General features: G+C 33.0%; 50 protein-coding genes (1 of these 50 running past the window's edge). 24 read left to right on the top strand and 26 right to left on the bottom strand.

All coding sequences use genetic code 11. The features are described from left to right. The 10 genes from Q0870_RS14895 to Q0870_RS14850 all read left to right on the top strand — a co-directional run. Positions 1 to 245: the final stretch of a homogentisate 1,2-dioxygenase gene (locus tag Q0870_RS14895; protein WP_298556649.1), read on the top strand. It extends 913 nt beyond the left edge of the window; 245 of the gene's 1,158 nt are visible here — the last part of the coding sequence; its start codon lies beyond the left edge, outside the window; it ends in the stop codon at positions 243 to 245. A gap of 144 nt (positions 246 to 389) precedes the next feature. After that, on the top strand, positions 390 to 1,550 hold the full coding sequence (gene hppD / locus Q0870_RS14890; RefSeq protein ID WP_298556647.1) for a 4-hydroxyphenylpyruvate dioxygenase: 1,161 nt from the start codon (positions 390 to 392) through the stop codon (positions 1,548 to 1,550). A gap of 539 nt (positions 1,551 to 2,089) precedes the next feature. Beyond that, positions 2,090 to 2,872 carry a DUF3108 domain-containing protein gene (locus tag Q0870_RS14885; protein WP_298556645.1) on the top strand — a complete coding sequence of 261 codons (783 nt, stop codon included), beginning with the start codon at positions 2,090 to 2,092 and terminating at the stop codon, positions 2,870 to 2,872. A gap of 6 nt (positions 2,873 to 2,878) precedes the next feature. Further along, positions 2,879 to 3,796, top strand: coding sequence for a tryptophan 2,3-dioxygenase family protein (locus Q0870_RS14880; RefSeq protein ID WP_298556643.1), 918 nt, complete (start codon positions 2,879 to 2,881; stop codon positions 3,794 to 3,796). Further along, complete coding sequence (locus Q0870_RS14875) at positions 3,754 to 5,088, top strand: peptidoglycan DD-metalloendopeptidase family protein (RefSeq protein WP_298556642.1); 1,335 nt, start codon at positions 3,754 to 3,756, stop codon at positions 5,086 to 5,088. Before Q0870_RS14880 ends, Q0870_RS14875 begins: the two co-directional genes overlap by 43 nt. Positions 5,089 to 5,098: 10 nt before the next feature. Next, positions 5,099 to 6,718, top strand: coding sequence for a glucose-6-phosphate isomerase (gene pgi / locus Q0870_RS14870; RefSeq protein ID WP_298556641.1), 1,620 nt, complete (start codon positions 5,099 to 5,101; stop codon positions 6,716 to 6,718). A gap of 148 nt (positions 6,719 to 6,866) precedes the next feature. Further along, positions 6,867 to 9,485, top strand: coding sequence for a TonB-dependent receptor (locus Q0870_RS14865; protein ID WP_298556640.1), 2,619 nt, complete (start codon positions 6,867 to 6,869; stop codon positions 9,483 to 9,485). A gap of 12 nt (positions 9,486 to 9,497) precedes the next feature. Continuing rightward, entirely contained in the window at positions 9,498 to 10,643 is a 1,146-nt protein-coding gene (locus tag Q0870_RS14860; protein WP_298556638.1) for a hypothetical protein, read from the top strand. Between the two features lie 82 nt (positions 10,644 to 10,725). Continuing rightward, a complete protein-coding gene (locus Q0870_RS14855) occupies positions 10,726 to 12,075 on the top strand; it encodes an endonuclease (protein WP_298556637.1) in 1,350 nt (449 codons plus the stop codon). A gap of 88 nt (positions 12,076 to 12,163) precedes the next feature. Continuing rightward, positions 12,164 to 12,601 (top strand): hypothetical protein, encoded by a 438-nt coding sequence (locus Q0870_RS14850; protein WP_298556634.1) that lies wholly within the window; start codon positions 12,164 to 12,166, stop codon positions 12,599 to 12,601. On the opposite strand, the gene Q0870_RS14845 is transcribed toward Q0870_RS14850, so the two are convergent. Then, on the bottom strand, positions 12,598 to 13,599 hold the full coding sequence (locus tag Q0870_RS14845; RefSeq protein WP_298556633.1) for an endonuclease/exonuclease/phosphatase family protein: 1,002 nt from the start codon (positions 13,597 to 13,599) through the stop codon (positions 12,598 to 12,600). The two genes, Q0870_RS14850 and Q0870_RS14845, sit on opposite strands and share 4 nt — an antisense overlap. A gap of 182 nt (positions 13,600 to 13,781) precedes the next feature. On the opposite strand from Q0870_RS14845, the gene Q0870_RS14840 reads away from it, so the two are divergent. From Q0870_RS14840 to Q0870_RS14830, 3 genes are read left to right on the top strand one after another with little or no spacing between them, the layout of a single operon-like run. After that, a complete protein-coding gene (locus tag Q0870_RS14840) occupies positions 13,782 to 16,583 on the top strand; it encodes a TonB-dependent receptor (protein WP_298556631.1) in 2,802 nt (933 codons plus the stop codon). Positions 16,584 to 16,634: 51 nt separating this feature from the next. Beyond that, positions 16,635 to 18,071 carry a DUF5689 domain-containing protein gene (locus tag Q0870_RS14835; RefSeq protein ID WP_298556629.1) on the top strand — a complete coding sequence of 479 codons (1,437 nt, stop codon included), beginning with the start codon at positions 16,635 to 16,637 and terminating at the stop codon, positions 18,069 to 18,071. Between the two features lie 39 nt (positions 18,072 to 18,110). Next, a complete protein-coding gene (locus tag Q0870_RS14830) occupies positions 18,111 to 18,488 on the top strand; it encodes a hypothetical protein (RefSeq protein ID WP_298556627.1) in 378 nt (125 codons plus the stop codon). Here Q0870_RS14830 and Q0870_RS14825 read toward each other — a convergent pair whose 3' ends face one another. Further along, on the bottom strand, positions 18,489 to 19,457 hold the full coding sequence (locus Q0870_RS14825) for an endonuclease (protein ID WP_298556625.1): 969 nt from the start codon (positions 19,455 to 19,457) through the stop codon (positions 18,489 to 18,491). It abuts the gene before it with no gap. Between the two features lie 191 nt (positions 19,458 to 19,648). Between Q0870_RS14825 and hflX the strand changes: the two genes are divergently transcribed. After that, entirely contained in the window at positions 19,649 to 20,848 is a 1,200-nt protein-coding gene (hflX, locus tag Q0870_RS14820) for a GTPase HflX (RefSeq protein ID WP_298556623.1), read from the top strand. A gap of 471 nt (positions 20,849 to 21,319) precedes the next feature. Here the strand turns inward: hflX and Q0870_RS14815 are convergent, their stop codons facing one another. From Q0870_RS14815 to Q0870_RS14740, 16 genes are all read right to left on the bottom strand, one after another. Then, on the bottom strand, positions 21,320 to 22,174 hold the full coding sequence (locus Q0870_RS14815; RefSeq protein ID WP_298556621.1) for a glycosyltransferase: 855 nt from the start codon (positions 22,172 to 22,174) through the stop codon (positions 21,320 to 21,322). Positions 22,175 to 22,357: 183 nt separating this feature from the next. After that, positions 22,358 to 23,302 (bottom strand): DUF3078 domain-containing protein, encoded by a 945-nt coding sequence (locus Q0870_RS14810; protein ID WP_298556619.1) that lies wholly within the window; start codon positions 23,300 to 23,302, stop codon positions 22,358 to 22,360. A 75-nt stretch (positions 23,303 to 23,377) separates the two neighbouring features. Beyond that, complete coding sequence (locus Q0870_RS14805; protein WP_298556617.1) at positions 23,378 to 23,884, bottom strand: DUF2480 family protein; 507 nt, start codon at positions 23,882 to 23,884, stop codon at positions 23,378 to 23,380. Positions 23,885 to 23,966: 82 nt separating this feature from the next. Continuing rightward, positions 23,967 to 24,293 (bottom strand): SUF system Fe-S cluster assembly protein, encoded by a 327-nt coding sequence (locus Q0870_RS14800; protein ID WP_298556616.1) that lies wholly within the window; start codon positions 24,291 to 24,293, stop codon positions 23,967 to 23,969. Positions 24,294 to 24,365: 72 nt separating this feature from the next. Next, positions 24,366 to 24,788, bottom strand: a complete 423-nt coding sequence (locus Q0870_RS14795) for a SufE family protein (RefSeq protein ID WP_298556614.1) — start codon at positions 24,786 to 24,788, stop codon at positions 24,366 to 24,368. A 33-nt stretch (positions 24,789 to 24,821) separates the two neighbouring features. Continuing rightward, positions 24,822 to 26,036 (bottom strand): cysteine desulfurase, encoded by a 1,215-nt coding sequence (locus Q0870_RS14790; protein ID WP_298556674.1) that lies wholly within the window; start codon positions 26,034 to 26,036, stop codon positions 24,822 to 24,824. Between the two features lie 94 nt (positions 26,037 to 26,130). Further along, complete coding sequence (sufD, locus tag Q0870_RS14785; protein WP_298556612.1) at positions 26,131 to 27,444, bottom strand: Fe-S cluster assembly protein SufD; 1,314 nt, start codon at positions 27,442 to 27,444, stop codon at positions 26,131 to 26,133. A 138-nt stretch (positions 27,445 to 27,582) separates the two neighbouring features. Then, positions 27,583 to 28,335 (bottom strand): Fe-S cluster assembly ATPase SufC, encoded by a 753-nt coding sequence (gene sufC, locus Q0870_RS14780; protein ID WP_298556610.1) that lies wholly within the window; start codon positions 28,333 to 28,335, stop codon positions 27,583 to 27,585. Positions 28,336 to 28,429: 94 nt separating this feature from the next. Continuing rightward, complete coding sequence (locus Q0870_RS14775; RefSeq protein WP_298556609.1) at positions 28,430 to 28,849, bottom strand: hypothetical protein; 420 nt, start codon at positions 28,847 to 28,849, stop codon at positions 28,430 to 28,432. A 12-nt stretch (positions 28,850 to 28,861) separates the two neighbouring features. Further along, the gene (gene sufB, locus Q0870_RS14770) at positions 28,862 to 30,310 is read right to left on the bottom strand and encodes a Fe-S cluster assembly protein SufB (RefSeq protein ID WP_298556607.1); all 1,449 of its coding nucleotides are present in this window, start codon (positions 30,308 to 30,310) and stop codon (positions 28,862 to 28,864) included. Positions 30,311 to 30,325: 15 nt separating this feature from the next. Further along, positions 30,326 to 30,655 carry an iron-sulfur cluster assembly accessory protein gene (locus Q0870_RS14765; protein WP_298556672.1) on the bottom strand — a complete coding sequence of 110 codons (330 nt, stop codon included), beginning with the start codon at positions 30,653 to 30,655 and terminating at the stop codon, positions 30,326 to 30,328. A gap of 409 nt (positions 30,656 to 31,064) precedes the next feature. Beyond that, the gene (locus tag Q0870_RS14760) at positions 31,065 to 31,274 is read right to left on the bottom strand and encodes a hypothetical protein (protein ID WP_298556605.1); all 210 of its coding nucleotides are present in this window, start codon (positions 31,272 to 31,274) and stop codon (positions 31,065 to 31,067) included. 110 nt (positions 31,275 to 31,384) lie between these two features. After that, positions 31,385 to 32,401 (bottom strand): cytochrome c peroxidase, encoded by a 1,017-nt coding sequence (locus Q0870_RS14755; protein ID WP_298556603.1) that lies wholly within the window; start codon positions 32,399 to 32,401, stop codon positions 31,385 to 31,387. Between the two features lie 36 nt (positions 32,402 to 32,437). Next, positions 32,438 to 33,211: an MbnP family protein gene (locus Q0870_RS14750; RefSeq protein WP_298556601.1), complete on the bottom strand. Its 774-nt coding sequence runs from the start codon at positions 33,209 to 33,211 to the stop codon at positions 32,438 to 32,440. 6 nt (positions 33,212 to 33,217) lie between these two features. After that, the gene (locus Q0870_RS14745) at positions 33,218 to 34,573 is read right to left on the bottom strand and encodes a hypothetical protein (protein ID WP_298556599.1); all 1,356 of its coding nucleotides are present in this window, start codon (positions 34,571 to 34,573) and stop codon (positions 33,218 to 33,220) included. Between the two features lie 21 nt (positions 34,574 to 34,594). Continuing rightward, positions 34,595 to 35,977 (bottom strand): choice-of-anchor B family protein, encoded by a 1,383-nt coding sequence (locus Q0870_RS14740; protein ID WP_298556597.1) that lies wholly within the window; start codon positions 35,975 to 35,977, stop codon positions 34,595 to 34,597. A gap of 83 nt (positions 35,978 to 36,060) precedes the next feature. Here Q0870_RS14740 and thiL point away from each other — a divergent pair, with 83 nt between their 5' ends. Next, the gene (gene thiL, locus Q0870_RS14735; protein WP_298556595.1) at positions 36,061 to 37,107 is read left to right on the top strand and encodes a thiamine-phosphate kinase; all 1,047 of its coding nucleotides are present in this window, start codon (positions 36,061 to 36,063) and stop codon (positions 37,105 to 37,107) included. On the opposite strand, the gene Q0870_RS14730 is transcribed toward thiL, so the two are convergent. The 4 genes from Q0870_RS14730 to Q0870_RS14715 form a co-directional block, all read right to left on the bottom strand. Next, a complete protein-coding gene (locus Q0870_RS14730; RefSeq protein ID WP_298556594.1) occupies positions 37,097 to 37,369 on the bottom strand; it encodes a hypothetical protein in 273 nt (90 codons plus the stop codon). The genes thiL and Q0870_RS14730 overlap by 11 nt on opposite strands. A gap of 73 nt (positions 37,370 to 37,442) precedes the next feature. Beyond that, positions 37,443 to 37,697: a hypothetical protein gene (locus Q0870_RS14725; protein WP_298556592.1), complete on the bottom strand. Its 255-nt coding sequence runs from the start codon at positions 37,695 to 37,697 to the stop codon at positions 37,443 to 37,445. A 60-nt stretch (positions 37,698 to 37,757) separates the two neighbouring features. Beyond that, the gene (locus tag Q0870_RS14720; protein ID WP_298556591.1) at positions 37,758 to 38,534 is read right to left on the bottom strand and encodes an alpha/beta hydrolase; all 777 of its coding nucleotides are present in this window, start codon (positions 38,532 to 38,534) and stop codon (positions 37,758 to 37,760) included. A gap of 45 nt (positions 38,535 to 38,579) precedes the next feature. Then, the gene (locus Q0870_RS14715; RefSeq protein WP_298556589.1) at positions 38,580 to 39,236 is read right to left on the bottom strand and encodes a hypothetical protein; all 657 of its coding nucleotides are present in this window, start codon (positions 39,234 to 39,236) and stop codon (positions 38,580 to 38,582) included. A gap of 116 nt (positions 39,237 to 39,352) precedes the next feature. Between Q0870_RS14715 and Q0870_RS14710 the strand changes: the two genes are divergently transcribed. Beyond that, positions 39,353 to 40,675, top strand: a complete 1,323-nt coding sequence (locus tag Q0870_RS14710) for an aspartate kinase (protein ID WP_298556587.1) — start codon at positions 39,353 to 39,355, stop codon at positions 40,673 to 40,675. A gap of 56 nt (positions 40,676 to 40,731) precedes the next feature. Here Q0870_RS14710 and Q0870_RS14705 read toward each other — a convergent pair whose 3' ends face one another. Next, entirely contained in the window at positions 40,732 to 42,024 is a 1,293-nt protein-coding gene (locus Q0870_RS14705; RefSeq protein ID WP_298556585.1) for an aminopeptidase P family protein, read from the bottom strand. Between the two features lie 112 nt (positions 42,025 to 42,136). Here Q0870_RS14705 and Q0870_RS14700 point away from each other — a divergent pair, with 112 nt between their 5' ends. Then, positions 42,137 to 44,029 (top strand): T9SS type A sorting domain-containing protein, encoded by a 1,893-nt coding sequence (locus Q0870_RS14700; RefSeq protein WP_298556584.1) that lies wholly within the window; start codon positions 42,137 to 42,139, stop codon positions 44,027 to 44,029. A 75-nt stretch (positions 44,030 to 44,104) separates the two neighbouring features. Here Q0870_RS14700 and Q0870_RS14695 read toward each other — a convergent pair whose 3' ends face one another. Beyond that, entirely contained in the window at positions 44,105 to 44,404 is a 300-nt protein-coding gene (locus Q0870_RS14695; protein ID WP_298556583.1) for a hypothetical protein, read from the bottom strand. A gap of 220 nt (positions 44,405 to 44,624) precedes the next feature. On the opposite strand from Q0870_RS14695, the gene Q0870_RS14690 reads away from it, so the two are divergent. The 4 genes from Q0870_RS14690 to Q0870_RS14675 all read left to right on the top strand — a co-directional run bounded on the left by Q0870_RS14690 (position 44,625) and on the right by Q0870_RS14675 (position 49,101). Further along, on the top strand, positions 44,625 to 45,302 hold the full coding sequence (locus tag Q0870_RS14690; protein ID WP_298556582.1) for a succinate dehydrogenase cytochrome b subunit: 678 nt from the start codon (positions 44,625 to 44,627) through the stop codon (positions 45,300 to 45,302). 11 nt (positions 45,303 to 45,313) lie between these two features. Continuing rightward, positions 45,314 to 47,326, top strand: coding sequence for a fumarate reductase/succinate dehydrogenase flavoprotein subunit (locus Q0870_RS14685; protein ID WP_298556580.1), 2,013 nt, complete (start codon positions 45,314 to 45,316; stop codon positions 47,324 to 47,326). 9 nt (positions 47,327 to 47,335) lie between these two features. After that, on the top strand, positions 47,336 to 48,079 hold the full coding sequence (locus Q0870_RS14680) for a succinate dehydrogenase/fumarate reductase iron-sulfur subunit (protein ID WP_298556579.1): 744 nt from the start codon (positions 47,336 to 47,338) through the stop codon (positions 48,077 to 48,079). 89 nt (positions 48,080 to 48,168) lie between these two features. Beyond that, entirely contained in the window at positions 48,169 to 49,101 is a 933-nt protein-coding gene (locus Q0870_RS14675; RefSeq protein ID WP_298556577.1) for a M28 family peptidase, read from the top strand. Here Q0870_RS14675 and Q0870_RS14670 read toward each other — a convergent pair. Next, on the bottom strand, positions 49,085 to 52,507 hold the full coding sequence (locus Q0870_RS14670; protein ID WP_298556576.1) for a hypothetical protein: 3,423 nt from the start codon (positions 52,505 to 52,507) through the stop codon (positions 49,085 to 49,087). The genes Q0870_RS14675 and Q0870_RS14670 overlap by 17 nt on opposite strands. Positions 52,508 to 52,629: 122 nt before the next feature. On the opposite strand from Q0870_RS14670, the gene Q0870_RS14665 reads away from it, so the two are divergent. From Q0870_RS14665 to Q0870_RS14655, 3 genes are all read left to right on the top strand, one after another. Continuing rightward, positions 52,630 to 53,394, top strand: coding sequence for an exodeoxyribonuclease III (locus Q0870_RS14665; RefSeq protein WP_298556574.1), 765 nt, complete (start codon positions 52,630 to 52,632; stop codon positions 53,392 to 53,394). An 18-nt stretch (positions 53,395 to 53,412) separates the two neighbouring features. After that, entirely contained in the window at positions 53,413 to 54,369 is a 957-nt protein-coding gene (locus Q0870_RS14660) for an OmpA family protein (protein ID WP_298556572.1), read from the top strand. Between the two features lie 261 nt (positions 54,370 to 54,630). Then, entirely contained in the window at positions 54,631 to 55,662 is a 1,032-nt protein-coding gene (locus tag Q0870_RS14655; protein ID WP_298556570.1) for an aldo/keto reductase, read from the top strand. On the opposite strand, the gene Q0870_RS14650 is transcribed toward Q0870_RS14655, so the two are convergent. Beyond that, positions 55,659 to 57,347, bottom strand: a complete 1,689-nt coding sequence (locus Q0870_RS14650) for an AAA family ATPase (protein WP_298556568.1) — start codon at positions 57,345 to 57,347, stop codon at positions 55,659 to 55,661. The two genes, Q0870_RS14655 and Q0870_RS14650, sit on opposite strands and share 4 nt — an antisense overlap. Between the last annotated feature and the right edge of the window lie 324 nt (positions 57,348 to 57,671).

Here is a 57,671-nt window from a genome sequence, read left to right as displayed (position 1 = left end):
GTGATGAGGTGTTGTATTATGTTGATGGCGATTTTATGAGCAGAAACGATGTTGAAGAAGGTCATATTTCATTGCACCCAGCGGGTATTCCACACGGTCCACACCCAGGAGCCACAGAGCGCAGTATTGGGGAAAGAAAAACAGAAGAACTTGCCGTTATGGTCGATACTTTCAAACCGCTAATGGTAACAGAAGAAGGTATGAAAATTTCTGATGATAGTTATCATAAATCTTGGTTGGAGTAATTTTTTTATTAGAAGCTATTTCCTGCTTTCCGCTATATCTTTTTTGAAGAAAAATCAAAAAAGGATGCCGCTTCAATCAGGGCTAGGGATAGAAGTAAGTTTTAACTTTACGAATTAACAATTAAACTCATAAACTTAAAGAACATGAGTAAAGACATAAAATCAGTAAACTACGGTTTAGAAAAAATATTTGAAGGCGCGCAAGATTTCTTGCCACTTTTAGGAACAGACTATGTAGAATTCTATGTAGGTAATGCAAAACAATCAGCACATTTTTATAAAACAGCATTTGGCTTTCAATCTTATGCATACAAAGGCTTGGAAACAGGCTCAAAAGACTCGGTGAGTTATGTGTTAACGCAAGATAAAATCAAATTAGTACTTACTACACCACTTAGCAGTAAGTCGCCAATAAACAAACATATTGTAAAACATGGTGATGGTGTAAAAGTGATAGCCCTTTGGGTTGAGGACGCTAAAAAAGCATATCAAGAAACCACAAGCAGAGGAGCAAAATCGTACATGGAACCTATTGTTGAAAAAGATGAATATGGAGAAGTAGTTCGAGCAGGAATTTATACCTATGGTGAAACCGTACACATGTTTGTAGAACGCAAAAATTATAAAGGTGCGTTTTTACCAGGATTTCAAGCATGGAAATCTGATTATAACCCAGAACCAATTGGATTAAAATTTATAGATCATATGGTTGGAAATGTAGGTTGGGGACAAATGAATACTTGGGTAAAATGGTACGAAGATGTTATGGGATTTGAAAACTTTTTATCTTTTGATGATAAACAAATCCATACGGAATACTCCGCGCTTATGAGTAAAGTGATGAGTAATGGTAATGGACGTATAAAATTTCCAATTAATGAACCTGCAAAAGGTAAAAAACGCTCACAAATTGAAGAGTATTTAGATTTTTACGAAGGCTCGGGCGTGCAACATATAGCGGTAGCTACTGATGATATTATTAGTTCGGTAAGTCAATTAAGAGCCAGAGGCGTTGAGTTTTTGTCTATTCCGCCAGAGGAATATTATAGAGCTGTACCAGGCAGGTTGGAAGAACATAGCCATGAATTACCAGAAGATATTGAAGCTTTAAAAAAGTTGGGTATTATGATTGATGCTGACGAAGAAGGCTACTTGTTACAAATATTTACAAAACCGGTGGAAGATAGGCCAACTTTGTTCTTCGAAATTATTCAGCGTATGGGAGCAAGAGGTTTTGGAGCTGGAAACTTTAAGGCGCTTTTTGAGTCTATTGAACGAGAGCAAGCCAAAAGAGGAACACTTTAATTTGAACTATATAGACCTGTGAGGTTTTAAAAACCTTAACCTTGTAGGTCTTGATGTATCTATAATTTAGACCCAGGAGAACCTATCAATAAGCTTTCCTCCCTCTTTGGAGAAGCTAGGGATGGGTTGTCTTTTTATCTTGTTTATTAATTGAGTTGTTTTAATTTACCTACCCTAACCTTTCTAGTAAGGTGAGTTAAATGGTTTTTGCCATTAGGAAGCAAAAAAGTTGATACTTAAATATAATGTTTTAAGTGTGCAGGTTTTTTGCGTTAGCGATAGTAGAGGAAAGCCCACAGCCCGATCCGATAGCTATCGGGAGAGGTCGAGGACTTGTAACGGATAGCCCGACCTCTTTTTCGAGGTAACACCCTTATTTATAAAGACAAATAGTTAATTTTTGTTAATGTAATAGAACTATAGACGACTAAAGGATAGGGAATTCAATAAAATTTATATTTTTGGAACAGTAATTGTAATTTCTTAGTTTAAACAATAAAATGTACACAGAGAAGTTACATATCAAATACCCAAAGACGATGAAAAAATTACTACTTATATGTATAGCCTTAATAACTATGCAAACGACTTTTGCTCAGCAAGAATCGGCATTTGGAGGAGGCGAATGGTTTAAATTTAAAATGAGCTATAGTAACTGGCTTAAAGCAGGTAATGCAACACTTACTGTAAAAGACACAACACTTGATGAAAAAGAGGTATATCACGTAGTTGGTAAAGGTTGGACTACGGGTATGATTAAGTGGTTTTTTAAGGTAAAAGATAGGTATGAAAGCTATTTTGATAAAGAAACCATTATGCCTTATAAGTTTGTTAGAAATATTGATGAGGGTGGACATACTAAAAATTTAGAAATAGATTTTGATCAAGAAAATAATAAAGCCCATGTAAATAATAAAAAGCTTAAAACACAAAAGGTTATTGATACTAAACCTAATATTCAAGATATGGTTTCAACCTTTTATTATTTGCGTAATAACTTAGATACAAAAACCTTGAAAAAAGGTGATGAAGTTGAAATTGATATGTTCTTTGACGATGAAAACTATGGTTTTAAATTAAAATATCTAGGTGAAGAAGTTATAGATACTAATTTTGGAGAGATAGAATCTTTAAAATTCAGACCATATGTTATGGCAGGACGTGTTTTTAAAGAGGAAGAAAGTTTAACACTATGGGTGTCAAAAGATAAAAATAAAGTACCTTTACGGATTAAGGCAGACTTGGCTGTTGGCTCTTTAAGAGCAGACCTAGAAGCCTTTAAAGGGTTAAAACATCCTTTTAGAATAGTTGTTAATAATTAAGACATTTTGAATTCTAAGATAACCGACCAACTAAAAGAAAAATACAACGCCATAGACCAAGATGCCGAGGTGCATTTAGAAGGGTTACTGCATAGTAAACCCATTAATTATTGGGATTATATTCAAACAGATGCTTTATTAAATCTACAAGTACAACGTACTGTTTTTCCTGATGAGAACGTATTTATTATGTATCATCAGGTAAATGAACTGTTGTTTAAAATGGTGCTTTCTGAAATGGATCAGATAGCAAGGCACGATAATATTGATACGGATACGTTTACATCTAAAATAATGCGTATTAGCCGTTATTTTGATGTGCTAACCTCGTCTTTTAGTATAATGAAAGATGGCATGGATGTGAATCAATACAACAAATTTAGAACTACATTAACACCTGCTAGTGGTTTTCAAAGTGCACAATACAGAAAAATAGAATTTGCATCTACAGAACTTATAAATTTAATAGATAAGCGATTTAGAAATACTATAGATAGAAATTCATCTTATGAAAATGCTTTTGAGCATTTGTATTGGCAAGCAGCTGGAAAAGATTATGAAACAGGTAAAAAGACTTATACATTATCTGCCTTTGAAGATCGTTATAAGGATGAATTTATAAGGTTTACTAAATTTTATCAAGCTAATAATTTGTGGAGTAAATTTAAGTCGTTGCCTAAAAAGGCCCAGTCTAACAAAGATCTAATAAAAGCAATGCGTCATTACGATTATACTGTAAATATAAAGTGGGTGATGGCACATTACAATACGGCTAATCATTATTTAAATATTAATGGTAAAACTGCTGAAGCCACTGGCGGAAGCGAATGGGTAAAGTATATGCACCCAAAATACCAAAAAAGAATATTTTTTCCAGATTTATGGACCGAGAAAGAAATAGAAAAGTGGGGAACAGGTATCTAATATTAGTATTGTTTATAATCTGCATCTTTGGATGTAAAGATGATAAAAAGATTGTAATTGAAGAAATAGTTGAGGTTATAGAAGAACCAAAAGAAATTTTAGAATTTGGTTTTAATGTCAATGATTTTATTGTTAAAAAAGATACTATTCGACGCGGTGATAGTTTTGGGGAAATTTTGGAACGTAATCATGTGGGCTATCCACAAATTTTCAACATTGCTGAAAAAGCAAAAGATACCTTTGATATTAGGCGATTGCAAGTTGGAAAACCATACACCCTTTTATGTGCAAAAGACTCTTTAGAAACACCTAAGTGCTTTATTTATCAACCAAATTTGGAAGAATATGTGGTTATAAATTTCCAGGACTCCATTCATGCATATACAAGTAGGAAACCTATTACCTATGTTGAAAAAACAGCTACTGGAATAATAAATAGTAATATTTCTGAAACTTTAGAGGAACAAGGATTAAGTTCTCGATTAGCTTATAAAATGGCGGATGATATTTATGCATGGACTATCGATTTTAGAAGACTTCAAAAAGGAGACCGATTTAAAGTTATTTATACAGATAAATATATTGACGACACTATTTACACAGGAGTTCATAATATAAAAGCAGCCTATTTCGAGCATAATAGAGAACCTTTTTATGCTTTTGAGTTTGTAACCGATTCGGCTAAAGGAATTGTGGATTATTTTAATGATGAAGCAAAAAATTTACGTCGTGCATTTTTAAAATCTCCCATAAAATTTGGTAGACTATCTTCTAGATACAATTTGAAGCGACGTATTGCGGTTTACGGTTTTAGAGTAAAGCCTCACAGAGGTACCGATTTTGCTGCCCCAATTGGTACGCCAATTATGGCAACAGCTAACGGAACAGTTACAAGATCTGAAAAAAGGGGAGGAAATGGTAATTATGTTAAAATTAGACATAATGCAACTTACCAAACGCAATATTTGCATATGCGTAAACGTAAAGCAAAAGTTGGACAGTTTGTTAAACAAGGTGATATTATTGGATGGATTGGTATGACTGGAAGTACTGGTGGCCCGCATGTCTGTTATCGCTTTTGGAAAAACGGAAAAGAAGTAGATCCTTTTAAACAGAAATTGCCAGAAGCAAAACCTATATCAGATTCGTTAAAAGTGAAATACTTAAATTTTATTCAACCTATAAAATATCAGTTAGATAATATTCATTTTTTAGAGGATGTTTTTGAAGAACAAAATCAACCAGAACACACTATAAAACAAAACGATAATCTCATATCACTTAACTATTAATCAAATACTCATGGCATTACCAAGCATAAACCCGACAAAAACTCATTCATGGGAAAAATTAAAAGAACATTTTGAAGGAATTAAAGATGTTCAAATGAAAAATTTGTTTTCTGAAGATAAAAATAGAGCACATGAGTTTACCATTAAATGGGATGATTTTTATGTTGACTTTTCAAAAAATAGAATAACAACTGAAACTTTTAAATACCTTTTAGAACTAGCAGAAGATGTGAAACTGAAAGATGCTATTAAAAGTCAGTTTTCAGGAGAAATAATTAACAAAACTGAAGGAAGAGCTGTTTTACACACCGCTTTAAGAGCGCCAAAAACAGCAGAGTTTAATGTTGATGGAACGAATGTTATTCCGGAAGTGTATCAAGTAAAAGAAAAAATTGAAGGCTTTACAAACGAAGTTGTAAATGGCCATAGAAAAGGATATACTGGAAAAGCATTTACAGATGTTGTAAATATAGGTATTGGAGGTTCAGACCTTGGTCCAGCAATGGTTGTAGATTCGTTACAGTATTATAAAAACCATTTAACTACCCATTTTGTAAGTAATGTAGATGGCGATCATGTAAACGAAGTTATTAAAAAACTAAACCCAGAAACTACATTATTTGTAATAGTTTCAAAAACATTTACTACGCAAGAAACATTATCAAACGCGAATACTTTAAAAACATGGTTTTTAAAAACAGCTTCAGAAGATGCTATTGCTAAACATTTTGTTGCGGTTTCCACCAACATTAAAAACGTACAAGAGTTTGGTATAGATGAAAGCAATGTTTTTCCGATGTGGGATTGGGTTGGTGGCCGTTTTTCATTGTGGAGTGCTGTTGGTTTAACCATTAGTTTAGCTGTTGGCTTTAAAAATTTTGATAACTTGCTTAAAGGTGCTCACAAAATGGATGAGCATTTTAAAAATGAAGATTTTGATAAAAATATCCCAGTTGTTTTAGCTTTAATAAGTGTTTGGTATAACAATTTTTTTGGAGCAGAAAGTGAAGCTATAATTCCATATTCGCAATACCTAAATCAGTTTGCAACGTATTTGCAACAAGGTATAATGGAGAGCAATGGAAAAAGTGTAGACAGAAATGGAAATCCAATAGATTACCAAACAGGAACCATTATTTGGGGAGAGCCTGGGACAAATTCACAGCATGCCTTTTTTCAGTTAATTCATCAAGGCACGAAGTTAATTCCTGCCGATTTTATTGGGTTTGCTAAGTCATTACACGGTAATCAAGACCATCAAGATAAATTAACTTCAAACTTTTTTGCACAAACAGAGGCTTTGTTAAATGGTAAAACTAAAGCTGAGGTTATTGCTAAAGGTACTGAAGAAGCTATTATTCCTTTTAAAGTTTTTCAAGGAAACAAACCAACAAATACGATTTATATCAACAAATTATCTCCTGAGAGTTTAGGAAAATTAATAGCCATGTACGAGCATAAAATATTTGTTCAAGGAATTATCTGGAATATCTTTAGTTATGATCAGTTTGGAGTAGAATTAGGGAAACAATTAGCGTCCAAAATTTTACAAGAATTTAATAGTAGTGCTAATAACGAACATGATTCTTCAACCCATAATTTATTGAATTATTATAAGAAAATGTCGTAAATACCTGCAAAATGTTTACAAAAAAGGCAAGTATGTTAAATACTTGCCTTTTTTTGTTAATAATTACGATCATAACTCTTAACATTTGCATAATGCAAAAATCTAATTATTGCGTATTTTTGCTTCGACTAATTTCAAATAATTAATTATGAAAAAAACTATACATTTTTTAATGTTTGCGGTAGCATTGCTGTTTTCAGCAGTTGTTATGGCACAAAGTACAATCTCAGGTACTATTGTTGAAGCTGGAAGTAACATTCCGCTTCCTGGAGCAAATGTAATTGAGAAAGGTACTTCTAATGGTGTTACAACAGATTTTGATGGTAATTTTTCCATCACTACTAAATCTTCTACTGGAGATGTTGTAATATCATATATTGGATATAATTCTAAAACTGTTGCCTTTTCTGGTAATATGAGCCTTGGGAGCGTATCATTAACGTCTAGTCAAGTAGGTTTGGAAGAAATTCAAATTATTGCTTCTGTTGCGGTTGATAGAAAAACACCAGTGGCTGTTTCTACTGTTAGAGCTGCAGACATCGAGCTTAAACTAGGAACACAAGAATTCCCAGAAATTTTGAAATCTACTCCAGGTATCTATGCAACCAAACAAGGGGGAGGTTATGGTGATGCTCGTGTAAATATTAGAGGTTTTAGTTCTGAAAATGTTGCCGTAATGATTAATGGTATTCCAGTAAATGACATGGAAAATGGTCGTGTATTCTGGTCTAACTGGGCAGGACTTGGAGATGTAACTAGCCAAATGCAAGTACAAAGAGGTTTAGGGGCTTCAAAAATTGCTGTGCCATCTATCGGAGGTACAATTAATGTAGTAACAAAAACAACAGACATGGAAGCTGGAGGAAATTTCATTACATCTATTGCAAATGATGGTTACTTTAAATACGGATTAACGTATTCAACTGGATTAATGGATAACGGCTTTGCAGCTACAGTTTCTGCAGCAAAAACTGAGGGTGATGGTTATGTTGATGGTACTGAGTTTACAGGGTTTAATTATTTTATAAATATTTCTAAAAAAATAAACGATGCACACAAGTTATCATTTACTGCTTTTGGTGCGAAACAACAACATGGTCAAAGACAAAACAGGCAATTAATTGAAACCTTTAGAAATAGCGATAGAGGTAGAAAATTTAATGCCGATTGGGGTTACAAAAATGGACAAGTAACATTTCAAGAGGATAATTTCTATCACAAACCACAAATTGCTTTAAACCACTATTGGAATTTAAACGATAATACCTCAATTAATACATCTGCTTATGTGTCTTTCGGTACTGGCGGTGGCGGTGGAACTAGAGGTGATACTAGTAAATTTGTTATTAATCCTGATGGAACAAGTGATTATAGGAGTGGTTTATATGGACCATTAGATTTTGATAGAATCTCTGATGAAAATGAAGCACTTGGTGCAAATGGTTCTGAAACTATTTTAAGAGCGTCTCGTAATGATCACAATTGGTTTGGAGTTTTATCTACTTTAAAAACAAATTTAAGCGATGATTTGGTGCTGTTAGGAGGGGTTGATTTAAGATCCTACACAGGTATTCACTTTCAGGAAGTTACTGACTTATTAGGCGGTCAATACTTTTTAGATGATAGTGATGAAAATAATCCAAGTAATGCAGCAAGAGTTGGAGATGTTATCAACTATAATAATGATGGAAAAGTGGGTTGGTTTGGTCTTTTTAGTCAATTAGAGTATGATGTAAATGAAAATTTCAATACTTACTTGGCTTTAGCTGCATCTAACACATCATATCAAAGAATTGATTATTTTAATTATTTAGATTCAGATCCTTTACAAGAAACAGACACTTATAATTTTTTCGGTTATAGCGTTAAAGGTGGTGGGAATTTCAGAATAGATGGAAATCATAATGTATTTGCCAATATAGGTTACTTTGAAAGAGCGGCAAATTTTGATGCAGTATTTTTGAATTTTTCAAATGATAATATTAATGCTGATGCTGATAACGAGAAAATCACAAGTTTTGAGTTAGGTTATGGATTCAGAAGTGAAAAATTATCTGCCAATGTGAATTTATACAGAACCACTTGGAACGATAGAACGGAAACCGCTACTTTCCAACAACCAGATGGAACAAGAGCTACAGCAAATATTCTTGGTGTTAATGCATTGCATCAAGGTATTGAAGTAGACTTTAAATTTAGAGCGACAGATAAATTAAATATTACAGGTCAGGTATCACTTGGAGATTGGACATGGGATAATAATGTAGCTAACGTTAGAATTTTTGATGAAGAACAAAATGAGATTGACGATTCACCTTTCAATTTGCATATTGCTGGGTTAAAAGTTGGTGATGCAGCCCAAACAACAATGGCTTTAGGATTAAATTATCAATTTTCAGAAGGTACCAAATTGGTGATAGACTACAACTTTTTTGCTGATAACTATGCTGATTTTGATCCAAGTGATAGAGGAGTTACTTCTGATAACCCAGACCCTACTGCTGCTGCTGCTGAAATAGCCGCTGAATTAGCCACTAATCCTACGCAACCATGGAAAATGCCAGATTTTGGATTATTTGATGTTGTTTTAAAACACGATTTTAAATTTGGTCCTTTCGATACCACTTTAACGGGTCGTGTTAATAATGTATTTGATACTGAGTATATTTCTGATGCTCAAGATGGATCAGGATCGAGAACCGATACTGCACTAGTGTATTACGGTTTTGGAAGAACCTTTAGTGTTGGAGCAAAACTTAATTTTTAAAAAACTATGAAAATGAAAAAAATAATTTTTTACTTAATGATTATTGGATTTACCGTTTCAGGTTGTAATCCTTTAGAAGATATTTACAATGATATAGATGCTGAAGAAACCATTATTGTAGGAGATGTACAATATATCCTTACTGATGAAGATTACGATGAACTAGAAAAATCTTTCGGGAACTTTAACTCAGAGGATGAGGCAAAAGATTTAATCCCTGGATTATTAGCAGATAAATATCCTGTGTGGGGTTTAGGGTCGTCAGCCAATGTAACGTTTGATTTGTATTCACCTAAAAGAGAAGAAAAAAGTTTAATTAGATATACGGTTTCTAGTCAAGATTATGATGACTTAGGTCATAGTTTTGGGAATTTTGATCGTGAGTCTGAAGTATTCGAATTTTTAGAATGGAAATATCCATCTCCTGAAGATAGAGCATTAGTTTCGTTAACTTATGATTTTTATAACGGAAGTACAAATGAGTTAAATAATGGTTTCTTATTTATAAATGACGCTTGGGAATTTATATTAGGTTTCACAGATGAAGAATACCAAATTATGGGTGAAGGTTTTCCCAACTTTTCTAGTGAAGATGAAGCTGCTGAAAAGACACCAATTCTACTAGAAGATAAATTAAAGTTCGGTGGTTACGAAGCTGGTGATATTGTTGGAACAATGTACAAGTTATTTGTTACTGATGAAGATGATATTGATATGGATGGTCGTACTGATGATAGAACAACATACAGCTATGTGAAGTATTTTATCTTTGATGGTGCTAACTGGGCTGAATATAAAGATGTTATCAGTTCAACAGTTCAGTTTGGACATGATGGTTCAACTTGGGTTCCAGATAACACAATTAAATACACTTTTACTGCGGATGATGTTGCTCTAATATCTGATGCTTTTATAACTATTTATGAAGGTCCCGCTGATAATGTTGGTTTCTTTGGTAGTTTTGATAGAAGATCAGGTAGCAGTAATTTCTGGAATGATGATATGTTACTAGAAGCATTCAATGTACTTTTAGATGCCAGAAATCCTAGTGCAGAAGAAGGGCAAAAATATGTTTTAACTTTTGTAGTTTATACTGGTGCTACTGGTAGTGAAAGTAAAAGCGTTGTTAAAGAAGGTGGTGTTTGGGTTTACCAATAAGCACTTAATGTAAGAAAATAGGAAAACCACCTCAATCTGAGGTGGTTTTTTTTCCTCAAAATTCAATATCTTTATAATGGTTATGAAAAAACTTATTTTAATACTAAGTGCTATAGTTATATGTTGTTGTAGTTCTGGAGGTGATGATTCTCCTCCACCAAAACAAGAACCTACGGAAGATGGTAAGCCAATTGCCGTAAACGATACGGCAACTACTCTTGAAGATGAAGAACTTACATTGAGTACTTTATTGAATAATGATACTGTTGTTGATAATGCTAGAATAAATGCATTTGATACTTCTACAGCTAATGGCGGTACAGTTTCAGACGAAAGAACATACTATTTATACACGCCTAAGCAAGGGTTTGTTGGGGATGATACATTTACATATACGTTATGTGATGATGATAGTCCGGCAAATTGCTCTACTGCAACAGTTACTGTATCTGTTACAGATGAAGGGAATCCGATAGCTGAAAATGATGATTTAAATGTTTTAGAAAATACCACGAAAACTATTACTTCGCTTTTAGAAAATGATAACACCATTGATGATTCTGTTTTAACCTCAATAGACAATACAGGCACTCAAGGAACGGTTGTTTTAAACAATGACAAAACAGTGTCATATACACCTCAAAATGGGTTTTTGGGGCAAGATTCTTTTGCTTATACTATTTGTGATGATGATAGTCCCGATAATTCATGCTCCACGGCTACGGTTACTATAACTATCATTGCGCCTCTAAGCTTTAACATCCCAGCGGAATTAGTAGATTATTATAATGGTGTGATTTTTTCTGAAGATTCAGATTTAATGTTTGATGAACTAGAAAGTCTTACAGAAATAAACCATACAACCATTTTATCATATGGTGAAAGACATCAATATTTATATAATGCAGATGCTGATTTAACAAATTCAGACAATGTAACATTAATGTATTCTGGAGAAAGTAGGTATTGGGAAGAATATGATTCGCCATCAAATCCATATTCACCGAAGACTTTTAATACAGAACATGTTTACCCACAATCTAGACTCTCTGCGGATGACGCCGTAACAGACTTACACCATTTAAGAGCTTGTGATGAGACAATTAACAGTGATAGAAGTAATTATCCTTTTACAGATGGAAGTGGAACCTATAAGCTGTCGGGAGAAACGTGGTTTCCTGGCGATGAATGGAAAGGCGATGTTGCAAGAATGGTATTGTATTTAAACATAAGATATGGCGAAACGTTTTCTAAGGTTGGAACTCTAGACTTATTTTTAAAATGGAATATTGAAGATCCTGTTTCAGCTTTCGAAGAACAAAGAAACAATGTTATTTACGCCGCTCAAGGCAATAGAAATCCATTCATTGATAACCCATATCTGGCCACATTAACTTGGGGCGGTAATAATGCAGAAAACAAATGGGAATAATAAAACAATTGAAACCGTTTCTATAAAGAAGCGGTTTTTTATGAATTAAAATCGTTATTTTTGACTGGTTAAATAAAATTTAAAAACAATGTACGAGGCTATACAAGTATTACATTCATATTGGGCATATTTAGTGCTATTAGTTTTAATAATTGCAACAGTTAATGCGATTATAAAAACAGTTGGCGATAAAGAGTATGCAGCTAATGATTTCAGAAAATCATTATTTACACTTATAGTATCCCACATTCAATTATTAATTGGCTTAGTGTTGTATTTTGTTTCGCCACGTTTAGAGTTATGGAGCGAATTAGGTGGTCAAGTAATGAGTAATTCCATAGCACGATTATATCTAGTTGAACACCCACTTGTTAATATCATCGCAGTGGCATTAATTACTATTGGCTATTCTAAGCATAAAAAGAAACTAACCTCTAACGCCAAATTAAAAACCATAGCTATTTTCTACACTATTGCGCTCGTATTGTTCTTGTCTAGAATTCCTTGGAGTACTTGGTTAGGTTAATTAACTTCTTTAATTAAATACATATAAACAGGAAAGTGGTCGCTAAAACCATTAATAAAGCCATCGTAGCCCCAACTTCTATAGGGATAGCCTTTGTATTTACCTTTGGTAGTAATTAAATAGTTTTTGTTAAAGATACCTGCTTTGTAGTATCTAAAAGAGGCATAATTTTTTTCTAGTAAGGGTTTAGAAATGATAATTTGATCAAATAAACTCCAATTGTCTCTATAAGCCGTAGTGCCTAAACCATCCCTATAAAATTTTTCAAAAGGATTATATAAACCTTTAAAACCAACTTTTTTGCGCTTTCTTTTGGCTTTTAAAACAGTCTTCACACTTGTGTTTGTTGGGTCGTCATTTAAATCTCCCATGATAAAAATTTTTGCATAAGGGTCAACGGTTTGAATTGAATCCACAATGCGCTTGTTTAGTTTTGCAGCAGCTATACGTTTAGGTCTGCTCCTTACTTCCCCACCACGTCTTGATGGCCAATGATTCACTATAATATGAATTAAATCGTCTTCAAGTTTACCACTTACGAGTAATTGGTCTCGTGTTGTTATTCGTTTTCCATCTTGATCATCATAAATTTTTAATTCGTGCGTACTTGAACTTATAGGAGTAAATAATTTTTTTTGATACAGGAGTGCTACATCAATACCTCGTGCATCAGGAGAATCGTAATGTACAATACCATAATTTTTTTTAAATAATAATGAGTCGTTAACCAGGTCTTCCAGAACAACTTCGTTTTCAACTTCAGAAACTCCTAAAATAGCTGGTACATTGTTAGTTACGTCTTTGCCAATTTCAGAAATAACCTTAGCCATATTAGTTATTTTTTGCTTGTAAGCATAGCTTCGATTTATTTTTAATTCCATCATAGGACTATATTCATCTAGCTTTGTAGGGTCGTTTATAGTGTCAAATAAATTTTCGAGGTTATAAAAAGCAAGGGTGTGTATTTTAAACTTTTTGTCTTGGGCGTTTAAGTTCATAAACACACTTATAAATAAAATTGAAATACTAACTTTTAAAAAATTCATTGATTTATCTAAAGAAATTTTCACTATTAATTTAATACAAAACCTAAGCCAAAGTTACGTGTTTATAATAAATGTTGTAAATTTTGCTTTTTAACACGTTACTTTTCAATTTAATACGTGTCTCAAAATTAACTATGAATAAATTAACCCTCATTTTTTTATTCAGTTTTTTTTCAATTTCCTTGCATTCTCAACAGACGATTGTAAGAGGAAGTGTTAAGGATGCAGTATCATTTCAACCCATTTTAAATGTAATGGTTTATTTAGAAGATACCGGTCTTACTTTACTAACTGATGTTCAGGGCGAATTCATGTTTTCTTCAGATGTTCCTTTAGGCGAACAAGTTGTTAAGATTTCCAAATCAGGATACAATACCAAACGCTTTCCTATTGTTGTAAATGAAGGAGAAATAGTAGATATCTCTGACATGACTTTAGAGCGTGATTTATCTCAAAGTCAAGATCTATTTACCATAACATTATCTGATGATGAATTGGATAATGATTCTAGTGGCGCAGATAATATTACAGGTTTATTATCATCTTCGTTAGATGTGTTTCAACGCACTGCGGCTTTTGAATTTAGTCAATCGTTTTTCAGGTTAAGAGGATTAGATTCAGAAAATGGCTCAGTGCTTATCAATGGTATTTCCATGAACAAGATCTATAATGGTAGGCCTCAATGGAGCAATTGGGGTGGTTTAAATGATGTCATGCGAAATCAAGAATTAACCACAGGATTATCTCCGTCAAGTTATAATTTTGGGGCTATTTTAGGAACTACAAATATTAATGTAAGAGCGTCTCAAGCAAGATCGGGAGGTCGAATTACTTATTCATCTTCAAATAGAAGTTATACTAACAGATTGATGGCAACTTATGCTTCAGGGCTTTTAAAAAATAATTGGGCATATACTATTTCTATAGGAAGACGTTGGGGAAATGAAGGTTATCAAGATGCCACAATTTATGATGCGAATTCCTTCTTTCTTTCTGTTGAAAAAAAACTAAATGAAAAGCATAGCTTAAATTTTACAGGAATGTATGCGCCCAATCGTAGAGGGAAATCATCTCCCAATACCCAAGAAGTTTTTGATTTAAAAGGTATTAGATATAATGAATATTGGGGTTGGCAAGATGGTAAAAAGCGTAATTCTAGAATAAAGGAGGTTGAAGAGCCTATATTTATGTTGAATCATTATTGGGATTTATCTTCAAAAACTACGTTAAACACTAATGCCGCATATCAGTTTGGGAAACTTGGGAATAGCCGTTTAGATAACAATGGCACCGATTTAGTAAATGGCTTTCCAGAAGGCGGAGGCGCTAACCCAAGCCCAACATATTATCAAAAACTACCAAGCTATTTTGAACGTAATTTCCCTGATGATTTAGAATTTGCATACCAGGCCTTACAAGAATTTCAAGATAACGGACAAACAGATTGGAATGTGTTATATCAAGCGAATATATCAAACGCACAAACAGGAGGAAATGCCGTTTATGCATTATACGAAGACCGAGTTGATGACACACAATTTACTTTAAATTCAATATTGAACACAGAACTAAATGATAATGTGGTGTTAAATGCAGCGTTAAATTATCAGAGATTAAAATCTGAAAATTATGCCCAAATTTTAGATTTGTTAGGTGCTGATACTTATTTAGATATTGACCAATTTGCCACAGATATTGATGAAGCCCAAAACGATTTACAAAACCCAAACAGGCTGGTAAGGGAAGGCGATACCTTTAAATATAATTACAATCTATTCGCCAATATATTAAATGGCTACGCTCAAGCGCAATTCACATATAATAAATTGGATTTTTATATTTCAGGAAGTGTAACAAATACCCAATATCAAAGAGAAGGTATGTATCAAAATGGAGCATTTCCAGATTCATCTTTAGACAAGGGAGAGAAATTAACCTTCACAGGCTTCGGTTTAAAGAGTGGAGCAACTTATAAAATTTCAGGAAAGCATTTATTAAATGCTAACGGTGGTTATTTGTCTAGAGCACCATCACTAAGAAATACCTATTCTAATTCAAGAGAAAATCATAACATTGTGCCTAATATCACTGAAGAAAAGATACTATCTACAGACATGAGTTATATTTTTCGTTCGCCAATTATCAAAGCGAAACTAACTGGATATTACACAAAGATAGAAGATGCGAATGAAATCTCTTTTTTCTTTGCCGATGGTATTGGAGGCGATAATGTTGCTTTTGTTCAAGAGATTCTGCAAGGTGTAGATAAACAACATTTAGGAGTAGAATTTGGTATTGAAGCTCACGTGACTCCAACAATAAAACTTAAAGGTGTTGCTTCGGTTGGTCAATTTACTTATGCCAATAATCCCAATTTGTATTTAACTACCGAAGCAGATAAAGAGTCTGTTGCGGCAGGTTTTGTCAATGGATTTAAAGATTTCGGACAATCCAATCTAAAGAATTACAAAATAGCAGCTGGGCCACATAGGGCGTATTCGGTAGGTTTTGAATATCGTGACCCCGATTTTTGGTGGTTTGGAGCTATGGCAAATTTCTTGACCAATACGTATATTGATATAAGTCCGTTAACGCGTTCTTCAAATTTTACCACAGATTTTGATGGCAATGTATTTAATGATTATGAGAAAGATTTAGCTAGAGATTTATTAAAACAAGAACGTTTTGATGATTACATGGTTATAAATTTGGTTGGTGGAAAATCATGGAAAATTGGAAGTAAATACATTAGCGTTTTTGCAAGTGTAAACAACCTTTTAGATGAGGTGTTTAAAACAGGAGGTTTTGAGCAAGGCAGAAATGCTAATTACCGAGAATTAAGAGATGATAAGGCTTTAGATACTCAGGTTTTTGGTTCTAAATACTGGTATGGTCGTGGTGCTACTTACTTTTTAAATGTGAATTATAGATTCTAGAGACCAAGAGAATTGCCATTCCTGTAAAGGCAGGAATCTAAAATATAAATTATGAAAACAAAAATTAACAATGCAGTATTTGCTTTTATTGGGTTGCTTCTAGTAACCATGTCTTGTGTACAAGACGATGATTTTGGAGTTCCAAATATTTCAAGTGAGGACTCAATGATTCCTGCAGAAAAATTAACCACATTCAAAGCTATTAAATCACTTTATGAGCAAGCCGTTAATGGAGGGAATACAACTGCAGTAATAAATGATGATGTATATATTGTAGGTTATGTAGTGTCTTCCGATAAGGCAGGAAACTTTTTTGAAGAGTTAATCATTCAAAATAAGACTGATGATAGTAATCCAGATAATGACCCAAGACTAGGTTTTAAAGTCGATATAAATGTGAGTAGTTTATCTGATACCTATCAATTCGGTCAAAAAGTATATGTAAAATTACAAGGCTTAACTATTGGGGGAACCAGTGGCGTAATTACTATTGGAAAAGGCGATGCTGTTAATGTCGAGCAAATTCAACCTACAGAATACAAAGAGATTGTATTGAGAAGTAATGAAATAGTAGAGATACAACCCAAAGTTTCAGGTTTAGCTGATTTAACTGAAAATGATGAAAACACCTTGATTCAGTTAGATAATATGCAATTGAATAGATTCGAATTAGGAGCAAGTTTTGCAAGCGAATCGTTTGATGAGTTTGATGGTTTACGTTTATTAGAGAGTTGCGATTCTGGTATTCAAATAATTATGCAAACCAGTACATTTTCCGATTTCAAAACCCTTATTGTTCCGCAAGGAAAAGGAAGTGTAACGGGTGTTTTTAGTCGCGATTTTAGGGATAATTTTAACGTACTTGTCATAAATAGTTCGGTTGCCGTTAATTTTGAAAATACTGAGCGTTGCGATCCACTGGAATTAACTTGTGGTCTGGCTTCAAGCGTGGGTACTGGAAATTTATTTTATGAAGATTTTGAACCCCAAAGAAATAACAGACCAATAGAAATTGATGGGTGGACAAATTATATGGAAACAGGCACGGAAGCATGGGAAGGTTATACATCAACATCATCAAATGCATCGTTAGGTCGGTCTGCTAGATTTCAATCATCTAGTTCTGGTGATATTAGTAATATAGGCTGGTTAATAACACCAGCCATAAATTTAGATGCTCAAGATGGTGAAACCTTGCGTTTTAAAACTTCAAATAGTCTTGCAGATAGTAGTTATATGGAAGTCCTGTATTCGTTAGATTGGGATGGAGAAGAAGCCAATATAACTTCAGCAACTTGGGGTGTATTGTCGGCAGCATATGTGGTTAAAGATTCTGATTCTTTTGCACCTTGGTTCAGCTCTGGTAATGTAGATTTATCTTGTATTTCAGGAACTATGCATATTGCTTTTAAATTTACAGGAAGCGGACAAGATACTTTTGATGGTATTTATGAATTGGATGAAATTAGCGTGGATTATGTTGAATAGTAAAACAATAATTTTACCTTTGGCGTATTAAATACTGATATGACCACATTCGACTCCATATTTTTTCATTTTTTTCAACATTATAAAACAAGAAAAAATAAAAAAGCCAATAGTATTGCTACTTTTTATATAACTATGTTACAATGTAGTTTACTGTTGCTTCTTGGTGTTTTTTTTGCAGGTTTTTTTAGGCAAATGCATGTAACAACAATGTCTGCTTCAAAAGCTTGGACATTGTTCGTTTTGGTTACCATTTTTATTTATTTCAAAAACTGGATGCAATACGGTGGTAGAAAACGTAAAGTACTAAATGCTAAAATGCTTAAAAAGAAAAAACTCTCGTATAACATTTGGTTGCTATGGTTATTACCTATTGTTATTTTGGGATTAACCTATGTACTTTATCAAGCTACATAATCACTTTTTTAAAATAGCATAAACAGGAAAGTGGTCACTATAACCGCCTTTATATTTTGGACCAACATAAGTTCTAAAGGGAGATCCTTTATAAGGCCCTTTAAAAAGCTTTAAAAAATCCTCATCAAAAATATTAGCCTTAAAAAACTCAAATTCATTTTTAGAGCTTTTAAAAAAATTAGTTGAGATTAAAATTTGGTCGAAAATAAACCATTGGCGTCGGTGTTTTACAGAGCCACGCGTAAAAGAACGCAAGGTCTCCATGGTGTTATATAAACCATAATCATCAACTAAACGTGCAACACTTTTACTATGCGGGTCATCATTAAAATCGCCAATCACCAAAATCTTAGCATGGTCGTCCTCATTTTTTAACGTTTTTATAATATCGCCTACTTTTTCAGAAGAGGCTATACGTTTAAACTCGGTTTCTTTTTCACCTTCACGTCTTGATGACCAATGATTTACAATAACATGCACTTTTTCACCATCTAAATTTCCAGAAATTAATAGTATATCTCTTGTATAATCTGGAGTGCCATCTAAATCAGTAAGAGGTATAGAAAACACTTCAGAGTGCAGAACTTTAAAAGCAGTTCTATCATACAAAAGAGCGACATCAATACCGCGTTCGTCTGGCGAGTCAAAATGCACAAAATCGTAATTACAGTTTTTTAAATGTTTAGATGAAATTAAATCTTTAATTACAACAGCGTTTTCAACTTCAGCTAAACCCACTAAAGCAGGATGTTTTCCAGTTTCACGTCTTCCAATATTTGAAATAGCATAACCTAATTTCCGTAATTTGTTTTCGTAGCGTTTTGGCGTCCAGTTTTTAATCGAACCTGGCAAGAAATCATTATCATGTTTATATTTGTCGTTCTTTAAATCGAATAAATTTTCAACATTATAAAACGCCACAGTTTGCATATCATGGCGAACGGGAATATCTTCAAAAGGGTCTGTCATAGGTCAAAAATAGGCTTAAAAATATTAAAATAAAGAATTTGATAATTCTTTATTTAAGATTCTTGCATTTGCAGGAACGACACTTTCAGGTGAAACCTCGATATAAATATCGAGGAGTATTTTTTCAAATAATAATCAGTTCAATTATGTAACTTTGCCAATATAATATTTTTTATAATTGAGAGGCGTATATGGGTTTAGAAAAGGCTGTTTTAATAGGTATTATTACTAAAGATCAGGATGAAGAAAAATCTAAAGAATATTTAGATGAGCTTGAGTTTTTAACATTTACAGCTGGCGGTTATGCTGTTAAACGTTTTACTCAAAAAATGGACATGCCAAATCCTAAAACGTTTATAGGAACGGGTAAGATGGAAGATGTTAGCCAATTTATAAAAGAAAATGAGATTGATACAGCTATTTTTGATGATGAACTTTCGGCCGCTCAAGAACGAAATATTAGTAAAATTCTTAATGTAAAAGTTCTAGATAGAACCAATCTAATACTTGATATTTTTGCGCAGCGTGCACAAACTAGTTATGCAAGAACTCAAGTAGAACTGGCACAATGCGAATATTTACTCCCACGATTAAGAGGCATGTGGACACACCTTGAACGTCAAAAAGGGGGGATAGGCATGCGCGGACCCGGTGAAACCGAAATTGAAACAGATAGACGTATAGTTCGTGATAAAATAGCGTTGCTAAAAAAACGAATAAAAACTATAGATAAGCAAATGGCCGTGCAACGCGGTAACCGTGGTAAAATGGTTCGTGTGGCGCTGGTTGGGTATACCAATGTTGGTAAATCAACACTCATGAATGTGGTTAGTAAAAGTGAAGTATTTGCCGAAAACAAGCTTTTTGCTACGCTAGATACTACAGTTAGAAAGGTAGTCATTCAAAACCTCCCATTTTTGTTGAGTGATACGGTTGGTTTTATCCGTAAGCTTCCAACGCAATTGGTTGATAGTTTTAAAAGTACCTTGGATGAGGTTAGAGAAGCCGATTTATTACTTCACGTTGTGGATATTTCGCATCCTAATTTCGAAGAGCATATTGCTTCTGTTGAGAAGATTTTGGGTGAGATTAAAAGTGGCGATAAGCCGACTATAATGGTATTCAATAAAATTGATGCTTACAATGCAGAACCTCTAGATGAAGACGATTTAGAAACCGAACGTACCGAAAAACATTATACTTTGGAAGAATGGAAAAGCACTTGGATGAATAAAGTAGGCAACAACGCATTATTTATTTCGGCATTAAATAAAAGTAATCTAGAAGATTTTAAAAAGCGCGTGTACGATGAGGTTCGCGACATTCATGTTACACGTTTTCCGTACAACCATTTCTTGTATCCAGATTATAATTACGAAGACATGAAGTAATGTTTGGACGTTACCCCGAAAAGGGGTCGGGCTTTATTCATTGGTTTATATTTTATAATATTGAATTCATGAATGTAAACATTTCGGCAGTCGCTTTCTGCGAGGAGCCTCAACAAATGCCTCAATTCTTGAAAGAAGAATAGCTACAGGTAAAAGCAAAATGAGTACAATCAACATTATTAGAAATAAATTAATTGCGCGAATCTTTACTGTTGTTAAAAGACAAATACCATATGTTGACACTATGAAGTTTGCCGCTTAAAAAAATAAGATTTTGTTTGTTTTAATCATAGAATACGCAAGTATCAGCTAACTAATGTTTTAAATTTAAAGTATGGATTTTTCTGGAAAGGTTCGTGTTAACATTTGGTGTATAATTTCGTTGCGTGTTTAAGCACTAATTTAGCAAATAAATCACAGATAGAAAGTCCGCAAGGACTTTTGTAAGTATACTATAACTAGCAATTAATTTTATACTGTGTTAGCCACTGACTTTATTATTATAATTAAGATTGCAATACACAGAAAAATAATTAATAAAATAATCGTGTTTTTGTCATATCCGGAACTCCATGGTGTAATTTTTTGTGAATCATAAAACTCAGCTTTTCCTAGACCATTACCATTTTGAAAATTATTTTTGTCATATTTGAAGATTAATGAATCGTTTGGTAAGTTTTCTTTATAGGTTTGAAAGTATTTTGAATTTTTTAATGATAACCTATAATTATTCATTACCAGACTAGGAGGTTTTCTTTTTTCTCTTTTACCAAAAACACACTCTGTTATTGCTCGCATATATATTGGAGGGCCTAAATGAAATACTCCACGAGGGTTAATTATAAATCTGGATGCCAAGTTATATTCAATTGCTTTTTTGAATATTGGATTTTCTCTACAGCTTATCATCAAATCTTGTGAAAAATCGATATTACCGCAAGTTGGTAAGATACATTTAGTTCCATTTTTTATAATATCATCAAAGGGTATGTTACAATATCTATCTATATCAACATAAATCCCTCCTTCATAGTAAATTTTGAATAATCTCCATAAATCAATTTTTTCTACAATCTTTTTATTTTTAATCTTGATATAATCCCATTTTCTTAATTTACTTTTTAGATATATTTCAACATCCTTATCGTCGCTGATTTCTAATTTATAATTGGGGTTTATTTTTTTTAGATTAGCTAAACCATTTAAAATAATTGGGGATTTATTGTCTAATATATTTTTTGTTTTCCATGAGACATGAATCAGTTTTGGAATATTGTCGTGTTTAGATAAATCTAGCTTTATAGGTGTATCTATATTTTCTTTCATTTTTTGTTTGTAGCTAATAGTTCGTGGATATCAAACGTTTTAATGTTTTATATCCAGCGTTAAACGAATTTAGTTATTTTCTCTGACAAAGTCAAACGGGTAATTCGTATCATAGCACAAAAAATGCGCTTCCTTTTTTTAGGAAGCGCATTTTTTATAAATTTTATATCTCTATAAAATAGATTAGAAGTTATAGCTTAAACCAAATGTGTAATAGGTTTGTAGATCGTTATCAACATTATCAAACGTTGGTTCAGTTTGAGCAGGAACAGCCAACGGGTCAAACTGATCTAAAGCAAAATTTAAAGCTTCTTGTTTGTTGCTTCTTAAGCCAAAATCAAAACCAACACCAATCATTTTCCATAACGTATAACTAAATGAGTTGCTCCAAGTCCAGTTAGAAAGGTTTCCAGATTTATAGCTTTGAAAAGCAGATAAGTTAGTTTTAAAGTTTATTGCTCCTATTTGTCTGGTGTAATCAGCAACAATTTTAGCACCTAAAGATGATTCAAAAATAGCATCATTATCGGCAAATACAAAGTTGTAGTTTAATGGGTGTACAACTACTATTAAGTTTTCAATAGGTGTCCAAGTAGCACCAAAACCAACATCTAAATAACCTGGGTCGTTAAAATTGCTTAAAATGGTTGTTCTGTATTCAGCTAATCCAGAAACTGCTAAGTTTTTAGCTATATTTCTACCGTATAAAGATGAAATGTTGAATACATCTGTAGTAGGGTTAAAATCTTCACTATCAGTATCATCATCTTTATTATCTAACTTTACCCAATTTAAGTTTGTTGTTAAACTGTTTCTCCAAAAGAATTTCTCTTGAATTAAGTTAGCGAAACCATTTACAGTAAAACCAATGTTACCAGAATTGTTGTTTGGAGCTCCCTGTGCATACCAATTGTTAAAACCAGATAAGCTACCACCAATAGTACCAAAAGCTCCTTTTTTCCAACCTGGAAGTGCATCTATTTGTGCTTGTAAAGCATTAGCTTCAGCTTGAGCAGCATCTGCTATAGCTTGTTTCTCGGCTTTTTGTGTTTGTAATTCTTCTTTAGTTTGCGCATTTATTGATATAATGCTAACACCTAATAATAATGTGAAAAATATTTTTTTCATAATTTTTAATTTTTGTTGAATTTTTTTGCAAATATACTGTTTAGACGCAACTATGAAAGATTAGTCACATAAAAATTACTTCTTCTTAAAAAGAGGAACAGAAGAACAGGCTTCGCCATACATAATAGACTTAGCCAACGGTTGTAACTTGGCAGAAAGCATAATATAAGCATTTTTAGGCACGGGTTTATTGGAACAACCCTTTATGATTATAGGTTTATCTTTATAATCTATAACATTAAGATTATTGATAATATCTTGATATATGGACGTTTCTAAATTTTCTAAGTCGCCAACAATAACTTTTTTAGCATAAGGCTCTAATTGAATACTTAATAGCATATACGCCCAACCCGGTATTATAGCATTGCTACTGCAAGTTAGTGCTACATAGTTATCTTGATATTGACTCCAATCAAATTCTGCAACCTGAGTTCTAAAATCTTTTTCTCGAAGCACAAAACCTTCAAACAACCAATCTTTAATATCAAACAACACACGTTTCCCTTCAGGGTAAAAATCCTCTAGGTCAATAGTTATTAGTTTGCTATTCGCTACGCGATTTATAATTTCGTCTGGCATATATTGAGACTTTTCGACTGCGCTCAAGGTGACATTTTTTAATTTACTATAGAGTTATTGTAAACTTAAGACTATAACAATATTAAAGCATCCCTAATTCCAGCTTTGCCTCTTCACTCATTAGTTCTTGAGTCCATGGTGGGTCAAAAGTAATTTCAACTTCAGCATCTTTTACAGCATTGAGCGATTTTACTTTTTCTTCAACTTCTAAAGGTAGTGTTTCGGCAACAGGGCAGTTAGGTGTTGTTAATGTCATTAAGATTTTTACATCATAATCTTCGTTAACAAATACATCGTAGATTAAACCTAGTTCGTAAATATCGACAGGTATTTCTGGGTCGTAAATCGTTTTCAGGACGTTTACTATTTTTTCGCCTAATTCGGCCGTATCTATTGTTGTTTCACTCATTTCTTAAATGTTTAATCGTTTATTTGTTTAACTGTGTAATCGGTTCAACGATTATACGATTCAACACATCAACTAATTTAGTTGTGTTTGGTACGCAATGGCGTACATTTTTAATTGCTTCACCATACTTACTAAACCATTAGCACGTGTTGGCGATAAATGCTCTTTTAAACCTATTTTATCAATAAAATCAGTATTGGCAGCAATAATATCTTTTGGATGCTGATTGGAAAATGTACGAATTAAAATGGCTATTATCCCTTTTGTGATAATTGCATCACTATCAGCGGTAAATTCAATTTTATTATCGTCCATTTCAGCATGGACCCAAACTTTACTTTGGCAACCTTTTATAATGTTCCTTTCGGTTTTGTATTGGTCGTCAATTAAGGGCAAATCTTTCCCTAAATCAATCATATATTGGTAACGTTCTTCCCAGTCTTCAAACATTGAGAATTCGTCTATAATTTCGTTCTGAACCTCTTCAATACTCATAGTTTCAATTTTATACAAAAATACGATAAGAATTTAAGACAGCATCATTTTAGCTTTCTTAACACCTTCAACTAAAGTATCTATTTCTGCTTTGGTATTGTAAAATGCAAAAGAAGCTCTAATTGTTCCTGGAATTTTATAAAAATCCATTATAGGTTGCGCACAATGGTGCCCAGTTCTAACCGCTATTCCTAACTTATCCAATATTGTACCAACATCGTAAGGGTGAATACCTTCTAGATTAAAAGAAATAACAGACGTTTTATGCTTTGAAGTGCCGTAGATTTTTAAACCTTCAATTTCAAGAAGTTTTTTAGTACCGTATTCTAATAGTTCGTTTTCGTAAGTAGCGATGTTATTGAAACCTACACTATTCATGTAATCAATAGCTGCTCCAAAAGCTATTCCTCCACAGATATTTGGGGTTCCGGCTTCAAATTTATGTGGTAAATCGGCGTAAGTTGTTTTTTCGAAAGTTACTTCAGCAATCATTTCTCCTCCGCCTTGGTAGGGTGGAAGCTTATTCAGCCATTCTTCTTTTCCATATAACATGCCAACGCCTGTTGGTCCACATATTTTATGTGCAGAAGTAACATAGAAATCAACATCTAAAGCTTGCACATCTGGGTTAATATGAGGGGCAGATTGCGCGCCATCAATTAAAACTGCAGCACCAACTTGGTGTGCTTTTTTAATAATATATTCGATAGGGTTAATAGTTCCTAAAGCGTTTGAAATATGATTTACGAAGACAAGTTTGGTGTTTTTTGAAAGTAATTTGTCGAATTCAGACATGATGAGTTCGCCATCTTCATTCATAGGAATCACTTTTAGATTGGCTTTAGTACGTTCGCAAAGCATTTGCCAAGGCACAATATTACTATGATGCTCTAAGGCAGAAACTATAATGTCATCGTTTTTTTTTAGTAGTGATGAAAAGCCGTTTGCAACAAGATTAATACTGTGTGTTGTGCCCGAAGTAAAAATAATTTCGTGCGAGAACTTTGCATTAAAATGGGCTTGTATTTTATGCCGTGCTTGTTCGTATAAATCGGTTGCTTCTTGACTTAAAGTATGGACACCACGATGAATATTAGCATTGTAATTTGAATAATAATCTACAATAATATCAATAACCTGTTGTGGTGTTTGCGATGTTGCTGCATTATCAAAATACACTAAAGGTTTACCATTTACTTTGCGATAAAGTATCGGGAAGTCTTTTCGTATGTCTTGTACATTGAACATGGCAGATGATTTAGCCCCGATAGAAGTGGCATCCTTTTTTGTTTTTCTCAAAAAAGATATAACGGATAGCGGGAAATAGCTTCAAATAAAAATTTTATAAATCGAAACCAAGATCGACACCTAATTTGTTGGCGATAATCTTAGTAATGTGTTGTTTTAATTCTGGAATTTTAACCGAACTTAATACGTTATTACTAAAAGCAAACATTAAAAGTGCTTTGGCTTCTTTTTCTGGAATACCACGTGAGCGCATGTAAAACATAGCACTTTCATCAAGCTGACCGATTGTACAACCATGAGAACATTTAACATCATCGGCAAAAATTTCTAATTGCGGTTTGGTGTTTATGGACGCTTTATCGCTTATTAATATATTATTGTTGGCTTGAAATGCATTGGTTTTTTGCGCTTCTTTTTCAACCACAACTTTACCGTTGAAAACCCCAGTTGATCTATCATCAAAAATACCTTTGTAATCTTGATGGCTTTCACAATTAGGCTCGATATGATGCACTAATGTGTTATGATCTACGTGTTGTTTTTTGCCAATAATGGTTATACCTTTTAAGGTTGAATCGATACGCTCACCGTTTTGGTAAAAGTTTAAGTTATTACGAATTAGCTTACCACCAAAAGAGAAGGTGTGCACAGAAGCGAAACTTTCTCTACTTTGTTTAACAAAAGTATGATCTATTAATGATGCGTTTTCGTTATCGTTTTGGATTTTGTAATAATCGACAATAGCACGTTTGTTTGCAAAAATCTCAGTAACGCTATTAGTTAATACTGGATTACTTGTTAAGCTTTGATGGCGCTCGATAATTTGCACATGCGAATTCTCGTCTACCACAATCAAATTACGTGGTTGTAGCATGGTAGCCGATTCATTTCCTGTTGAAAAGTGTATAATTTGAATAGGTTTTTCTACTACTTTATTTTTTGGAATATGTATGTATGCACCTTCACTTGAAAAGGCTGTGTTTAAGGAAGATAAGCTGTCTTTTTCAGCGGCTTTATTGAAATAGTTTTCAATAATTAACTGATATTTTGGTTTGCTTAAAGCAGCGGACATTAAACATACATCAATTCCATCATGTGTAGTTTGCGACAGGTGTGAGGAGTATTTTCCATCAATAAAAATGATTTTGTAAGCATCAATATCGTGGATAAAATACTTTTTTACATCCTTATAGTCTAAAGCGTTTTCTTGCTTTGGGAATACACTATAATCTTCTTTTAAAACACTATTTAAAGAGGTGTATTTCCATGTTTCTTCCTTTTTTGAAGGGAAGCCTTTTTCTTCAAATACTTTTATAGCATCAGACCTTACATCGTGAACATAAGCATCTATATCGACTTTGTTTTCGAAGGCTAAAAATGATGAGACTAATTTTTCTTTTAAATCCATTGTTTTCAGTTTTCAGTGGCAGTCTCAGTTTTCAGTAAATGGAAAACTAAGAGTGGTACTGTTTACTTTTTTTAAACTTTAGAGTAATCAGATAAAGATAGGTAAACTGCCCACTGTGACTGAGTACTGCGACTATTTTTATGCGTTTACTTCTTCTTTAATCCAGTCGTAACCTTTTTCTTCTAATTGATGTGCTAGCTCTTTACCACCAGATTTCACTATGCGTCCGTTATAAAGTACGTGAACAAAATCAGGAACAATATAATCTAACAAACGTTGGTAATGTGTAATAACTACAACAGCATTGTCTTTACTTTTTAGTTTATTAACACCGTTAGCTACAATACGAAGAGCATCAATATCTAATCCAGAATCAGTTTCATCAAGAATAGCCAATTTAGGTTCTAGCATAGCCATTTGAAAAATCTCATTACGTTTCTTTTCACCTCCAGAAAATCCTTCGTTTAAAGAGCGTGATAAAAACTTTCTATCGATTTCTAAAAGCTCAGATTTCTCACGGATTAATTTAAGCATGTCTTTTGCAGGCATGTCTTCTAATCCTTTTGCTTTACGAGTTTCGTTAATAGCAGTCTTCATGAAGTTAGTTACAGAAACTCCAGGAATTTCAACAGGATATTGGAATGATAAAAACACACCTTTATGAGCACGCTCTTCCGCACCTAATTCTTCTATGTCTTCTCCTTCAAAAACGATGTTCCCTTTAGTAACTTCGTATTCTTCTTTACCAGCTACAACAGATGCTAACGTGCTTTTACCAGAACCATTTGGCCCCATAATAGCATGAACTTCACCTGGTTTAACTTCAAGGTTTATGCCTCTTAAAATAGCTTTGTCTTCAACACTTGCGTGTAAATTATTTATTTTTAACATACTTTTTTTAAAATTCCAAATAACAAATACAAAATTCCAAACTAATGTTTATTTTTTGGAATTTAGAGTCTGGGATTTGTGTTTTTATTCTTATTTATTTTTCTAGTTTCACTACGTTTTTATCGTCTTTGGATGCCGATTTTACTTGCAGTATTTCAACAATTTCAACTTTATTTTCCCAAAGAATTTTTTCGTCTTTGTGATTTGTAATTTTTCCTCGAATTTCAACTTGAACCATATCTGTAGGCTCTGTTTTATGTTTTTCAGCTAACTTGTTTAATTCTAGCGTTTTATCAGTTACTAAAACGCCATAAATTTCAGTGTGCGTTTGCAAAACAGCTGCACCACCATAATAGACAAACTCGCCCTTTAGTAAGGTAAGTCCATCACTTTGCTTTTCCGTTCTTTCAGAACTATTTGAAATTGTAGTTTCTTCTTTTTGTTCTGTTTTGTTTTCGTTCTTACAGCTAATAAATGCTGCAACACATACTAATAGAATAATTACTTTTTTCATTTTAATTAATTTTTAACCAACACTTCCTTCTAAACTTATTTCTAGTAATTTTTGAGCTTCAACAGCAAATTCCATTGGGAGTTTGTTTAAAACTTCTTTACTAAACCCATTTACAATTAATGCAATGGCTTTCTCAGTATCAATACCACGTTGGTTACAGTAGAAAATTTGGTCTTCCCCAATTTTACTAGTGGTAGCTTCGTGTTCTATTTTTGCTGTTTTATTTTTTGCTTCTATGTATGGAAATGTGTGTGCGCCACACTCGTTTCCCATTAATAAACTATCACATTGTGAAAAGTTACGCGCATTGTCCGCTCTTGAGTTTATTTGAACTAAACCTCTATAACTGTTTTGTGATTTCCCTGCTGAAATTCCTTTAGAAATAATAGTCGACTTCGTGTTTTTTCCTAAGTGAATCATCTTTGTTCCAGTATCTGCTTGTTGGTAGTTGTTAGTTACGGCTATTGAGTAAAACTCACCAACTGAATTGTCGCCTTTTAAAACACAACTTGGGTATTTCCACGTAACGGCAGAACCTGTTTCAACTTGTGTCCATGAGATTTTTGCGTTTTTTTCGCATAATCCACGTTTGGTTACAAAGTTGAAAACACCACCTTTACCTTCAGCATTTCCAGGGTACCAGTTTTGTACCGTTGAATATTTAATTTCAGCATTATCTAAAGCTATCAATTCCACAACAGCGGCGTGTAATTGGTTTTCGTCACGACTTGGAGCAGTACATCCTTCAAGGTAACTAACATAACTACCTTCGTCTGCAATTACTAAAGTTCTTTCAAACTGACCAGTCCCTGCTTGATTGATTCTGAAGTATGTTGATAATTCCATTGGACAACGAACGCCTTTTGGAATGTAACAGAATGAACCATCACTAAATACTGCTGAATTTAAGGCTGCATAAAAGTTATCTTTTTGAGGAACTACGGTTCCCAAATATTTTTTCACAAGTTCTGGATGCTCTTTAATAGCTTCAGAAATACTCATAAAAATAATACCTTTTTCGCCTAATGTTTTCTTGAAAGTTGTAGCAACAGAAACAGAATCAACCACAACATCCATAGCTACTCCAGCTAGTTTCTTCTGTTCATCAAGAGAAATGCCTAGTTTTTCAAAAGTTGCTAATAATTCTGGGTCAACCTCATCAATACTATCGTATTTTGGTTTGCTATTTGGAGCAGAATAGTAAGAGATACCTTGAAAATCTGGCTTAGCATAGTTTACGTTTGCCCATTCTGGTTCAATCATGTCTTTCCAAACCTTAAAGGCTTCTAGTCGCCATTCGGTCATCCATTCTGGCTCTTCTTTCTTTTTAGAAATAGCACGAACAATATCTTCATTTAAACCATTGGGAAATGTTTCAGATTCTATATCAGTATAAAACCCATATTCATACTCTTTGGTTTTTAATTCTTCGCGTAAATCATCCTCGGTATATTTCGACATATTGCTTTCTGTATTTTATAATGAAAATGATTCGCCACAACCACAAGTTCGGTTAGCGTTAGGGTTGTTAAAAACGAAACCTGTTCCGTTTAAACCTCCTGAATATTCTAGTGTTGTTCCTATTAAGTATAAAAAGCTTTTTTTGTCAACTATAATTTTTATATCGTTATCTTCAAAAACTTTATCGCCTTCTTGTTGTTCTTTATCAAACTTTAAATCGTAAGATAATCCAGAACAACCACCACTTTTTACACCCACACGAACGTAGTCAGTTATAGCATCATAACCATCATCGGTCATAAGCTCAACCACTTTCTTTTTAGCTGTTTCAGATACTTTTATCATAGATTCTTTTATTAAATTTAGGTTTGTGCTCAATATTTTATTAAGACAGTTTCTAAATAGAGAGCAAATATACAATATAAGTCCCTCAAAATCGAATAACCTAACATTATATTAATATATGGTTTTATAGGTTTTTCTTATTGGTTTTCTATTCAATTAATAATTTGGGCGTTACCACAAGGGTCGGGCTTTTCGCTGTATCTTTTTAAGAAGTATTTTCTAACTATTAACGTTTTTTTAAAATTAAATAAGGGGTGTATAAATTAATTTTGATTTTTTAAAACTTCTTAAAAAGGATGCCACTTCAATCCCTAACGCAAAACAGCATAACGTTGAAATTTCTTAGATACAAGTTCATGCTTAGTTTAGGCTATTTTTAATGAAATAAATGATGAAGTATTATAAAAACTTAAGCTGTCCTTTTTATGTAAAGAAGAGATGAGAACTTCTTATTCTCTTTATGAGAAACTTCAGTTATAGAGCCATTAGGTTCATATTTGAAGTAACTTTTACAACATTTACAGATAATCTCTGGTGTATTATCATTGGCTTGACTTAAACGAAAAAAATTGTGTCCGTAGGTGGAGCAAAAAATGTTAGATGCTATTCTCTTATTCATTTATAAATCGCTTTAGAGGGATTAATTTAATTAAAAGTTGATAAATAAATAGCTTAAAACCATATTTTTTCGATGAAATGCATAATTATTCGTAGTATTATTCTTTTAGCTTAATTATTTTTAACAAAGTCGTGGTCAGATAAGGATAGTAAAAAAGCTTTTAAATCGACTTTATCTTTATCTGATAAACCAACACCACCCTGTGCTACTTTTTTCATTAAAGGGTCAATAGTTGAAGAATTTTTTAAGCCTTCGCTATAGTGATTAATAACATCTTCTATAGTTGTAAATCTTCCATCATGCATATAAGGTGCTGTAAATGCTAGATTTCTAAGCGATGGTGATTTAAATTTTCCGTTATCGGCTGGATCACCTGTTACGGCTCCTAAACCTAAGTCGGTAAAAGTTTCATCTAAACCATTGTTGTGAAATATATTATCTGTCCAAAGTGGGTTTTTGTCACTGCCATGGCAATGAAAACAATCACCTTTGGTCTCGTCCATAAATACGTTAAACCCGTTAAGTTCCTGTGGGGTTAGTTCGCCTTCACCTAAAAGGAATCTATCAAATTTTGAATTGGCAGAAATTAATGTGCGCTCAAACTGTGCAATGGCTTTAGTGACTAGGGTAGAATCAATTTTTGAAGTTCCAAAGGCTTTTTCAAATAAAAGAGGGTATTCTGGGTGTTGTTCCAGTTTTTGTTCAACTTCTGTCCATGTACTTTTCATTTCTATGGGATCTGTAACAGGAACAAAAGCTTGATGTTCTAAACTAAAGGTATTGCCATCCCAAAAGAACTTTTCATCATAATTCCAAGCTAGATTAAAAAGCGGCATAGAATTGCGGTTACCTAAAATACCGTCAACACCATCACTAAACCTATCAGAATCGGTAAATGCATTTTCAGGGGCATGACAATCTGCACAAGCTTGGGTATTATTTACAGATAAAATCGAATCAAAAAATAGTTTCTTGCCCAGAGCAACACCTTCAATTGTTTGCGGGTTATCAACTGGAATTATTGGTGCTAAAATATTGTCTTCAAAAAGTTTTGGGATGCTAAGTTTACTTGGAGTTGCTACATATTTATTAATCGATTCGTTTTCGCATGAAAAACAAAAAAGCATTATAATAATATGTAGTTGCCATATTTTCAAAATAGATTATTGATTTACAGTTTTTAAATTAAAAACATCTTGCCCATATTCAAACATCATTATCTGTGCTGCAGAATTTGGCATCAATGTTTGATTTAAAATATTCAAATCCCATGTTTTTGGATTTTTGAACCATTTTGCAATATTCATTTCAATATTAAAAGTAGCATTGTTTGATATTGTAATGGCACCTAGGCTAACATTAAAAAAGGTGTCTTGCGGAAATGTAGGATTCGCTCCAGGATTATCTACAGCTCTTATAGCATGATAATTAAATCCTTGTTCTGTACCGGTTTTGTTTAAGAATTTTCCATCAAGTTGCATGTAATGGTAGCCACTTCCTAATATTGCAGGTACGCTCCATAAAGCTGAGTTTAAGTCTTCGTAGTTGTTCGAATTGTCTTCATTATTAAACCCAAAAGTAAAGGTAACATCACTATAAGACCCAGTTGTTAAAAATGTAGTTGGTGTAAACGATAAGTTTTCATTATTGGTAACATCAACTAAATTATAACCATCTAAAACGGTTGTGCTTCCATCAATTTTATAAAAAGTTATTTTTGATATGAGATAACGTAACCTTTCTATACTTAATTGATTACCATGGGCATTTGTGAATTTAATGGTGTTAAAATCTGAATTTGTAATTGGAATTTCATCCCAATTATGACTAAAATTAAAGGTTACATTTGTTAGGGAAACCTTATCATCATTATCTTCACTACAGGATGTTAATCCAATACATAGAAAAACAAAAATTAGGGAAACTATTCTTTTCATTTTGAATTATTTTATTTTAAAAAGTAGTAAATCTGTGAATCCTCTATTGTTTGAAAGGTCTAAATTTGAGCTGCTTGAATTTCCAACTATAATGAGGCTTTTGTCGTTTAATTCAACAGCATCATACGCAAAATCAATTTCTGAGCCACCAATAGTTTTTTGCCATTTTAAATTTCCATTGGTGTCAACTTTTATTACCCACGCATCATTTTGACCATTATTATTAGTTAGATTTCCATCTAAACTTCTGGAGTTTCCAGAAATTATAAAGTCATTATCTTGAGTTTTGGAAATAGAGCGTGCCACGTCAAAACTCGAGCCTCCAAAAGTTTTCTCCCAGATAAGATTTCCTGTTGGAGATATTTTGATTACCCATAAATCTGCAGCTCCTTTGTTTGTAGAAACGTCAAAATCGTTGCTTCTAGTATCACCAACAATAATATAGTTACCGTCGTTTGATTTTACTATTGCTCTTGCCTCATCGGTTTGTGAACCTCCAAAAGATTGTTCCCAAACTAAAGTGCCTGCTTCTGATATTTTTACAACCCAAAAATCGTAAGTGCCTTTATTATTGTTTATATCAACATCTGCGCTATCTGAAGAACCAACTATTAAATAGCCTTTGTCTTCTGTTTGAATAACATCATATGGCGTATCTGTAAATGAGCCTCCATAATATCTTCTCCAAGCTATTTCTCCAGTTGCATTAATTTTGATAGCCCAATAATCGCCTCCTGCATGCTGTATTCTTGAAGATTTGGATTTGGTGTTTTTACTGTTTCCTTCTCCATTTGAAGCCGAAACATCTAAAACACCTGTTAATAGAAAACCTCCATCATGAGTTTGAATTATTGAATTGCCAATATCTGCTCCTAAAAAACCATAATTTTTTTCCCAAGAAATAGTTCCTGAAGCATCTAATTTTGAAACCCAATAATCATGCGCACCGTTGTTTTCGGTAACATGACCATCACTACTTTTGCTAAATCCAATAATAGCGTAGCCTCCATCATGAGTTTGAATGATGTCGTTTCCTCTATCATCGTCTGTGCCGCCAAAAGTTTTTTGCCATTCAAGTGCATCATTTTGGTTAAATTTAAGTAGCCAATAATCAAAAGAGTCATTTGACTTGTTGGTTATATCTATGTCTATACTTTGAGTATATCCTAAAATAGCATAACCGCCATCTGAAGTTTTTATTACAGCCTTGGCACTTTCGTTTTTTGTGCCACCAAAAGATTTTACAAAATCAACTTTAATAGTTTCGGGTGAGTCACCATTAGAGTGATCGTTATTTTTAGAACAACCAGACACTAAAAAAGCAATAGAAACTAAACTTAAGGCAAATATGTGTTTCTTCAAGTAAAAAACCATTTTGTACAATTATGTGCCAGTTTTTCTAATGATGAACAAGCCTCTATCTATATCACTAACAATAATATTTCCACTAGAGAAATAAGGATAAATACTCCAAGCGCCATTAAACTCTGTACTGTTATCTTTAGGATAGGTGTCGAAAAAACCAACTTCTGTTAAGGTGCCGCTTCCAATTTGCGACATGTTTAGCATGCGTACTCCAGCTCTATAGCTTGCAAAATAATATGTGTTGTTTTTTACATAACCATTATGATCTATGGCTGCGCTTGTCCCAAAATAATCAAAATGATAGGCAGGATTATCTAAATCGGTAAAATCAAAAACAATGGTTCTTGTATTAGCTCCAATTCTTACTTCATCTAATTCATCGCCTAATATAAAATATGTCATGTCTTCAGAAAACCAACCTTGATGCGCATACCAAACGTTATTATAGCTAATGGTTGAAATAATAGTTGGGTTAGCTTTATTAGTTACATCTACAATAACAACTTCATTCTCATTGCTTCCAATTAAAATTTCTTTGCCAGAGTAGTCGGTATCAGGTCCATTATATGTTACAACTTGTGCGTCATGAGAGTATCCCCCTTCTAAGAAACCACCTTCGGAAACTGGATTCTTGGGGTCTTGAATATTTATAAAAATAGGTCCTCCAGCAAATTTAGTACTTCTGTTTGCTCCAACAATATAAGCGTATCCGCTTTCTTCATTTATTACTATATTATGGGCTTTTCCAAATTCTGTAAAATGAGTGTCTGCAGTAAAAATTTCTGGGGGATTGGTTACATCTCGTAAACGTGTTAAATCAAAAACTTGCATGCCATGGTCGTCATTACAGTTAGGGTCTCTACTTAAACTGCAATCTGCAACTATAAAAGCATGGTCTTTATAAACTTTAACATCGCGCCAAGGGCCGTTGGAAGATGCTGTTGGAAGTTTTCCTAAATAAATTGGCTCGTTAGGTTTTGTAATATCTACAAAAGCAGTGTTATTATTAGTTGCCATTAAAGCATACTCTTTTCCTGTTGTTGTGTCCGTCCATCCCCAACAATCATTTCCTGCTGTAGCTCCAAAAATATTTAAAGGGATATTTGCCATTAAATCATAGTCGTTACATGGATAAATGTCAGCAATACCACCTTCGCAAACTGCTAATGGACTATTGGAGTTATCAAAATCTTCATCACATAAATTTCCAATACCATCATTGTCTTCATCTTCTTGATTTGGGTTTGCTAAAGAAGGACAATTGTCTGCGCTTTCTTCAATACCATCATTATCAGTATCAGTTATAGTAATTATTTCAACAGGTTCATCATTGCAAGATTGCACATTTAATAATAAAAAGCATATAAAAAAAATGAAGTAAAAAGGGCATGAAAATTTCATAGGGAGATTTATTATAAAAACTAAATAAATTTAGTTTTAGTATAAAGATAGTAAAAACAAATATAGCTTCTTATTTTTGCACTATGATAGAAGATAAAAATCAGCAACGAACACAATTAGGAGACTTGGGAGAGTTTGGACTAATTGACCATTTAACTAAGAATTTTAAAATTAAACAGAAGTCGACTGTTAAAGGTATTGGAGATGACTCAGCAGTTTTAAATTTCGAAAACAATAAGGTAGTTGTAACTACAGATTTACTTGTTGAAGGCGTGCATTTTGATTTAAGTTATATGCCATTAAAGCATCTGGGTTATAAAGCTATAATGGTTAATTTATCTGATGTATATGCTATGAACGCTAAAGCAACTCAGGTTACCGTATCAATTGCAGTGTCTAACAGATTTCCTTTAGAAGCTTTAGAGGATTTGTATGCTGGTATTGAAACCGCGGCAAATATTTATAAAGTAGATCTTGTTGGAGGGGATACGACATCTTCCAATACTGGATTATTAATTTCTGTAACCGCAATTGGCGCTATTAATGCTAATAATGAAGTTTATAGAAATGGAGCAAGGCCAAATGATTTATTAGTTGTTTCTGGTGATTTAGGAGCTGCATATATGGGATTACAGGTTTTAGAGCGTGAAAAGGAAGTTTATAAAGTGAACCCTAATAGTCAGCCAGATTTAGAAGGATATTCGTATATCATTGAAAGGCAGTTAAAACCAGAAGCGAGACAAGATATTGTTGAATTGTTGAGTGATTTAAATGTAAAACCTACTGCAATGATAGATATTAGCGATGGGTTATCTTCTGAAATAATTCATATTTGTAAACAAAGTAAAGTAGGTTGTGATTTATATGAAAATAAAATTCCGTTAGATCCTCAGGTTATTTCAACTTGTGAGGAGTTTAATATTGATAGCACTATGGTAGCTCTTAATGGGGGAGAAGATTATGAATTGCTTTTTACTATTTCTCAAGATGACTTTCCGAAAATAAAAGCTAATCCAAACTTAACTATAATTGGGCATATTAAAGAGGAGAGTGAAGGGCTTCATTTAGTGACCAGAGCAGACACTAGAATTCCGTTAAAAGCACAAGGGTGGAAAAATTTTAATGATTAAAAACTAATAAGTTTTTTTCTGCACGACCTTTTAATGAAATAGGTTTTTTTAATTTATTGATTCTTACGATACGTTTGTGGTGTATGCGCTCAAGAACATCGTTTATTTCTTTGAATTTTGGAGTAAGTTCTATTAAATTTCCGTTACTGTTTGTAGTGAGTTCTTTTTTGCAGTTTTTACAAGTGTATTCTTGAACATGATAAGTAACTTGTCTTGTTACTTTATAATCATGGCCAAACACCATACAATGGATATTTCTCATGTTATTTGCATATTAATATATTTAAAGAGAAGCCTAAATGTATTAAAAACCAATTAATTATGTTAATATGCAGTTAATAAATCGATGAAGCGAGCGCTTTTTTCTTTAAACGTTCAGTTCTTGAGGTGTGGATGCGTTCAAGAATAGCATTTATCTCTTTAAATTTTGGAGTAAGCTCTATTAAACTACCGTTGCTGTTTGTGGTTAATTCCTTTTTGCAATGTCTGCAGGTATATTCTTTTACATGATAGGTTACACGTTTTGTAACTTGATAATCATGCCCAAAAAGATTACAGTACATTTTAGGGATTGAAGTAGGTTTTTTCATGATTTTATAGTTTGGGAAAATAAAAATAAGATAAAAAACAAATAAATCGATTAAAAGTTATTATTTTTCGACGAAATACATAATTTTATATAAGAATTCATCTTTATTTTCTATATGACTCATATGTCCATCATGAAACTCTGCAATTTCTACGCTGGTATTCTCAGTTTGAGATATTAATTGCTTGTAATCTAAAATGGGATCTTTTTTACTTACCATAAGCATTCTTTTATATGGCGCTGAATGTAGAATAGTCTGTCTGTCTTTTCTGATTTTCATACCTTCAAGCGCAGCAATTATACCTTGTAATGGTGTCTGTTGTGCGTCTTGAATAAGGGCTTTGATATTGTCTTGAAATTTAGATTTGTTTTTAGGGTTGAATAAATTACCAATGGCCATTCGAATAAACGTTTTGTGATTTTGTTTTACAGCTTTAATGGCACGATCACGGTTTATTTTCTTTTCTGTGGAGTCGGCATTTGCTGTTGAATTCATTAAACATAAACCTGTTAATGCTTTAGGTTTTTTTTCCGCGAAAGCGAGCGCCACATAGCCACCCATGGAATGTCCAATAATAATGGAGGTTTTAATTTTTAAATGATTTAATACAGCTTCAATAGTTTCTGCCATTAGTTCCATGGAGTGAACATATCCTAGGCAACCTGTTTTACCATGACCTAATAAATCAATAGTTATAATCCTGTTATTTTTTGAAAGTATGGGTATGAAAGGTTTCCACATTGAAGCATTTTCTAAAAAACCATGAAGTAAAACTGTAGTAAGTCCTTGGCCCTTATCTGTGTAAAAAATATTTATACCTTTATGCTCTAAATACATGCTTAATTTATCTAAGACAAAGATAAAGTCATGCTGATAAATAAACTAAGATTTAACCCTTTTAATGGCAGTGAAAGCCTTATCAACAAATTCATCTTCGACTAAAATGGTAAACTCATTTGTAGTAGATAATACTTCGTATAAAACAATGCCCTCCCAAGCTAAGCGTTTAAAAAAATGATAATATAACCCAGCAATTTTAGAGTTATCTTGAGGCAGGTTTATACTAATTGCAGACAAATTTTCTTGAATTGCAATAAACGATTCGTTTTTAAGATGTTGATTTATAAAATCATTTAAACTACTTGAAACTACAATATTGCTTTCATGAATGCCTCGAGTAAAGGCGTAAAAAAGTTTATCTTCTTTATTAATCCGTTCTAATATTTTGGCATGGTTGTCAATTAAAGTTGTTGAGTTTTTAACTGTAAAATCGGTAAGGTTTGAGCGTACCGTGATATCTCCAAGATTTTGAATAACACGTTTCATTTTAATAGAATTGCCTAAAGTTACTGGTGGGTTATAACGCCTTAAAGCCATCATAATCGCTCCTGGTTTCACATCTTTTTTAAGCATTTTACTTATAGGCTCTACAAGTTCAATAGCAAGTGCACTAAAGTTTATAATGTTCCGCGATAATGCCTCTTCTAAATAGGGTTGTGTGATTAAAATATCTTCAACACAATTTGATACAGTTTTCATCGATGTAATTGTCTATTTGTTAACTATTTAACAATTTGTGCAAAAATAACTTTTTTTTATTAAAAATATAGTTTGTAAGTAAAGGAATTATAGCTTTGTGGTTCAAATAGGTGAAAATGAAAGTATTAAAATTTGGTGGAACTTCAGTAGGTTCTGTTAAAAACATGAGTAATGTTAAAGATATAATTACTGACGGAAGTAAAAAAGTAGTTGTGCTTTCGGCAATGTCTGGTACAACAAATCAATTAGTTGCTATTGCCAAATATATTGAGAATAATGAATCTAATAAAGCAATTGATAAGATTAACGTTCTCCATGAGATTTATTTTAATACCATTGATGAACTTTTAAAGGAATCGCTTTTAAATAGCGAAGTTAAAAATTATGTTTCAAGTGTTTTTGAGTTTTTGATTGAAAGTACTGATAAGGATTATACTGAAGCCTTAAAAAATAGAATTTTAGCACAAGGCGAATTACTTTCTACCTTTATGTTTAATAGTTATTTGAAACAAGAGGGTATTAGTTCTACGTTATTGCCAGCTTTAAGTTTTATGAGAATAGATGAATTTAAAGAGCCAGATTCTGATTATATAGAGGCTCATTTTAAAAGTGCTATAGATCTTGCTGAAGATTCAGAAATTTATATTACTCAAGGATTTATTTGTTTGGATAGTAACGATGAAATTTCAAACCTCCAACGTGGAGGAAGTGATTATACTGCAACATTAATTGGAGCCGCATTTAAGGCTGATGAAGTTCAAATTTGGACCGATATTGATGGGATGCACAATAACGACCCAAGGTATGTTGAAAACACAAGAGCTATTTCAAATTTATCATTTGAGGAAGCTGCAGAGTTGGCTTATTTTGGAGCTAAAATTTTACATCCTCAAACAGTAACTCCTGTTAGAAAGGATAGTATTCCAGTTCGATTAAAAAACACAATGAAGCCTGATGCTCATGGTACTTTAATTTCTAATAGTACTTTAGGAGATGGTATTAAAGCAATTGCAGCAAAAGATAATATTACGGCTATTAAAATTAAGTCGGCTAGAATGCTGCAAGCGCATGGTTTTTTAAAGAAAGTTTTTGAAATATTTGCGACCAATGAAACGTCGATTGATATGATTACAACATCTGAGGTAGCTGTTTCGTTAACTATTGATGATGATAAGAATTTAGACAAAATTTTGGCAGAACTAGATAAATTTGCAATGATTGAAGTGGATAAAAACCAAAGTATTGTTTGCTTAGTTGGCCATTCTGTAGTTAATCATCAAGGAACTTATAAGCTATTTAAAATATTACAAGATGTAAAAATTAGGATGATTTCTTATGGGGGAAGTAATAATAATATATCTTTATTAATAGACTCAAAAGATAAAATTAATACGCTACAAAAACTAAACAGTTATTTATTTGAATTAGTCACTCTATAAATTATAATATTAGATTTGTTAGCAAAAAGGGTCGTTTTTAACGACCCTTTTAAATTTTAAGAATTCATTATAGATTCAATTTCATCAATTTCTATTGGTATATTTTTCATAAGATTAAAAGGTTCTCCAGATTTTTGAATAACAACATCATCTTCTAATCTAATACCAAAACCTTCATCTGGAATGTAAATTCCTGGTTCTACCGTAAATACCATATTGGCCTGCATAGGTTCTGTTAGAATGCCATAATCGTGTGTATCTAATCCCATATGGTGACTTGTACCGTGCATAAAGTATTTTTTGTAGGCTGGCCAGTCTGGGTTTTCGTTTTGTACATCGGCTTTGTCAATTAAATTTAGTTTTAATAATTCACTTGTCATTATTTTTCCAACTTCAACATGGTATTCCGTCCAATCAGTTCCTGGAGTAAGCATTTTGGTAGCCTCATTTTTAACATGAAGCACAGCGTTGTAAACGTTTTTTTGCCTTTCAGAAAAACGACCAGAAACAGGAACACTTCGTGTCATATCACTAGAATAGTTTGCATATTCAGCGCCAACGTCCATTAAAATTAAATCACCAGCTTTACATTGTTGATTGTTTTCAATATAATGAAGCACATTAGCATTTTTACCTGAAGCAACAATAGGTGTGTAAGCAAATTTTTTGGACCGATTTCGTAAAAATTCATGCATAAATTCCGCTTCAATTTCATATTCCCAAACATTAGGTTTAACAAAATTTAAAATTCTTAGAAATCCTTTCTCAGTTATATCACAAGCTTTTTTAATTAAATCAATTTCAATAGGTTCTTTTACAGATCGTAAACGTTGAAGTATAGGGTTGCTTTTTGCTACTGAATGTGCAGGGTATTTGTTTTTTAACCACTTGGTAAAGCGGTCTTCGCGAGTTTCAATTTCAACATTGGCGCGATAATGTTCATTAGTATTTATGTAAATTGTATCACATTGCGTCATTAATTCGAACATAATTTTTTCCATATTTTGTAACCAATACACGGTTTTAATTCCGCTAGTTTCAAAAGCCTTTTTCTTAGTCAATTTTTCGCCTTCCCATATAGCAATATGTTCATTGGTTTCTTTTAAAAATAAGATTTCGCGGTGTTTTTCTTTTAGGCAATCAGGAAATATAACAAGGATGCTTTCTTCTTGATCTACGCCACTTAAATAAAAAATATCTCTATGCTGCTCAAAAGGCATTGTGCTATCTGCGCTTATGGGATAAATATCATTTGAGTTAAAAACAGCCAAGCTCTTTGGCTTCATTTTTGCCTTAAATTTTGCTCTGTTTGTTTCAAAAAGTGATTTGTTTATTGGTGCGTATTTCATGTTAAGTAAAGTTTGTTTTTTACGACTACGTAAATGTATAAATAAAAAGTAGATTTTTATTTCCTATATTTGGTAATCCCTTACCTAAAATTTATTAAAATAATTCAAAATTATGATTAAAAAATTACCATTAAAAATAGCCTTTTTACTTGTAGGCTTTTTAATAAGTGCACCTACTTTGTTTGCTCAAGTTTCACTTAGAGAGATATCATTAAAAGAGCAAATAGATAATTCTAGTTTAGTAATTGAGGGAAAAGTTATTTTTAGCAAAGCTTTTTGGGACGCTAACCACAAAATGATTTACACACGTAATACTGTTGAGGTTTATAAAGTTTTTAAGGGGGAACCAGTTGATACAATCGAAATAATGACGGAAGGTGGTATTGTAGGGCTTAATGCAATTTTAGCATCACACTCATTGAAATTAGGAAAAGGAAGCTTCGGTATTTTTACTTTATACGGAAGTAATATAAATATTGATGAAAAGGGAAATTCTAAGTATCAGAAATACAGAACATATAGTGAAATTCAAGGGTTTTATAAGTATGATTTGTATGGAAATACTGTTTCTAATACACTTAGTAGAAAGAAGGGTATTGCTACCTCATTTTATAGTGATATTATTAACATTACAAATAAAAAATATTTAGAGGTAAAGCCTTTTGATGTTAAAAAGTTACAAAAGCAAAATACTAAAAATACTAATTCACGCCCTCCATCTGGCATATCTTTATCGCCTTTAACCATAACTGCTGGTGGTGTAGGTCCAAACTCTATTTTAACAATTACTGGATCTGGGTTTGGAGCCGCTCAAGGCAAAGTTGGTTTTAGGGATGCAGATGATGGTGGAACATCATTTTTTGATGCTTTAGATACTCATGTAGAATCTTGGACCGATACTGAGATAACCGTTAGAGTGCCAACTATTAATACATCTGATGAAACTATTGCTGGTACAGCTGGAACAGGGATTATTAGAGTAACTGATGGAGGAGGTTCTAGTGCGTTCTCAAGTGAAACACTTACAATACGTTATGCTGAACAAAACCTACCTACTGATTTTTTGGGAAGTTTAACATCATACCAGTCACAGCATTATGGGGACAACAATAATTTAACTGATGGTTTTTCTGGAGGGTATACTTGGGAAATGTTTGAAGATTTTTTTAATGATTCAGATGATAATGATTACAGTGACCCACCTGAACTTTTAGGCGCTAAAGCATCATTTATTAGAGCTTTTGATTCTTGGAGATGTGAGACTAAAGTTAATTGGGAGGTGAGTACTACACCCACTTCCGTAGATGATAGGTTTACACCCGAAAATATTATTAGATTTGATAATGGTTCAGAATTGGGAGCGGGCATTTTAGGAACTTGTTATTCGAGTTATGGAGGAAGAGATTGTTCAGGTGAAATTATATGGTATGTTACAGATTTGGACATTGTTTTTGATGATGGGGTGAATTGGTATTTTGGTGAAAGTGGTGAAACTTTTGATTCAGGAGAATTTGATTTTGAAACAGTGGCTTTACATGAATTAGGTCATGGGTTTCAATTAGGTCATGTTATTGACCCATCAAATGTTATGCATTATGCATTGGCTTCAAATTCAACCGCTACAACTTTGGATGCTAATAGTATTGAGGGTGCAAGTAATGTGCATTCTAGAAGTACTTCTAATCAAATTTGTGGTACGCCAATACTTCCTTTAATGACAGATTACACAGGTACTTGTGGCTTAAGTGTTGATGATAATACATTAGAAGAGGGGATTTTCCTATATCCAAATCCTGCAAAAAAGGAATTTTTTATTAAATCATCTTATTTAAATATTGATAGGGTTGAAATATACGATGTTAGTGGCAGGTTAATTTCAGATACCGATATTTTTGAGGGCACTAGGGTAAAAGCTATAAATATGAACCATGCTTCAAAGGGCCTGTATTTTGTTAACATACATTCAGAAGAAAGATTTATTACAAAAAAGCTCATTCTTGATTAGTAATAAAGAGAGAACACTCATAAAGAAAAAGGGAGTCATTTAAATGACTCCCTTTTTTACTGGGTTAAAAGATTTTTATTTATTCATGGCTTTTTTAATTAATCCAATTACAGCCATAACAACACCACCGCCAACGCCACCGCCAGCAACACTTCCTATTATGCTGCCTATATCCAAACTACTTGATGCCTCAGCAGCTTCTGCACCACTTAAGCCTAGCATACCTAGTATACTGCCGCCAAGTCCGCCGCCTAGTATCCCTGCTACGGAATTCCATAATGTTCCTAAAGATGAATTTTTCAAAAGCGAACCAGCAATATTTCCGCCAACTGCGCCACTAACAAGTTGAATAATCAAAGGTAAATACTCTTCCATTTTATTATATTTTAATTAGTTATATGGTAAATTAACAAAATTATTAACAATTACTTATAAAATAGACTGTTTATTTTAAGTATTCTTATTTTTTCATGTAATTAATTATAACATTATTTGTTTTTAAAATCATTCTAAATAACAAAACATGACATTTGTTATTTGTCTAAGACTCCGTCCATGGCTACCTTTGTTAAAATCAAAAAATAACTTTAAAATAATGGGTGGATTTTTTAAATCTTCGATTGGAAGAAAAGTAGCCATGGCGCTTTCTGCATTCTTCCTCATGTTTTTTTTACTTCAGCATTTAGTTATAAATATGTTATCTGTGATTAGTCCAGATGCATTTAATGAAGTATCGCATTTTATGGGCACAAACCCGCTAGTCCAATTTGCTTTACAGCCTGTATTAATTTTTGCAGTTGTATTTCATTTTGTAATGGGCTTTGTTTTGGAACTGAAAAACAAAAAAGCAAACGGTGTTTCATATGCCAAAAATAATGGCGGCGCAAATTCTACTTGGATGAGCAGGAATATGATTTATAGTGGTCTGGTAGTACTAGCTTTTATTGTTCTACATTTTATTGATTTTTGGATTCCAGAAATTAACACAAAATATATTGTAGGAGATATGACTGGTTTGCATAATGGAGAATTTAGATATTATCATGAATTAGTTGAAAAATTTCATAGCCCTTTACGAGTAGGAGCTTATGTTATTTCGTTTATCCTTTTAGGATTGCATTTAGCACATGGTTTTACATCTGCTTTCCAATCCATGGGAGCTACAGCAGGTCGTAAAAAGAATTTGCAACTTATAGGTAAAGCGTACTCAATTATTGTGCCTTTAGGATTTATAATAATAGCACTTTTTCATCATTTAACACATAACCATTAATCTTATATAATATGGCTTTAGATTCAAGAGTACCAAAGGGTCCAATTAAAGATAAATGGACAGATTATAAAAATAAAATTGATTTAGTAAACCCTGCAAATAAACGCCACATAGATATTATTGTTGTGGGTACAGGTTTAGCAGGAGGTTCTGCAGCAGCTACTTTAGCCGAATTAGGATATAATGTAAAAGCATTCGCTTACCAAGATTCTCCGCGTCGTGCGCACTCTATTGCTGCACAAGGAGGAATTAATGCGGCAAAAAATTACCAAGGTGATGGCGATTCAACATACAGATTATTTTACGATACCGTAAAAGGAGGAGATTACCGTTCTCGTGAGGCTAATGTATATCGTTTAGCTGAGGTGTCTACAAACATAATTGACCAATGTGTAGCACAAGGTGTTCCTTTTGCTAGAGATTATGGTGGATTGTTAGATAACCGTTCATTTGGAGGTGTATTAGTTTCAAGAACCTTTTATGCTAAAGGACAAACAGGTCAGCAATTATTGTTAGGAGCCTATTCTGCAATGAATCGTCAAATAGCGCGTGGAAAGATTGAAATGTTTAATCGTCATGAAATGCTTGATGTTGTAAAAGTTGACGGAAAAGCAAGAGGTATTATTGCTAGAAACTTAATTACAGGTGAGGTTGAGCGTCATTCTGCTCACGCAGTTGTAGTTGCAACAGGTGGCTACGGTAACGTATATTTTTTATCGACAAATGCTATGGGTAGTAATGTTACTGCCGCATGGAAAATTCATAAAAAGGGTGCTTATTTTGCAAACCCTTGTTATACTCAAATTCACCCAACTTGTATTCCACGTTCAGGCGATTATCAGTCTAAATTAACGTTGATGTCTGAATCGTTACGTAATGATGGACGTATATGGGTGCCAAAAAGTTTAGACGACGTAAAAGCAATTCGTGAAGGCAGTAAAAAACCAACGGATTTGTCTGAAGATGAAAGAGATTATTATTTAGAGCGTCGTTATCCTGCCTTTGGTAATTTAGTGCCGCGTGATGTAGCATCTCGAGCTGCTAAAGAACGTTGTGATGCTGGTTATGGAGTTAATGCTACAGGAGAAGCAGTTTATTTAGATTTTGCAGCAGCTATTGAGCGTTACGGAAAAGAACAAGCAAAGATTCAGAACATTTCAAACGCATCTGATGCTAAAATATATGAATTAGGACAGGCTATTGTTGAAGCGAAATATGGAAACCTATTCCAAATGTATGAGAAGATTGTAGATCAAAATCCATACAAAACTCCTATGATGATTTATCCAGCAGTACACTATACTATGGGTGGCGTTTGGGTGGATTACAACTTGATGACTACTGTGCCAGGATTGTACTGTATTGGTGAAGCAAATTTCTCAGACCATGGTGCTAATAGACTTGGAGCTTCTGCTTTAATGCAAGGTTTAGCTGATGGATATTTTGTATTACCATACACTATTGGAGATTATCTTTCTGATGATATTAGAACCGGTAAAATTTCAACGGATACAAAAGAGTTTGAAGAAGCTGAAAAAGAAGTTAAGGCTAAAATAGATTTCTTTGTTACTAACAAAGGAACAAAGTCTGTAGACTATTTCCACAAGAAGCTAGGTAAAGTAATGTGGGATAAATGCGGAATGTCTCGTAACGAAAAAGGTTTAAAAGAAGCCATGGTTGAAATTAAAGCAATTCGTGAAGAGTTCTGGAAAGAAGTTTCAGTTCCTGGGTCGGCAAGCGAAATGAATCCTGAACTTGAAAAAGCAGGTCGTGTTGCTGATTTCTTAGAATTAGGAGAATTATTTGCTAAAGATGCTTTAACAAGAAATGAATCTTGTGGCGGACACTTTAGAGAAGAATCTGCTGAAGAGTCTGGACCACAAAAAGGTGAAGCAAAACGTAACGACAAAGATTATGCATTTGTTTCAGCTTGGGAATATAAAGGAGAGCCTGCAGATGCAGTTTTACATAAAGAAGAATTAGAATTTAAAGATATAGAACTTAAACAACGTTCATACAAATAAGAAAGACCTATGAATTTAACACTTAAAATTTGGAGACAAAAAGACTCGAATGCAAAGGGTCAAATGGTCGATTATAAAGTAACTGACATTTCAGAACATATGTCTTTTCTTGAAATGATGGATGTTTTAAATGAGCAGTTAGTGAATTCTGGAGAAGAGCCAGTTGCTTTTGATCATGATTGTCGTGAAGGTATTTGCGGTATGTGTTCAATGTACATAAATGGAGAAGCACATGGTCCAGATAGAGGCATAACAACATGTCAATTGCACATGCGTATGTTTAAAGATGGTGATACTATTACTATTGAGCCATTTAGAGCCGCCGCATTTCCTGTAATTAAAGATTTAGTAGTAGATAGAACTTCTTTTGAGCGTATTCAACAAGCAGGAGGTTATATTTCAGTAAATACGTCTGGGAATACTCAAGATGCAAATTCAATTCCTATTTCAAAGCATGCTGCCGATGAAGCTATGGATGCAGCAACTTGTATTGGATGTGGTGCTTGTGTAGCTACATGTAAAAACTCTAGTGCCATGCTATTTGTTGGTGCTAAAGTATCTCAATATGCATTATTGCCTCAAGGTCAAGTTGAAGCAGCAGATCGTGTGCAAAACATGGTCGCTCAGATGGATTTAGAAGGGTTTGGTAACTGTACTAATACTGGAGCTTGTGAAGTTGAATGTCCTAAAGGTATATCTCTAGATAATATTGCTAGAATGAACAGAGAATTAATGAAAGCTACTATCAAATAGCCAGCTGTTATAACAATATTTAAACCCATATCAACTAAGTTGGTATGGGTTTTGTATTTATTAAGTATATTTATCCCTCAATGGTTTTTATGAACAAAGTACTTATAGCACTATTTTTTTGCTGCATTTTTCAAGTTGGAGGTATTTTTGCTCAAACTAATTATAGTATACGTTGTTCTTTTGATAAAAAGGTATTATTAAAGCATTTACAATCATTATCTTCTGATGCCTTTGAAGGAAGAAGAACAGGTACAAAAGGTGCTACAAAAGCCAGAAAATATATTATTAATCAATTTCACAATCTAAAGGTTGAGCCTTTAGGGAAATCTTTTGAACAACCATTTTCATTTATTAAAAAGAAAAAAGTATTTGATGCTGTAAATGTTTTAGGTTTAATAGAAGGCTCAGTGTTTCCAGAAAAGTATATAGTGATAAGTGCACATTATGATCATGAAGGTGTTAAATATAGTAAGGTTTATAATGGTGCAGACGATAATGCCTCTGGGGTAGGAGCTTTGTTTGCATTTGCTGAATATTTTAAAAATAATCCACCAAAGCATTCAGTTATATTAGCTGCTTTTGATGCTGAGGAATTGGGGCTTCAAGGTTCCAAATACTATGTGAATCATTCTATTATTTCTTCACAGGATATTATTGTTAATATCAATATGGATATGATAAGCCGCAGTAATAAGAAAGAATTATATGTAGTAGGAACTTCTGAAAACAAAAAATTAAAGTCCTTGTTTACAAATTCGAAATATTCATCCGACATAGAATTGATTAGAGGCCATGATGGTTATGATGGTTTAGATGATTGGACTTACACTTCAGATCATGCTAGTTTTCATAAAAAAGGAATCCCTTTTTTATATTTTGGTGTTGAAGATCATAAAGATTATCATGAGCCTACAGATGATTATGAAAATATTCATCCATTATTTTATGTTGAAGCCGTAAAAACTATAATCTCTGTTTTTGAAAAAATGGATTGCTCAGTGGGTTTTAAAAATAGGCCTTAAGCTGAATTGAACCCGAATGTATAGTTCTACTACTTTCCGTTTTTCTTCCAAAATAACTGAGATTCAAATCTAAAAATTTAGTTAGTTTTTTTTGTGCTAGTAAACTCCAAGTAAAGTTTTTTCCTGGTTGTAGACCCTCTAGTATTTGGTAGGCCACAGGTGTGTTTGGATTACCTATATAATCGTTTGAGAAGTAATTAAACTCACCGTTTATAGCACTTTTTTGGTTGTTTCCGAAAGTAAAAGACATGCCGTATTTTTGCTGTTTTAAGTCCTCCATTTCACCAATAGTATTAGTTTTACTTGCGTATTGGTAGAATATATCAAAGCTTGAATTATCATTGAATAAATATGAAAGCTTCGGATTAAATCTAGTCTCGTCGAAATTATAATTTTTACTCGCAAAATTTTGGCTAATACTTTCATTATTATCAAAAGCTGAAAGCATATTAATTAACCAATTTGCTGATAATTTATGATTAAAGTTGAGTTGGTGACTTTTTAAACTATTCTCTATAAACCCTACAGATAAGACATTTCTTGTTGTATTATCTAAAAACGTATAAGATGTTGTATAATGTTGCTTTCCTCGGTTAAAAAATAATACGTTTCTAAAGTTTAATTGTAATCCAAGCTGATCTTCTTTGTTATTGTTAAAAGGGTTTAAATTGAAACTACTACCCTCTCGTTTTATCTTTCTATCAATTAAATAGCTAGTTTGGTTATAAAAGTGTGACCAGAATTTTTTTGGTTTGCTTTCTGAAACTGACCATTGAGAAGGGTTGATGGTGAGCGTTTGACTTAATCTATTTTGATGTGTTTTTATAAACACGCGATTAGGTAGGAGCACCCGAATAAATTTGCCTTGATCTTGAAATTGAGCAATTTCAAACTCTTCCAATTCTTGAACTCCGTTTTCGTTATAATCGTTCCATGTATAATTACCTTGCCCTGCTTCAACTTCAACATAGGTGAAGTCTTGTTGTGGTAATCGTCCTGAATTGGTTTCAAAAATGGTATTCCATTGAATAATTTGATTGAAAAGTTTTTGGTTGAATTGTAATCTGGAGTTTATGGAGTTTTCATCTTCAATAGTTTGATCGGTGTTTTTTAGAGTTCTGTAATTAGCATATAGAGACAGGTTGGTATTTTTATTTTGTATAAGGCGAGAGTCTAAATAAAACGTGTTAGATGTGTTTACTCTTTGTAATTTATTATTTTTAATACTATCATTAACTCTATTTTTATAGCCTATTTCTGTAAAAACTTTGGTGCTGTCACCAATACCAAAAAACACTTCGTAAGATTTAAATTGTTGACTTAACGCTGTGAGTTCTTGAGTTGAGATATTACGTTGCTTATTATTTTCAATAGCTATTTTTGTACCAATCCAACTTTTTTTCATGCTGTAGGTAATACGATTGTATGATCTTAAAAACGTAGAAGTATTTATGGTTGACTGAGCATTTAAAAAACTAGAATTTGATAAAATATTAAACTTGTTTAAAAGTAAATTAGCGTTTGCAACATGCCGGTTACCGTTAAAACCATCAGAAAAGTTTAGGTTTTCAAACTGATAATTAACAAATCCTTTTTTAGAATGAGTCAACCTAAAACCAGAATTAAGGAATATTTGATTTCCGAGGGTACTTGCTATTTGATTTCCTGGAGGTTGATCTAAATTCCAATCTCTATTAAATTCTGGATTGTATAAGCCTTCAATGTTTCTATAATCAGAACTTATATAATCAGTATCAATAAATACATCAAAATTCCATAGACTATCATTTTTAATAAACGCTTGCTCCATTTTAAATTTTCCAGCAAACCCATCATTATCATCATCATCTAAATTAGAAAATGCATTTAAATCATTTTTACTTCCAGACGCTTCAAAACTAATATTGGTTTTTTCTGAAGGTTTGTAACTTCCATTCAAAACAGCAATTTGCAATTTAGTGGGGGCTACTAACTGAACAATAGGTGCGTAATTTCCTAAATTGGCACCAATGTACTCATAAATGTTATTAATAGCATTTATGTTACTCAAAGCATAATCACCTAGGTTATCTCCAACAAGAGTGAAGGTAACACGATATAATTCATCGTTTGGGTCATTCGAAAAAACAAAAGCTTCAACACCCCCAATGAGTTCTTTTTTATATAAAATTCTGTTATCGTTTGGCTCTTCTTGGATTGCAGAAGGCGCTACCATTTGGGTTCTGTCATCACCAGCATTTGCTAAAATGGCAACTTGCTCATCAGAAAGGTTTTGCTGTAAAGGCTGGCTTTTAGCATCGTTTTCAGAATATACAGAAACACCTATTTTTAGTTTTTCACTTTCATAATTTCCTCCGCCATAAGCTACAAATCTGGAATAATTGCGATCACTAAATTGATAATCAACAGTAATTCGCATCTCAGAAGTTATAGGAAACGTGGAGTTAAAAATAATTTCGCCTGCATTATAATCTATAATGTAATCTTTGTCTTCACCACGTTTTATTGGAATACCATTTACATAAACCGTTTCACTTCCAGAAACGATAAGGACAAATAGCTCGCCATTAGGACCTTGAAGCTTATAAGGGCCTTGATTGCCCTCTTGAGCTGTAAACTGGCTGGTTGTAAATTGGCCTCTTACAATTGCACCTGCCGCAAATAAATGGGTTCGATTGCCTTCTTTTCCCAATTTTAAATTAAAATTTAATCCTTGTACGCGTTTTGAAAAACTCGCGAAGTAAGAATTGGTGTTTAGTAAATCAATATCACCAGCACGAACATTCCAACGGTTACTAAATAATTCAATAAATACTTGGTCAAATTCATCTAGGCGCTGAGAATATCCGCTTTCTTGTAAGGGAATATTAGCATCTTGAATTGAGGCTCTTAGCGAAACCTTTTCATTAAGTTTTCCTGTAATTTGAAGGTCTAATTCGCTATTTAAAACGGAATTTTGATTATTACCTACAGTTACTCCACGAGATATACTTCCTGAAGTGGTTAAACCATCAAAAGGAATAAAATTTCTATTCGTATTGGATTGTGTTAACTTATATAAAGTTTGACTATTACTATTTTCTTTAACTATAATATTCTTATCTAATTGTTTGTAGGTTTTTGTTAGAAAATCAGGAAATTTAAGATAGTGTATAATTACAGAATCGGTTTCAATAGTTTTTTTAAAAGTTAAAATGGCTTTAGCAAAATCAACAGAATAATTTGTGGAATCAATAAATGTATTATCTAACCTTGTAATGGAAAATGAATTAGAATTGATACTAACACTATCAATTTGAATGGTATCCTTTACAGCAACCTTTTTTGTTTTATAGTTTGAGCTTTGATTTTGCGAAAACCCGCAAAAACCAATAAGAATCAATAAAAGGCATGTAAAAAACTTCATCAGATACTTAAACTGTAAATCGTTTAAAATATTTTGTTAATAGCTTCGTTAAAACTCCTGCTACTTTTAATGGTGTAAAAGTAACGCATTATTTATTTTAGCTGAAATACTTATCTAATCAAATGAAAATTGTATCCTATAACGTAAACGGCATTCGTGCAGCCATTAATAAAGGTTTTATAGATTGGTTAAAAGCAGCAAATCCAGATGTTGTATGCTTACAGGAAATAAAAGCCATGAAAGAACAATTAGATTTAAGCCTCTTTGAAGAAGCGGGTTATAAATATAATTATTGGTTTAGCGCTCAAAAAAAAGGCTATAGTGGTGTCGCTATTTTGAGTAAAACGGAACCAAAACATGTTGAGTATGGTACTCGTATAGAATCCATGGATTTTGAAGGCCGAAATATTCGAGCCGATTTTGATGGTGTTTCAGTAATGAGTTTGTATTTACCTTCAGGAACAAATGATGCCAGATTAAATCATAAATTGGAATATATGGATATGTTTCAAGAGTATATAAACAATCTTAAAAAAGACATTCCAAACCTTATTATCTGTGGCGATTATAATATTTGCCATGAAGAAATGGATATCCATAATCCTAAAATGAAAGGTGTTTCAGGTTTTTTACCAATAGAACGCCAATGGATTGGAAAGTTTATTGATAGTGGCTTCATTGATTCGTTCAGATTTATAAACCCTGAATTACAGCAATATAGCTGGTGGAGTTACCGTGCTAATTCGCGTGCCAATAACAAAGGTTGGCGATTAGACTATGCTATGGTTTCAAAACCATTACAAGAAAACATTAAAAGGGCCGTTATACTGTCTGAAGCAGTTCATAGCGATCATTGTCCTATCCTAGTAGAAATAGAAAAAAAATAAGAAATAAACCCAAACAACATGATTAAAAAAAGCATCTTCACCGTATTTACTCTAGTGGTTTTAGCATCTTGTGTATCTCCAAAAGTGTATAAAGACTTAGAAGCAAAGTATGCCGATTTAAAAAAGGAAAACAAAAAGCTGTCAACCGATAACGAAGTACTTTTAAGTGCTAAAACGGCAGCCGAAAACGAGTTAAAGCAATTGCATACGGCTTATGATGAAGCCGTTGCACAACGTGATAAATTACAAGGAGATTATAACGCAGCAAAATCTAATTTAGATAATTTAAAGGCATCGTACGATGCTTTAGAAAAAAATAGTACTGCAGCCATAGCAGCAAACTCGCAAAAGAATAGAGAATTATTAGCACAACTTGAAGCCAAGGAGCAGGCCTTGGCATCTGAAAATGCAAGACTAGAAAAACTTAAAAAAGAATTGGAAGATCGTTCAAATCGTGTAGCAGAATTAGAACAAGTTATTGCTTCAAAAGATGCCGCAATGACTGAGCTTAAAAATGCCATTTCAAGAGCTTTAACCGATTTTGAAGGCAAAGGTTTAACTGTAGAGCAACGCGAAGGAAAAGTATATGTTTCTATGGAAAATAAACTCCTTTTCAGTTCAGGAAGCTGGACGGTTGGTGCCGAAGGTAAAAAAGCCGTTAAGCAATTAGGAAACGTATTAGGAGACAATCCAGACATAGCCGTTTTAATTGAAGGACACACAGATAATGCGCCATACGCAGGAAATGCGCAACTAAGTGGCAACTGGGATTTATCTACAAAAAGAGCCACATCTATCGTTAATATTTTAAGAGAAAACAACAACATACATCCCGAAAATTTAACAGCGGCGGGACGTGGAGAATTTGCTCCAATTGCATCTAACGAAACTAACGAAGGGAAAGCAAAAAACAGACGAATAGAAGTTGTTTTAACGCCTAAGTTAGATGAACTCTCTAAGCTGTTAAGCGAGTAGAATAATTATTTGGGCGTTACCCAAAGGGTCGGGCTTTCGGCAGTCGCTCCCTCCTTCGTCGGGGAGCTTCAACAAATGCCTCAATCCCTAACGCAAAAAACCTTTAAAAGCTATTCAGGCTTTTAAAGGTTTTTTATATTTACAATCCGTCTAAAAAATAGGTATGATTTGTCATTCCTGCGAAGGCAGGAATCCACAATCTAATATTAGTTTTCAAATAAAAAGATTCCCGCCTTCGCGGGAATGACAAAAATAAAATAGATGAAATACACAACCATTCCAAATACCGATATAAAAGTTAGCAAAATATGTTTAGGCTCTATGACTTGGGGGAACCAAAATACTGAGGCTGAAGGTCACGAACAAATGGACTATGCACTCGACCAAGGTGTTAATTTTATTGATACCGCAGAACTATATCCTGTGCCAGCCACAGCAGAAATGAGTGGAAGAACTAGCGAGATAATAGGGACTTGGCTAAAAAAATCTAGCCAAAGAAATAAAGTTATTATCGCATCAAAAATTGCAGGTAGTGGCGATTATACAGCCCATATTAGAACTACAGGTTTTAGCCCAAATTCAATTAAAAAAGCCATAGATTCAGAATTAGAAAGATTGCAAACCGATTATATAGATTTATACCAACTGCATTGGCCAGAAAGAGATACCAATAGGTTTGGAGTTAGAGATTTTAAGCTTGATACAAAATGGAAAGATAACTTTTACGAAATTCTTCATAGTTTAGAAGGAGAAATTAAGGCAGGTAGGATAAGAAATATTGGTATATCCAATGAAAACTCATGGGGAACTATGCGTTATTTAGAAGAATCAAAAAACCATAATTTACCAAGAGTGGCGACCATTCAAAATGCTTACTCGATGCTTACCCGAACTTTTGAAACCGATTTAGCAGAAGTTTCTTTAAGAGAAAACGTTGGTTTATTAGCATATTCACCAATGGCATTTGGAGTGCTTTCAGGAAAGTATATAAAAGGTAATGTGGCAGATAACGCAAGACTTAAATTATTCCCAAGATTTGCAAGATATAGCGGAGAACAAGCTACAGAAGCTGCTAAACGCTATTTGAAGATTGCAGAAGATAATGGTATGACTTTAGCACAAATGAGTTTAGCTTTTGTAAACCAGCGTCCTTTTGTAACAAGTAATATTATTGGAGCTACAACATTAGAACAGCTAAAAGAGAATATTGATAGTATCAACGTAACTTTAAATGATGCTGTTTTAGAACAGATTGATGCAGTGCATGAGGCTATGCCTAATCCAGCGCCTTAATTTTTATATATAATATTTGCCAATTTATGTATAAATTCTTTAGCTTCTTTTAGGATTTCTTTGTTTTTAAAATTTTTTTGTAATATAGTTTCGAGCCATTTTGATTTACTTCCTCCTATACTCTTATCAAAACTTTCAAGTTCACCAATTAATAATGGAAAGATTCCAATATTGTTTAAATAGGCTATAACTTCCAAACATTTTTCATGAGCATCACCTGAAGGCACAAAAGACAATCCTTGTTTTTTAGCAAAAGACCAAGCACTAGAAATCTTTAAAATATCTTTAATTTCATTTATCTGTTTTTTATTTAGGTTAGGCGCCTTAACTGAGTCAAATGATTTAAGTATTTCTTTTTTTGCTTCTTCTTTATCCAATTGTGACTTAATTTGATTTATTTGGGAGTGAAATATTTTCCATTTTGGTTCAATAATACTCCAATCTCCTCCATGAGCTTCAACTAATTCTTTTAATGGAGTTTGATTATTAAATATATCAAAATCACAAATAGAAAAAGTAGGCACAGAAATTTTCTTAAGAGCTTTTACTATTGTTGGTATTTTAGCTTTACCATGTGCAGGAATAAATAAAGTATCTGAAATTTTATGGTAGCGGGGGTCATTTTCAAATTCTGAGTCGAATAAAGCTGAAAAGAATTTGCAATCACCATCTCCTTCACATATTATGACACTTTTATGGAATAATCCATCAATAATATTAGAGTATCTTAATATGGGATCTTTCCATATGTTTTTAATATCATTATTATTTAATAATGCACCAGAATTGATTTCTTTATTTCTTGAAATTCTGATAATATTTATGTTTTCATTTTTACTTTCTAAAAGACCCTTAATTAAATCAGAACTATGAGTAGAAATGAACATTTGTCTTTCAGAAAACAATTTTCCAATTAATTTTCCTAAAAGCCTAGTCTGAGGTGGATGTAGAAAAGCCTCAGGTTCATCAATTATTAGGGATGTTTTATTTTTAGAAATCATTTCTAATAAAATGGAAACAAAACTGCGCATACCATCACCTTGATCTGATAAATCAGATAACTCCTTAATTCTATCATTATATGATTTCGATAAATAGTTTTCATTTTCTAATAATGTAGGTTTTTCACCTACTTTTAAATGTGTATTTTTTCCTGAAAACCGATCAATTATCAAATCTAAATTAAAAGCAAGTCTAAAATAGGCGTTGATTTCATCCTCAAATGATTGATTTAAATACATAAAATCAATTGGGTGACTTGGTTGCTGTTTATAAAAATCAAGAGTTTCTCTAGACTTTGAATGTGAAATTCTTTGTTCGGCTAGCATTATTTTGATAAAAAAATGGCCAAAGTGTTTGGGGTCATTATTTTCCCACTTAACTCCAGTGTCCTCTGGGTAATATAAATTACCACCAATATTAAATTTATAATTAGAACCTGAGTTTTTAGTCTTTAAAAAATTAACAAAATCAATTGGAGAACCAACTTTTTTTAGGTCTATATTGACTATTACATCATGTTTAGTTCTAAATCCACCCAAATTGGATAGCAAATGGATGTTCTTAAGTGCTGCAGTTTTTCCGACATTATTAGCGCCAACAAAAATTGTAATTGATTTTTCTTTAAGTTGAATTTTGTCTCCATTATTGAACTTAATATTTTCTATTATTAACTTTGGAATCATGTTTTAAGTATATAATATAAAGATACATAAACTTAAAATATTTTCTTACAGATATAATTGAAGTAATCATTTAGAAACAATTAAATATTCAATTAATTGCGTTAGGGATAGTAGTGGAAAGCCCACAGCCCGACGAAGGAGGTGCGAGGACTTGTAGCGGATAGCCCGACCCTTGTGGTAACGCCCAAATAATAATTAAAACAAAAAAACCCGCTAACTTTAAAAGTAGCGGGTTTTTTAATTATTTAATTTGTCCCGTCCTGAAATAGCGATACACTAAAACATTAGTGTAATGAAAACATCGGAAAACACTGGGTACGTAAA

This window comes from uncultured Algibacter sp. (genome assembly GCF_947487575.1).
Lineage (GTDB): Bacteria > Bacteroidota > Bacteroidia > Flavobacteriales > Flavobacteriaceae > Algibacter_B.
Note: the sequence above shows the minus strand (reverse complement) of the source record. Positions and strands in the feature narration are given on the sequence as shown.

Bases quoted from the DNA above. Each gene is read 5' to 3' on its own strand.
- hppD (WP_298556647.1), top strand. From the start codon at position 390: ATGAGTAAAGACATAAAATCAGTAAACTACGGTTTAGAAAAAATATTT.
- Q0870_RS14885 (WP_298556645.1), top strand. From the start codon at position 2,090: ATGAAAAAATTACTACTTATATGTATAGCCTTAATAACTATGCAAACG.
- Q0870_RS14875 (WP_298556642.1), top strand. From the start codon at position 3,754: ATGGACCGAGAAAGAAATAGAAAAGTGGGGAACAGGTATCTAATATTA.
- pgi (WP_298556641.1), top strand. From the start codon at position 5,099: ATGGCATTACCAAGCATAAACCCGACAAAAACTCATTCATGGGAAAAA.
- Q0870_RS14865 (WP_298556640.1), top strand. From the start codon at position 6,867: ATGAAAAAAACTATACATTTTTTAATGTTTGCGGTAGCATTGCTGTTT.
- Q0870_RS14860 (WP_298556638.1), top strand. From the start codon at position 9,498: ATGAAAAAAATAATTTTTTACTTAATGATTATTGGATTTACCGTTTCA.
- Q0870_RS14855 (WP_298556637.1), top strand. From the start codon at position 10,726: ATGAAAAAACTTATTTTAATACTAAGTGCTATAGTTATATGTTGTTGT.
- Q0870_RS14850 (WP_298556634.1), top strand. From the start codon at position 12,164: ATGTACGAGGCTATACAAGTATTACATTCATATTGGGCATATTTAGTG.
- Q0870_RS14845 (WP_298556633.1), bottom strand. From the start codon at position 13,599: ATGAACTTAAACGCCCAAGACAAAAAGTTTAAAATACACACCCTTGCT.
- Q0870_RS14840 (WP_298556631.1), top strand. From the start codon at position 13,782: ATGAATAAATTAACCCTCATTTTTTTATTCAGTTTTTTTTCAATTTCC.
- Q0870_RS14835 (WP_298556629.1), top strand. From the start codon at position 16,635: ATGAAAACAAAAATTAACAATGCAGTATTTGCTTTTATTGGGTTGCTT.
- Q0870_RS14830 (WP_298556627.1), top strand. From the start codon at position 18,111: ATGACCACATTCGACTCCATATTTTTTCATTTTTTTCAACATTATAAA.
- Q0870_RS14825 (WP_298556625.1), bottom strand. From the start codon at position 19,457: ATGACAGACCCTTTTGAAGATATTCCCGTTCGCCATGATATGCAAACT.
- hflX (WP_298556623.1), top strand. From the start codon at position 19,649: ATGGGTTTAGAAAAGGCTGTTTTAATAGGTATTATTACTAAAGATCAG.
- Q0870_RS14815 (WP_298556621.1), bottom strand. From the start codon at position 22,174: ATGAAAGAAAATATAGATACACCTATAAAGCTAGATTTATCTAAACAC.
- Q0870_RS14810 (WP_298556619.1), bottom strand. From the start codon at position 23,302: ATGAAAAAAATATTTTTCACATTATTATTAGGTGTTAGCATTATATCA.
- Q0870_RS14805 (WP_298556617.1), bottom strand. From the start codon at position 23,884: ATGCCAGACGAAATTATAAATCGCGTAGCGAATAGCAAACTAATAACT.
- Q0870_RS14800 (WP_298556616.1), bottom strand. From the start codon at position 24,293: ATGAGTGAAACAACAATAGATACGGCCGAATTAGGCGAAAAAATAGTA.
- Q0870_RS14795 (WP_298556614.1), bottom strand. From the start codon at position 24,788: ATGAGTATTGAAGAGGTTCAGAACGAAATTATAGACGAATTCTCAATG.
- Q0870_RS14790 (WP_298556674.1), bottom strand. From the start codon at position 26,036: ATGTTCAATGTACAAGACATACGAAAAGACTTCCCGATACTTTATCGC.
- sufD (WP_298556612.1), bottom strand. From the start codon at position 27,444: ATGGATTTAAAAGAAAAATTAGTCTCATCATTTTTAGCCTTCGAAAAC.
- sufC (WP_298556610.1), bottom strand. From the start codon at position 28,335: ATGTTAAAAATAAATAATTTACACGCAAGTGTTGAAGACAAAGCTATT.
- Q0870_RS14775 (WP_298556609.1), bottom strand. From the start codon at position 28,849: ATGAAAAAAGTAATTATTCTATTAGTATGTGTTGCAGCATTTATTAGC.
- sufB (WP_298556607.1), bottom strand. From the start codon at position 30,310: ATGTCGAAATATACCGAGGATGATTTACGCGAAGAATTAAAAACCAAA.
- Q0870_RS14765 (WP_298556672.1), bottom strand. From the start codon at position 30,655: ATGATAAAAGTATCTGAAACAGCTAAAAAGAAAGTGGTTGAGCTTATG.
- Q0870_RS14760 (WP_298556605.1), bottom strand. From the start codon at position 31,274: ATGAATAAGAGAATAGCATCTAACATTTTTTGCTCCACCTACGGACAC.
- Q0870_RS14755 (WP_298556603.1), bottom strand. From the start codon at position 32,401: ATGCTTTTTTGTTTTTCATGCGAAAACGAATCGATTAATAAATATGTA.
- Q0870_RS14750 (WP_298556601.1), bottom strand. From the start codon at position 33,211: ATGAAAAGAATAGTTTCCCTAATTTTTGTTTTTCTATGTATTGGATTA.
- Q0870_RS14740 (WP_298556597.1), bottom strand. From the start codon at position 35,977: ATGAAATTTTCATGCCCTTTTTACTTCATTTTTTTTATATGCTTTTTA.
- thiL (WP_298556595.1), top strand. From the start codon at position 36,061: ATGATAGAAGATAAAAATCAGCAACGAACACAATTAGGAGACTTGGGA.
- Q0870_RS14730 (WP_298556594.1), bottom strand. From the start codon at position 37,369: ATGAGAAATATCCATTGTATGGTGTTTGGCCATGATTATAAAGTAACA.
- Q0870_RS14725 (WP_298556592.1), bottom strand. From the start codon at position 37,697: ATGAAAAAACCTACTTCAATCCCTAAAATGTACTGTAATCTTTTTGGG.
- Q0870_RS14720 (WP_298556591.1), bottom strand. From the start codon at position 38,534: ATGTATTTAGAGCATAAAGGTATAAATATTTTTTACACAGATAAGGGC.
- Q0870_RS14715 (WP_298556589.1), bottom strand. From the start codon at position 39,236: ATGAAAACTGTATCAAATTGTGTTGAAGATATTTTAATCACACAACCC.
- Q0870_RS14710 (WP_298556587.1), top strand. From the start codon at position 39,353: ATGAAAGTATTAAAATTTGGTGGAACTTCAGTAGGTTCTGTTAAAAAC.
- Q0870_RS14705 (WP_298556585.1), bottom strand. From the start codon at position 42,024: ATGAAATACGCACCAATAAACAAATCACTTTTTGAAACAAACAGAGCA.
- Q0870_RS14700 (WP_298556584.1), top strand. From the start codon at position 42,137: ATGATTAAAAAATTACCATTAAAAATAGCCTTTTTACTTGTAGGCTTT.
- Q0870_RS14695 (WP_298556583.1), bottom strand. From the start codon at position 44,404: ATGGAAGAGTATTTACCTTTGATTATTCAACTTGTTAGTGGCGCAGTT.
- Q0870_RS14690 (WP_298556582.1), top strand. From the start codon at position 44,625: ATGGGTGGATTTTTTAAATCTTCGATTGGAAGAAAAGTAGCCATGGCG.
- Q0870_RS14685 (WP_298556580.1), top strand. From the start codon at position 45,314: ATGGCTTTAGATTCAAGAGTACCAAAGGGTCCAATTAAAGATAAATGG.
- Q0870_RS14680 (WP_298556579.1), top strand. From the start codon at position 47,336: ATGAATTTAACACTTAAAATTTGGAGACAAAAAGACTCGAATGCAAAG.
- Q0870_RS14675 (WP_298556577.1), top strand. From the start codon at position 48,169: ATGAACAAAGTACTTATAGCACTATTTTTTTGCTGCATTTTTCAAGTT.
- Q0870_RS14670 (WP_298556576.1), bottom strand. From the start codon at position 52,507: ATGAAGTTTTTTACATGCCTTTTATTGATTCTTATTGGTTTTTGCGGG.
- Q0870_RS14665 (WP_298556574.1), top strand. From the start codon at position 52,630: ATGAAAATTGTATCCTATAACGTAAACGGCATTCGTGCAGCCATTAAT.
- Q0870_RS14660 (WP_298556572.1), top strand. From the start codon at position 53,413: ATGATTAAAAAAAGCATCTTCACCGTATTTACTCTAGTGGTTTTAGCA.
- Q0870_RS14655 (WP_298556570.1), top strand. From the start codon at position 54,631: ATGAAATACACAACCATTCCAAATACCGATATAAAAGTTAGCAAAATA.
- Q0870_RS14650 (WP_298556568.1), bottom strand. From the start codon at position 57,347: ATGATTCCAAAGTTAATAATAGAAAATATTAAGTTCAATAATGGAGAC.